This window comes from Nocardia sp. NPDC056064, from assembly GCF_042266925.1.
Taxonomy (GTDB): Bacteria; Actinomycetota; Actinomycetes; order Mycobacteriales; family Mycobacteriaceae; genus Nocardia.
The window spans coordinates 5,040,793-5,097,832 of record NZ_JBHJWO010000001.1 but is presented as its reverse complement, the minus strand read 5'-3'; the positions used below and the strand labels follow the sequence as shown (position 1 = coordinate 5,097,832).

Sequence of the window (57,040 nt, the reverse complement as noted above, 5' to 3'; positions counted from 1 at the left end):
CCGAGCTGGCGCTGATGCGGCGCTGGGGCATGCTCGATGGCGACGCGATGCCGGTGCCCAACAAGAACATCCGCCTGGTGATCAGCTGGCTGGACCGCTACGCCGAGAGCCTGAGCCTGCCGGTGCTCGGCACCGTCATCCCGTCGCTGGAGACCGCCCTGGACGGCGCGCTGGTCAAGTTCCTGCTCGACGAGGTCGACGATCCGGTGTGCCACCAGGTGTTCCGGCACATCAACAACGACGAATCCCGCCACCTGGCCGTCGGTTTCCAGGTGCTCGAACAGCTCGGCGCGGGGCCGCTGCGCAAGATCGCCATCGAGACAGCGGGTTTCGCGGTGCGCCCGTCGTTCGTGCTCGGCGCCCTGCTCTACGCGCCGCTGCTCTCGCGCATGTCGACCACGATCATCGCGCTCGGCCTCGACGAGGAGAAGCTGTGGCAGGCGGTGCGCCGCTACGAGAACGTGGGCGAACGCAGCCCCGATATCCGCAGGCTGCCGCTGTATCACGTGGTGAAGATGCACGGGAAGGCCACGATCCACCGGCGTCAGCCGTTCCAGCTGCTCGCCGATGTGTCCAATGCCTGCATCGACCGCTTCCCCGTCCGGATTCTCGGGCACCGGCCGTCCTGGTCGAAGGAACTCACCTACGAGCCGGTGGCGAAATGATTCCACCACACGCCGACACCTTCACCGGACGGCAACTGCACCGCACGGCGTTCCGGCCCCGGCACGAGTTCACCGGCGAGCGCGTCGCGATCATCGGTTCCGGCGCGGCGGCCGCCCGGCTGCTGCCGGGCATCGCCGCCGAGGCCGCTCGCGTGACGGTCTTCCAGACCGACGCGGTGTGGATCCTGCCCCGCACGCCGCTGCCCGACGCGCTGCTTCGGCGGCTGCCCCAACCACTGCTGCGCACCGCGGCGCGCGCGAATCTGCGTGTCCAGGTGAGTGATTCGTGGCTGCGCCACCGGCTGACCCCCGACGACGCCGCGGGCCTGGCCGTGCACAACAGCTACTACCGCACCCTGCGACACCCGCACTGCACGCTGGTCACCTGGCCGATCGCCCGGCTCGCGCCGCAGGGTGTGCGCACCGTCGACGGGATCGAGCACCGGGTGGACAGCGTCGTCTACGCCGACGACGCGGACCACGTCGTCCGCAGGCTGACCCGCGCGGGCCGCCTGCCCGCCTCGGCCATCCGGATGAAGGAGACTGCATGACCACCGGAATCGATCACGAGATCGTCATCGTCGGCGCCGGGTTCTCCGGTATCGGCGCGGCCATCGAGCTGCGCAAGGCCGGCTTCGAGGACTTCCTGATCGTCGACGAGGCCGACGGCGTCGGCGGGACCTGGCACTGGAACACCTATCCCGGTGTCGCCGTGGACATCCCGTCGTTCAGCTATCAGTTCTCCTTCGAGCAGCGCACCGACTGGTCGCGGGTGTACGCGCCGGGCCGCGAGCTCAAGGCCTACGCCGAATCGTGTGTGGACAAGTACGGGCTGCGCCCGCGCATCCGGTTCGGCACCACGGTGCTGTCGGCCGATTTCGACGAGGCGGGTGAGCGCTGGGTGCTGCGCACCGGTGACGGCACCGAACTGTCGGCGCGGTTCGTGATCAGCGCGACCGGGGTGCTCACCCGGCCCAAACTGCCCGAGATCGCGGGCATCGAGGACTTCGCGGGCATCACCATGCACACCTCCCGCTGGGACCACACCCAGGACCTGCGGGGTAAGCGGGTGGCGATCATCGGGACGGGCGCGTCGGCGGTGCAGGTCGTCCCGGAGATCGCCCCGCACGTCGAACGGCTGACCGTCTTCCAGCGCACCCCCATCTGGTGCCTGCCCCGCCCCGATCTGCCGCTGCCCACCGCCGCCCGCCTGGCACTGAAGGTCCCCGGCGGCCGCACGCTGACCCGCCTGCTCAGCCAGACCTATGTCGAGTTCACCTTCCCGCTGGCCGCGCACTACTACACCTCGCTGCCCACCGCGGCGATCGGCGAACGCGCGGGGCTGGCGCATCTGAAACGGCAGGTGAAGGACCCGGCGGTCCGGGCCGCGCTCACCCCGGACTACGCCCTGGGCTGCAAGCGCCCGAGTTTCTCCAACGACTACCTGGCCACCTTCAACCGGCCGAACGTCACCCTGGAGACCGACGCCATCGCCGAGGTCACCGCCACCGGCGTGCGCACCGCCGCGGGCGTCGAGCATCCGGCCGACGTGCTCATCCTGGCCACCGGGTTCAAGGTGATGGAGTCGGGCAATATGCCGACCTACGATCTGCACGGCGTCGGCGGGCGTGACCTGGAGAAATGGTGGGACGAGAACCGGCTGCAAGCCTACGAGGGCGTGAGCGTGCCGGGCTTTCCCAACTACTTCTCCATCATCGGGCCCTACGGCTACAACGGCGCCTCGTATTTCACGCTGATCGAGAACCAGACCCGCCATATCCTGCGGGTGCTGCGGCACGCGCGCGGGCTCGGCGCGGCGCGGGTGGAGGTCACCGGGGAGGCCAACGACCGGTTCTTCCGGGAGATGCTGGCCCGCCGGGGTGGGCAGGTGTTCTGGCAGGACAGTTGCGCGCTGGCCAACAGCTATTACTTCGACGCGCACGGTGACGTGCCGCTGCGCCCGTCCTCGACGGTGGAGTCGGCCTGGCGCAGCGGTCACTTCGACCTGCGCGACTACCGGTTCGGCACTCCCGCCGAGGTCGCCGGGTAGGGGCGCCGAATCCCCGGCGCGTGCGGCGAACAGGTCCCGGCCGGATCGGGCCGTGTGACAATGCGCCGGGGGCTTTCGGCGGCGATGGGACGCACAGCATGGATCTGACCGGGCTCGACATCATCGATGCGCACATCCACCAGTGGGATCCGCACGCGACCCCGCGCGAGTTCAGCGGTCTCGCGAAACTCATGCGCTACCTGCCGCTGCCGGTCGACCTGGCGGCCAAGCTGGCACCCCGTCGTGATCGCGAGTTCGTCGGCGACCCGACCGCCTATCTGGGGCCGTATCTGCCCGCGAACTACCGGGCCGACCTCGGCACCACGGCCGTCGCGGCGATCGCGCACGTCGAGGCCGAATGGGCGGGCTGGAAACCCGACGAGACCCGCTGGGTGGCCAGTCTGCCGTTCGGTGTCGACACCCCGGCGCTGGCGGCGGTGCTCGGCGCGGCCGACCCCGCCGCCGTCGATATCGGCGCGGTGCTCGACGCGCACCAGACCGCCTCGCCGCTGTTCCGCGGCATCCGCGCCATGGTCGCCCACCATCCCGATCCCGCCGTCAAGTCCTTCACCCCGGTCGACGGCGCCCTCACCGCACCGGCCTTCCTGCACGGTTTCGCCCAGCTGGAACAGCGCGGGCTCTCCTTCGAGGCCTGGGTCTATTCAGGGCAGCTACCCGAGGTCACCGCCCTGGCCGGACGCTTTCCCGAGGTACCGATCGTGCTCGACCACCTGGCCACCCCGGCGGGGGCGTTCGGCCCGGTCGGCAAACACACCGGTCACACCCCGGCCCAGCGGCGGGCCCTGCTGGACCGCTGGCGCGAGGACCTGACCGAGCTGGCCACGCGCCCGAATGTGGTGGCGAAGGTGAGCGGGCTGATGATGCCGGTGCTCGGTCACCCGGTACCGCCGCGCGGCACGGCGACCCCGGTCCCCGAGCTGGTCGAGCGGACCGGCCCGCTGCTGGCGCACGCGCTGGCGGTCTTCGGCGCCGACCGGCTGATCTGGGGCTCCAACTTCCCGGTGGACAAGCCCATCACCAGCTTCACCGGCGCGGTCGAGACGGTGGCCACCGGCCTCACTGCGGCCGGCGCCACCCCCGACGACCTGCGAAAAGTCTTCCGGGACAACGCCCTGCGCGTCTACCGGATCGACACGACCGCCTGAGTGGGCCGCGGTGTCGGTCCCCGGGTCTAGCATCGCCGCCATGAAGGCAACCGGCACATTCGAGATCACCGCGTTCGATCCCACCGACCTGCTACCGCGGCCACCCATCACCACCGGGCTGCCGGTCGGGGTCACCACCATGACCAAGGAGTACGCGGGCGAGATAGAGGGACAGTCGGCCACGCTGTTCACCGCCGCCTTCGATATCGCCAGCGGCGCGGGCACCTATGTCGCGATGGAGTCGTTCGAGGGCGCGCTCAACGGCAAGGCGGGCGCGTTCAACTTCGTGCACTCGGCTACCACCGGCGGCACCGATCGCACCGACGAGTTCTTCCACATCGTGCCCGCCAGCGGCACCGGCGAACTCTCCGGCATCACCGGCACCGGCGCCCTCTACGTCGACGAGCGCGGCGGCCACCACATCTGGTTCGAGTACGACCTGGGCTAGCTGTCGAATTCCTGGTAGAGCGAGCGCAATTCGCGCAGGCCGGTGGCCGCGATCTGCTCGTCCTCGGCGGTCATCCGCACGGCGCGGCGCAGCGGCACCGGGTCGAGGTCCTCGATCACGGCGTGGAATTCGATGCGGGGCAGCTCCGGCAGGGCCAGCGCGTCGCCGTAGGGGTCGCCGGAGTCGTCGGCGCGCGCGGCCTTGGCCACCCCGCCGATCAGGGTGTCGAGGTTCAGTCCGCGCAGGGTGAGGATCTCGCCGGGCTGCTCATCGAGGCGTTCGGCGAGCAGGTAGCAGACCGCCGCGACGTGCTTGCACGGCCAGCCCATGTCCGGGCAGCTACAGGAGAAGTCCAGCTCGGAAGCGGTGCTGGGCAGCAGGTGTGGGCCGAGCGCGGGCGGCAGGGCGCCGGAGGCGATCTCGGCGAGCATGCCCGGCGCCTCGCGGATCTCGGCCAGCAGCAGGTCGATCTCCTCCTCGCGCAGCGGCCGGATGCTCAGTACCGAGGTGAACGGGCTGGGCTGGCTGCCCTGCACCTCGGCGGTGACGGCACCGCGCTCGATGCGGTAGTTCACCACCTGGCCGACCCGGGCGTAGGTGCGCCCGCGCGAGAGCCTGCCCGCGTCGGCCACCTGCTCGACCGCGTCCAGCAGGGCCTTGCCCCACCAGGTCCGGCCGAAGCCGCCGCGCGAGCGCGCGCCACCGGTCACCGGCTTGCGCGGTCCGAACTGACTGAAGTCGGCCATCACTCCCCCACCGCCTCGGCACCCAGGGTGAACAGGTCGCGCAGTTCCTCGGTGCTCAGTTCGGTGATCCAGTTCTCCCCGGCACCCACCGCCAGCTCCGCCAATTGCCGTTTCCCGCTGATCATCTCGTCGATGCGTTCCTCGATGGTGTCGACACACACCAGCTTGCGCACCTGCACCGCGCGCTGCTGCCCGATCCGGTAGGCGCGGTCGGTGGCCTGGTTCTCCACCGCCGGATTCCACCAGCGATCCAGGTGGACGACGTGATTGGCGGCGGTGAGATTCAGCCCGGTGCCGCCCGCCTTGAGCGAGAGCAGCATCAGCGGTGGGCCGTCGGCGCGCAGGAAGGCGGTCACCATGTCGTCGCGGCGCTGTTTGCTCACGCCGCCGTGCAGGAACGGGATCGGGCTGCCGAAGCGTTCGATGAGATACGGCAGCACCAGGTCACCGAACTCGCGGAACTGGGTGAACAGCAGGGCTTTCTCGCCGTCGGCGAGCACGGCTTCCAGGATGTCCTCGACCAGGGCGAGTTTGCCGGAGCGGTGCGCACCGCGCCGCAGGATCGGCGAACCGTCGCCCAGGTAGTGGACCGGATGGTTGCAGACCTGCTTGAGCCTCGTCAGCGCGCCGAGCACCGCGCCCTTGCGCGCCATGCCCTTGGCGTCCTTCAGTTTCTCCAGCATGTCGTCGACCACCGCCTGATACAGCGCGGCCTGTTCGACGGTGAGGTTGGCCCGCACCGTCATCTCCAGTTTCTCGGGCAGATCGCTGATCACCGCCGGGTCGGTCTTGAGTCTGCGCAGCACGAACGGGTCGGTGATCAGGCGCAGCCGGTCGATGGCGTGCTGGTCACGTTCGCGTTCGATCGGCACCGCGAAACGGGCACGGAACGACTGCGGGCTGCCGAGCAGTTTCGGCATGGCGAAGTCGAACAGCGCGCGCAGCTCCTCGAGCCGGTTCTCGACCGGAGTTCCGGTGAGCGCCAGTCGATGCCGAGCCGGGACGGCTCTGGCGGCACGGGCCTGCCGGGTGACGGCGTTCTTGATGTGCTGGGCCTCGTCGAGCACGATGCGTTCCCAGCGCTGCTCGGCCAGCAGGGTGACATCGCGGGCCAGCAGCGCGTAGGTGGTGATCACCAGATCCGAATCATCCACCGCCGCCGCGAATTCCGCACCCTTGCGCCGGGCCGCGCCGTGATGAACCAGGACGCGCAGGTCCGGTGCGAAACGCTCCGCCTCGCGCTGCCAGTTGCCGACCACCGACATCGGGCACACCAGCAGGGTCGGGCCGATCTGTGGCCCGTTCCGGTCTGTCACGCCCGGCGCGGACCCGGCCTCGGTGTGGACCGTTTCGCGTTCGTGGACCAGCAGCGCCAAGACCTGCACGGTCTTGCCCAGGCCCATGTCGTCGGCCAGGATCGCGCCACAGTTCAGCCGGTTCATCGTGGCCAGCCAGCTCAGGCCGCGTTCCTGATACGGACGCAGCTGGGCCTTCAAGCCGACCGGCACCGGAACCGGCTCGGGTTCCCCCTCACGCGCGAACAGTTCGGCGGCCCAACCCACCGCGGTGACCTCGGTGACCGGCACATTGTCGACCCGTTCGGCGGCCAACTGCCCGATCATGTCGGCCAGGGTGATCGGCGAGTCGTCGGCGTGCAGGGCCACATACCGCGCGGCCGCGGCCAGCGCCCGGTGATCGGCCTGCACCCATTCCCCGCGCAACTGCACCAGATCGGACTTGCTGCGCACCAGCCGTTCCATCTCGGCGGGAGTCAGCACCAGATCGCCCAACGCCAATTCCCAACGGTAGGAAAGCAATCCGCTCAGGCCGACGGTCGATTCGGCAGCGGCCGGGCTGCTCACCCGCAGCCGCATGCTCGGTTCGGCGATATTCCAGGCGCGCGGCAACAACAGGCGGATGCCTGCCTCCTGGAGAGCGTGGGCGCCGTGCGCGACCAGGTCGGCGACGACCTCGGTGGGCAGCAGCAGGTCCAGGCCGCGCGGGTCGGTGGGCAGGTCGCGCAGGCGCGGGTAGGACTTGCGGGCCTGGGCCAGTTTCTCTGCGGCCGTGCGGACGAGGACGGGATCGTCGTCGAGGGCGACCGGCTGGGGCGCGTCGTCCACGGGGCGCAGGCAGACCTGCAATCGCCACAGGGCCACCGCCTCGTCATCGGTGCCGAACTGACCGTCGGGCTCGCACAGCCGCAGCACGAGTTCGGGTTCGTCGGCGGCGTAGCCCTCGCGCCACTGGGTGAGGGTCTCGGCCAGCCGGTAGGAGCCCGCGTCGAGGGGGGTGTCCTCGACCAGGGCGGTGAGCAGCGGGTGGGTGAGGGTGCGGTGGGTGACGTATTCGCGGGCGATCGGGTCGGTGAGCTCGGTGATCAGGTCGTCCAGCACGGCCGCGGGTGCCCCGGCCACACGCAGAGCCTGCGGCATGGCGGCCGACAGCTCGGCCAGCCAGGCGCGCTGCCGCTGCCCGCCCACCAGCCGCCAGCGGACCCACCACTGCCCGTCGGCGCGCTCGACCTGCGGCACCACCCGTCCGGCCCGCACCCAGCGTTCGATCCCCCGGGCGACATGGGCGAGAAAGCGCAGGTCACCGGCGATGTTCTCGCGCGGCAGCCGGCTGCGCAGCACGACGGCCGCCGTGGGTGGCGCGAGCGCGTGCGCGCGCACCTCGGCGGTGCCGGGCTGCCCCGCGGCATCCACGACGAGCACCTGCGCGCGATGCCGGAACCGGGCCCGGTCCAGGATGTCGCCCAGCACCGACCCGACCGCGACAGGTTCCCCGTCGTGCCACAGCAGCAGCCCCGAGCCGGGTGACCACAGTGCGTGCAGCATGAGCTCCATCCAAGCAGGCGGCACCGACACCACCGCCGCGGGCCGGGCCCCTGGATTTCTCACCGAGTCCGGAACATACTGGGATATCCCCTGGTCACGGGCCGGACAACCCACCGGCGCCGAACCAGCCCGACAGTACTGTGCGGAGGGCAGCGATGACGATTCTGCTCCAGGTACTCGAGCAGAGCTATACCCCGGCAACCCCGTGGGAGCGGCGCAAATTCACCTTCGTCGACGCCGGGAAGATCGTCGGCATGCGTTTGGACGGGCAGTCCGGCGTGTGGCTCGATCTGTCCCGTCCCGGCGAGTCCCAGCGGCTGGCGCACACCGCCGACCCGGGTGAGTCCATCACCTTCCTGCTCACCGTGTTCGCCAAGATCGCCGAATGCGAGGACCGCGGTGGGTCCTGGCTGATCGGCCACGACGGCACGCACCTCGCCTCGATCGCGGCGACCCGGTTCCCGCCGCGCGCCAGCGAGGTGGCCGCCGACGACATCCTGGCCCGCGCCTGGCTGTAGCCGAATCTGTCGGTACCACCGGCTACAACCTGCGGGTATGGCGAAACTGACGTGGTTGCTCGTGACGGTGCTCGCGACCGCGGGTTGCGCTGTGCTCACCGCCGATCCGGTGCGGCCCGCGCCGGGCAGTCCGACCCGGGCGGAGATCACCGCGCTGCTCGACCAGGTGCGCGTCATCCCCAGCCGTCCCCACCCCGGCGGGTACGAGCGCGGCTGCAAGGCCGGGCAGGGCTGTGTCTTCGGGCCCGCCTGGTCCGACGACACCGACGCGCCGGGCGGCCACGACGGCTGCGACACCCGCAACAATGTGCTGGCCGCGCAGTTGCGCGAGGTGGTGCGGCGCGGCCGCTGCGTGGTCGTCGAGGGCGTCCTCGCCGATCCCTACACCGGCACCGAGATCGTCTTTCGCAAGGCCGAGGGCGGCCGCATCCAGATCGACCACGTCTACCCGCTGGCCGCCGCCTGGGACATGGGCGCCGCCACCTGGCCCGCCGAACTCCGCCACCGCTTCGCCAACGACCTCACCGTCAACCTGCTGGCCACCGGCACCGCCGCCAACCAGGCCAAAGGCGACAGCACCCCGGGCAGTTGGCTCCCGCCCGCCGCCGCCAACCACTGCTTCTACGCCGCCAAGTACCTGACCGTCGCGGTGACCTACGCGCTGCCGATCACCCGCGCCGACCACACGGTTCTGTCCGATGTCGCCCGAACGTGTGCGTAACCGGCTGCACTCGCCCAGCGACGGTGCGGGGTGTTATCCGCCCGTGGCGACCGGGCGTTTGGGGTTGTTGGACCACTGGGACCACGAGCCCGGATAGAGGGCGGCCGGGATGTCGGCGAGGGCGAGGGCGGCGATCTGGTGGGCGGCGGTGACGCCGGAGCCGCAGTAGACGGCGACAGGGCCGGAGCCGAGGGCGGTGAAGCGGGCGCGGAGTTCTTCCGGGGTGCGGAAACGGCCGGTGGCGTCGAGGTTTTCGGCGGTGGGGGCGCTGACGGCACCGGGGATGTGACCGGCGCGGGGGTCGACGGGTTCGACCTCGCCGCGGTAGCGCTCGGGGGCCCTGGCGTCGAGGAGCAGGCCGGACCAGGTCGCGGCGGCGTCGGCGTCGATGACGGGCAGGCCACCGGGGCGCACGATGAGGTCGCCGGGTGCCGGGTCGGGTTCGGCGCCGGTGGCGAGCTCGCCGCCCGCGGCGGTCCAGGCGGGCAGGCCGCCGTCGAGGATGCGCACATCGGCCACGCCCGCCCAGCGCAGCAGCCACCAGGCGCGGGCCGCGGCCATGCCGCCGGTGGCGTCGTAGACGACCACCGCGTCGCCCTCGCCGAGTCCCCAGCTGCGGGCGCACTTCTCGAAGGTGCCCGGGTCGGGCAGGGGGTGCCTGCCGCGCGCCGGGGCGGGAGCGGCGGCCAGTTCGGTCTCCAGGTCGACGAACACCGCGCCGGGGATGTGCCCGTCCAGATAGTGCTGCGGGCCGTCCGGATCACCCAGCGCCCAGCGCACATCGAGCAGATGAATCCGCTTGTCCGCCAGCTCTTCCCGCAGCTGTTCCGCCGAAACCACCACCGCGCCCACGCCACTCCTCCTAGCCGGATCGAGCCCCCGTAGCGCCAGCCTACGCACCCCGTCCCGCTCACCGGAACCGAATCCGGCGGCCATCGATTCCGGCGCCGACGATCCGCCCTCGGGGAGCGATCACCGCCCCGCGCCGGGCAGGCGACCCGGCCGGGACCGGCGAACAGGCCAGTTTCTGGGCACTGGACTGCGACGGCGGCATGGCGGAGCGGCAGGATCTGGACAATGTCGCAGGTCTCCACCACCGAACCCGAGGTCGCCCCCGAGCGGGCGGGGGTCGCGCAACCCCTCGGGGCGGGAGCGATCACGGCGCTGGTGGGGTTCACCAGTTCGTTCGCGGTGGTGCTGAGCGGGTTGCGGGCGGTGGGGGCCAGTCCGGCGCAGGCGGCGTCGGGGCTGCTCGTGCTGTGCCTGACCCAGGGCATCGGCATTCTGCTGCTGAGTTTCCGGTACCGGATTCCGATCACGCTGGCCTGGTCGACGCCGGGCGCGGCGCTGCTGGCGAGTACCGGGCTGGTCGCGGGCGGATGGGCCGGTGCGGTCGGGGCCTTCGTGGTGACGGGTGTGCTGATCGTGATCACAGGTCTGTGGCAGCGGCTGGGCGCGCTGGTCGGCGCCATTCCGGTGCCGCTGGCGCAGGCCATGCTCGCGGGTGTGCTGGTGCCGCTGTGCCTGGCGCCGGTGCAGGCGCTGCGGACCTCGCCCGCGGTGGTGGTGCCGGTGATCGTGGTCTGGCTGGTGCTCCAGCGGTTCGCGCCGAAGTGGGCGGTGCTGGTCGCCTTCGCCACCGCGGCGATCGGCACCGGGATCGATATCGCCGTCAGCCACCGCCACCTCGATCTCGCGGCCATGGTCCCGACGGTGGAATGGACCGTCCCGCACTGGCAGTGGCAAGCGGTGATCGGTATCGCCGTGCCGCTCTACATCGTCACCATGGCCTCGCAGAACATCCCCGGCGTCGCCGTGATGCGCTCCTTCGACTTCCAGGTGCCGTGGCGCGCGTCCATGCTGGTCACCGGCATCGGCACCCTCGCGGGCGCCGCGGCGGGCGGCCACGCCATCAACCTCGCCGCCATCAGCGCCGCCCTCTCGGCCGCACCCAGCGCGAGCCCCGACCCGAAACGCCGCTGGATCGCCGCGGCCACCGCGGGCGCCACCTACCTCGTCCTCGGCCTGGCCTCCGCCGCCCTGGTCACCCTCATCGCCGCAGCCCCCGCAGGCACCCTCGAAACCGTCGCAGGCCTGGCCCTGCTCGCCACCCTCGCCACGGCCCTCTCCAGCGCCCTCACCGACCCCGCCGACCGCCTCCCCGCCCTGGTCACCTTCCTCGTCGCCGCCTCCGGCACCACCCTCTTCGGCATCGGCGGCGCCTTCTGGGCCCTCCTCGCCGGCCTGGCCCTCCGCCACTTCCTCCCTCGAGGCTGAGAACGGTCCGGTCACCGACGAGGAGGTCCAGGCACTGCGTGCGCGACTCCAGCAGGTTCGCGCGGCGCAATGTGGCCCGGGCACCGCGTGAGTGGCGCGACACCCGGGCCGACCACCGTCCTCACCTCCGACCCGGACTATCTCACCGTGCTCTGCGGGTCGCGGGTCGCGATCATCGAGATCTAGCGAAGAACGCTCAGTACTGCCGGTAGGGGCCGTGTGGGTAGGCGGGTGGGATGTGGGCGGCCTGGATCCAGCGGCCCGTCGACGGTGCCGCCGCCAAGCACAGGACCAGGACCGCGAATCCGGCTTGTGCCAGGCCGATACCGAGCGTGGCAGCAGAGCCGACCGGCGACGCGGCCACGGTGGCCAGTGACGCGAGGCCACCGAGGGTGGCGAGTGTCGACAGGATGATGACGATCACCCGTCCCGCCGTCTTCCGGCGGAACAGCAGGATCGCGCCGAGCAACCACAGCAGACACGCGATCCCGCCGAGTGCGAGACCGACCATGATCCCACCACTGAGGGACACCGACTCCCGCGCGAACGAACCGTCCGGTTGCAATACGAGTCGGCCCTTTTCAGAGCTGGTCAGCACGCTGTAGGAGATCAACGTTCCGATCCCCGCCGCCAACGAGATCAGCAGCGCGAGCGAGGCCGCGGCGATACCGGTTCCCCCACTGACCGGACGCGGACCGTATCCCGGCTGCGCATACCCGGGCGCGGGATACCCGCCATAGACCGGCGGCGCATACCCCTGTGGACCGACCGGCGGATAACCCTGACCCTGCTGCGGCCCATACGGATACCCCACAACACCCCCCTTGCTTCCGATGCCACCTGCCGAACGAAACGACCCGAACTATACGGCCGCGTGCCGACGACAACGACTCACACGCGACTGAGCAGGGTCAACGGGTCCTCGAGGAAACCGGCCGTGGTGGCCAGGAAGCGGGCGCCGAGTTCGCCGTCGATCATTCGGTGGTCGAAGCTCAGGCCCAGGGTGGTGACCCAGCGGACGGCCAGTTCGTCGCGGAAGACCCACGGGCGCTTGCGGATCGAGCCGAGGCAGAGGATGGCGGCTTCGCCGGGGTTGACCAGGGGGACGCCGGAGTCCACGCCGAAGACACCCACATTGGTGATGGTGAAGGTGCCGCCGCGCAGGTCGGCGGGGGTGGCGTTGCCGGAACGGGCGGTCTCGGCGGACCAGCTGATCTCGCGGCACAGTTCGCGCAGGCTCAGGGTCTGCGCTTCTTTGAGATTGGGGACCAGCAGGCCGCGCTCGGCGGCGACGGCGATACCGAGGTTCACGTAGTGCTTGGTGACGATCTCCTGGTTCGCCTCGTCCCAGGCGGCATTGATGGCCGGGTGTTCGGCGATGGCGGCGAGGGTGGCCTTGGCGACCAGGGCCAGCGGGGTGAGGGTGAGATCCTCGAAGGACTTGGTGGTGCGCAGGTGGTCGAGCAGTTCCATCGAGGCGGTGCAGTCGACGGTGACGAACGTGCTGGCCTGCGGGATGGTGCGGGAACTGGCCTGCATGGCGGCGGCGGTGCGTTTGCGCACGCCGGAGATGGGGGTGCGTTCCTCGCGCGCGGTCGGCTCGATCAGGCCGCCGTCGGTATCGGTGACGCGGGTGTGCGGGACGGGCGCGGCCTCCCCGTTGCGGGCGGGGGTGCGCGGCGTGGTGACCGGCACCGCCGAGCGCACGTCCTCCACGGTCACCGCGCCTTCGGGCCCCGAGCCCGCGACGTACCAGAGGTCGATGCCGAGTTCCTTGGCCAGCTTGCGGGCCGCGGGGGTCGCGGCGGCCCGGTGCGTGCTCGGCGTGCTGGCCGCCATCGCGGCGGGCGCGGCCTTCCTTCTGCGCGAAGTACTTTCGGCCTCCGGGCCGTAGCCGACGAGCACATCGTTGCGGGTGACGCTGTCGGCCGTCGGCGGCGGCGCCACCTCGAGATCGTTGCGCACGCGGATGAGCGGCGCGCCCACCGGCACCGTGTCGCCCGGCTGGGCCAGCAGCTCGACGACGATCCCGGAGAACGGCGAGGGTAGCGCCACCACGGCCTTCGCCGTCTCCACCTCGGCGATGGTCTGGTTCAGTTCCACCCGGTCGCCGACCGCGACCGCCCAGGACACCAGGTCCCCGTCCGCGAGGCCCTCGCCCAGATCGGGAAGGCGGAATTCGAGAACATGACCGTCGTCGGCTTGTTCCGGCACTAGGGCACCTTTCTGGTCACGCGAGACAACGATCGACGGCCGCCAGAATGCGGTCGGGGTCGGGCAGGTGGTGCTTTTCGAGCTTAGCCGGGGGGTAGGGGATGTCGTAGCCACCGACGCGCAGCACCGGCGCCTCCAGGTGATAGAAGCAGCGTTCGGTGATCCGCGCGGCGATCTCGGCCCCGAGCCCGGCGAACACCGGTGCCTCGTGCACCACGATCAGCCTGCCGGTCTTGTCCACCGAGCCGGCGATGGTGTCGACATCCAGCGGCGAGAGGCTGCGCAGATCGATCACCTCGAGCGAATGTCCTTCCTCGGCAGCGATCTCGGCCGCGGTGAGCGCGGTGGCGACGGTGCCGCCGTAGGCGACGATCGTGGCATCGGTGCCGGAAGCGCACACCCGGGCCCGGTGCAGCGGCAGGTCGGGTTCGCCGTCGAAATCGACCTCCGCCTTGTCCCAGTAGCGGCGCTTGGGCTCGAAGAAGACCACCGGGTCGTCGAGGGCGATGGCTTGGCGCAGCATCGAATACGCGTCGGCGGGCGTACTCGGCGAGACGACCCGCAGCCCGGCGGTGTGCGCGAAATACACCTCCGGCGATTCGGAATGATGTTCGACCGCGCCGATCCCGCCGCCGAAGGGGATGCGAATCGTCAACGGCGCCTTGACCTTGCCGCCGGTGCGGTAGTGGATCTTGGCGACCTGCGAGACGATCTGGTCGAAGGCCGGGTAGACGAACCCGTCGAACTGGATCTCCACCACCGGCCGGTAGCCGCGCAGCGCCATGCCGAAAGCCGTTCCGACGATGCCGGATTCGGCCAGCGGCGTGTCGATGACCCGGTTGTCGCCGAAGTCCTTCTGGAGCGTGTCGGTGACCCGGAAGACCCCGCCGAGCCTGCCGATGTCCTCGCCCAGCAGCACGACCTTGGCGTCGTCTTCCATCGAACGGCGCAGCCCGGTGTTGAGCGCCGCGGCGAAGGTGGTGATCATGACTGCGCTCCTTCGGCGAGATACTCCGAGAATCCCTGGGCCTCTTCGGCGATGAGCGGGTGCTCGGTGGCGTAGACGTGGTCGAACATGCTCGCCGGGTCCGGGTCCGGGAACTCCAGGGTCGCGGCGCGCACCCGGCGGGCGACGTCGTCGGCGGTGTCGGCCACCTGCCGGGCGAAGTCCGGATCGAGCAGGCCCTCGCGCTCGAGCAGCAGCCGCATCCGCTCGATGGGGTCGCGCTGGGCCCAGTACTCGGTGTCGGCGGCGGTGCGGTAGCGGGTGGGGTCGTCGGCGGTGGTGTGCGGGCCCATCCGGTAGGTCATGGCCTCGATGAAGGTGGGGCCGCCACCGCCACGGGCGCGGTCGATCGCCTGCCGGGTGACGGCCAGCACCGCAAGCACGTCGTTGCCGTCGACCTGCACCCCGGCCATGCCGTACCCGTCGGCGCGGCGCACCAGCGGCACATGACTCTGCACCGCCACCGGTTCGCTGATCGCCCACTGGTTGTTCTGGCAGAAGAAGACCACCGGCGCGGTCCAGGCCGACGCGAAACCGAGCGCCTCGGCGATATCGCCCTGGCTGGTCGCGCCGTCGCCGAAGTAGGCGATGGTGGCGATGTCGGCGCCGTCGAGGTGGGCGGCGTAGGCGTAGCCGGTGGCGTGCAGGCCCTGCGAGCCGACCACGATGTTGGCGTTGGTCATCCGCACCGACTCGGGGTCCCAGCAGTGGTGCGCGACGCCGCGCCACAGCGCGGTGAGCTGCTCGGGCGGGACGCCGCGGCAGTAGGCCACCGCGGTCTCGCGGTAGGAGGCGAACACGTAGTCGTCGGGGTGCAGCGCGTGCGCCGAGCCGACCTGGGCGGCTTCCTGGCCCAGCAGCGGCGGCCACAGGCCGAGCTGGCCCTGGCGTTGCAGCGCGGTCGCCTCGACGTCGATCCGGCGGGTCACCACCAGGTCTTCGTAGAGCTGCCGCAACTTCCCGGCATCCACGTCGGCGACCAGTGCGGCGTGCTCGCGGTCGAACACGCGACGGCCGTCGGGCTGCACCAGCTGGACCGGGTAGGTCTGTTTCTCCGACATCGAGATCGCCTCCTCTCCATCGCGCCTTGTGGGCCCGATGCGGGTACGACAATCGCTGAGTGCGATGTGTATCACTCAGCATCCACGATTACGCCGACTGCGCAAGCGATCGACACGGGAATGAGCAGAATGCATGGTCTGGACGGGTCGAGCACTGTCATACTGCGTTGTATGACCAGTCGCGAACCCGACGCCGTGACACTCGACGCCACCGACGCGCGGCTGCTGCGCGAGCTGATCGCCAACCCCCGCGCCACCGGGGTGGAACTCGCCGCCCGGCTGGGCCTGTCCCGCAACACCGTGCAGGCCCGGCTGGCCCGCTGGGACAGCGGAGGTGTGCTGGGCAGTTTCGAGCGGCGGGTGGACCCGCGAGCGCTCGGCTATCCGCTGTCCGCCTTCGTGGCGGTGGTCGTCGACCAGCACCGGCTCGACGCCGTGGTCGACGAACTCGCCGAGGTCCCCGAGGTCACCGAGGTGTGCGGGATGACCGGTTCCACCGACCTCACCGTGCGCGTGGTCGCCCGCGACGCCGACGATCTGTACCGCATCGCCGGCCAGATCCTGAAGATCCCCGGCGTCGAGCGCACGAACATGGCCCTGGTCATGCGCGAGCTGGTAGGCCCGCGCACTGGGCCGCTGCTGGACCGGCTGGCCGGTCGGTCCTGAGCCGGAATCCTTCCCCCGCCGCGACGGCCGCGGTTAGGGTGCGGGCATGGAGACAGAGGGCAAGGTCGCGATCGTCACGGGCGCGGGCGGGGGTATCGGCGCGGGGCTGGCGCGACGGCTGGTGGCCGGTGGCGCGCGGGTGGTGGTGGCGGATCTGGACGCCGACGCGGCGGCGAAGGTGGCCGCCGAGCTGGGCGCCCAGGCGATCGCGGTGGGCGGTGACGTGGCCGACCGGAAGGTCATCGCCGAACTGATCGCGGCGGCCGAACGCGAATTCGGCCCGGTGGACATGTATTTCGCGAACGCGGGCATCGGCGGCGGCCCCGGCCTCGACAGCACCGAAGCGCAGTGGTCGGCCGCGCTCGAGGTGAATGTGCTGGCGCACGTGCGCGCCGCCGAACTGCTCGTGCCCGGCTGGGTCGAGCGCGGCGGCGGCTACTTCGTCTCGACCGCCTCGGCGGCGGGTCTGCTCACCCAGATCGGGTCGGCGCCCTACTCGGTGACCAAGCACGCCGCGGTCGGCTTCGCCGAATGGCTCTCGGTGACCTACGGCGACCAGGGCGTGCGGGTGAGCTGCCTGTGCCCGATGGGCGTGGACACCCGCCTGCTCAGCGGCGACCTGATCCCGGAGGACCCCGAGGCCGCCGCGCTGGCGATCAAGGCGGTCAGGACCGCGGGCAAGGTGCTCTCGACCGAGGAGGTCGCCGAGACGGTGATCGAGGCGATGGCCGCCGAGCACTTCCTGATCCTGCCGCACCCGGAGGTGCTGCACATGTACCGCAACAAGGGCGCCGACTACGACCGCTGGCTCGCGGGCATGCGCCGGTTCCAGTCGATGCTGACCGGGTCCTAGCCGGTCACCAGTTCCGCGGCCGCGGTGCGGATCACCTCGGGGATCGGCACCGGCTTGCGGGTCTGGGTGTCGACGTAGACGTGCACGAACTCGCCGGTGGCGGCGAGTTCGTCGCCCGCCTCGGTGACGCGGAAGATCGCCAGGTCGTAGGTGATGCTGGAGTTGCCCAGCCGCGCGATCCGCAGGCCGACGCGCAGTTCGTCGGGGAAGCTGACCGAGCCGTGGAACCGGCACGAGGTCTGGGCGACGACGCCCAGCGCGGGCAGCGCGGTGATGTCCACGCCGGTGGCCCGCATCAGCCAGGCGTTCACCGCGGTGTCGAAGTAGGAGTAGTAGGTCACGTTGTTCACGTGACCGTACTGGTCGTTGTCGGCCCAGCGGGTCGGCATCGGCCACAGCACGGGGTAGGTCATGCCTGCCATCTTGGCAGCCCCGGCCCGGACCGCTCAGGCCGACGAGGACAGCGCGGCCGCGCTCCCCTGCCGGTGATCGCGCGGGCTCACCCCGAAATGCCGTTTGAAGGCGGTGCTCAGCGCGAAGGCGGTGCCGTAGCCGACCTGGTGGGCGATGGATTCCACCGTCGCGTCGGATTCGGCGAGCAGGTCGGCGGCCAGCGACAGCCGCCATTCGGTCAGGAAGGTCATCGGGGGTTCGCCGACCAGGTCGGTGAACCGGCGGGCCAGCGCGGCCCGGGACATGCCGACCGCCTCGGCCAGCGCGACCACCGTCCACGGGTGCGCCGGATTGTGTTGCAGCAGGCGCAGGGCCTTGCCGATGAGCGGGTCGCTGTAGGCGTGGTACCAGGCGGGGGCGTCGTCGCGGGCGAACCAGGCGCGCAGGGCCGCGATCAGCAGCAGGTCGAGCAGGCGGTCGAGGACGGCGCCCTGGGCGGGGCGGTCGCGGGTGGCCTCGTCGACGAGCAGGTCGAGCAGCCGGGTGTCGAGTTCGCCGCGCGGGAGGACCGCGACCCGGGGCAGAGCGCGCAGGAGGCGTCGGCTCACGGCACCCGCGTGCTCGTAGGTGCCGGTGACCATCAGCGTCTCGCCCTCGGGGTCGGTGCCCCACTGCCGGACACCGAGACTCAGTGTCTCGCACAGGATCTCACCTTCGGGGGTGGTGGTGACCTGGCCCGGCTGGATGATGATCTGCGGCTCGGTGGCGGGATCGTCGGCCACCGTATACGGCTGCGGGCCACGGAATATCGCGACATCACCGGCGACGAGCTGGCGCGGCGGCGCCGAATCCGTACTCACCCAGGCGTTTCCGCGAATCATCGCGAGCACCGTCAGCGGCGCCTCGTCCTGGATCCGCAGCGACCACGGCGGGTTGAGCAGCGAGCACATCAGGAACGCGCCGCGGGCCCGTGGACCTTCGAGCAATCCGGCTAGGGCATCCACCCGTCCCACCCTAGCCGCGGCGCCACCGTAGACGCCCGCGCATGGAGGTGAGCGCCACAGCGATGTCGCCCCGGCTCCGTGGCCGGTGTACTCGAGGCATGCCAGAAAACATCACTGACCAGCGAATCTCCCTCATCACCGGCGGCACGGGCAAGACCGGCAGCCGCGTGGCCGCGCTCCTGGCGGCCACGGGCCACCGGGTGCGCATCGGCTCACGGACCGCCCCGATCCCCTTCGACTGGACCGACCGGACCACCTGGGCGCCCGCCCTCGCCGGTGTCGACGCCGTCTATCTCGCCTTCCAGCCCGACCTCGCCGTCCCCGGCGCACCGGATGTGGTGCGCGCCTTCACCACCGAGGCGGTGGCCGCCGGTGTGCGCTCGGTGGTACTGCTGTCGGGGCGCGGTGAGCCCGAGGCCCTGGAATGCGAACAGATCGTGCGGGATTCGGGCCTGGCCTGGACCATCGTGCGGTGCAGCTTCTTCGCACAGAACTTCAGCGAGGGCGCGTTCCTGCCCGATGTGCTCGCCGGGGCCGTCGCCCTGCCCAACGGGGACGTGCCCGAGCCGTTCGTGCACGCCGACGACATCGCCGAGGTGGCCGCCGCCGCCCTCACCGACCCCCGGCACGCGGGCGAACTGTACGAACTGACCGGGCCGCGCGCGCTCACCTTCGCCGACGCTGTCGCCGAGATCGCCGAGGCCGTGGGGCGCGAGATCGTGTTCGTCCCGGTGCAGCGCGCGGAATTCGTTGCGGCTCTTTCGGAATACCAGGTCCCCGATGACGTGATCAGCCTGCTCGACTACCTCTTCGGCACCATCCTCGACGGCCGCAACTCCGCCACCGCCGACGGGGTCCGCCGCGCGCTGGGCCGCGAACCGCGCGACTTCCGCGACTACGCGAAGGAGACCGCCGCCACCGGGGTCTGGACGCCGACCGCCTGACGACCCACGCGCGGGCGGCTCGGTGCAGGCCCGGTGACCTCGGCGCGAGGTGAGCTCCAGGGACCCTCGAAGCGCGGCCGGTACCGTCGAGACGGTGACTCCAGCGACGATCGACCGGCGCCTGCGCGAGGCCAGGGCGGCCGTGTTCGCGACGTTCACGCTCAACGGGTTCCTGCTGGCGATGTGGGTGGTGCACATTCCGGCGATCACCGACCGGACCGGGGTGTCGGCCTCGGTGCTGGGGATGCTGATCCTGTTGCTCGCGGGCGCGGCGATCGTGGGGATGCGGCTGGCCGGGCCCGCGGCCGACCGGTTCGGCAGCCGCACCCTGGTCGCGGTCGCCGCCACCACCATCTCGGTGACGGTGATCGGGCCGGGCCTGGCGGGCGGGCCGGTCACCCTGGCGCTGGCGCTGGCCTGTTTCGGGCTGGGCAACGGGGCGCTCGACGTCTCGATGAACACCCAGGCCGTCCATGTCGAACGGGCCTACCAGCGACCGATCATGTCGGCGTTTCACGCCATGTTCTCCGGCGGCGGCTTCGCCGGGGCGCTGGTGGGCGCGACCGCCCAGCGCGCGGGCTGGGCACCGGAACTCACGCTGACCTGCGCGGGCGCCGCCGGGCTGATCATCACGGCACTCCTGGTCCCCTACCTGCTCCACCACCCGACCACCGAAACCAGCTCCCGCGCAGAGCACTACGACCCCGAACCCGCGGTCGGCCCGAGCCCGGCCTCCCGCGACGCGAGCGGCCACGCCACCGCGTCGAGCCGCCCGATCGAGCCGGGTCCCACCACCGGCAACGCGACCAGTCGGGCCGCTGAACCGAGCCGTACAACTGAACCGGTTCCCGAGCACAGCGATCGCGGCCACGCCACCGCCGCACCGAGCTCAGCCACCGAGCCGGAACTCGCCGAGGCCGACCAGGGAAAGCCCGCGAGCGGCTCGCGCGGCCGACGGTCGGCACGGGCCCGGCGTGTGTACTCGCTCGGTCTCATCGCGTTCGTGCTGTTGCTCGCCGAGGGTGTGGCCGGTGACTGGAGCGCCTTGCAGGTGCGCGAGCATCTCGGCGCCACCGAGGCCGACGCGGCACTGGCCTTCGGCGCCTTCTCGGCCACCATGACCCTGGGCCGGTTCCTGGCCGACCGGGTCAGTGGAGCCTTCGGCCCGGTGGCGATCGTGCGCTACGGAAGCCTTTTGGCCGCAGCGGGATTCGCCGTCGTCATCGCCTCACCGTGGTTGCCGCTGACGCTGGCAGGCTGGGCGATGTGCGGGCTGGGCCTCGCCGGTGGTGTCCCCCAGATCTTCAGTACCGCGGGCAATCTCGGTGGTACCACCGCCGCCACGGACATGTCGCGGGTGTTCACCGTCGGCTACCTGGGCCTGCTGGCCGGACCCGCCATGATCGGCTGGCTCACCGCCCTGATCCCGCTCACCGCGGCGCTCGCGGTACCCCTGGTCCTCACCCTGGCCTGCGCCGCGGCCGCGAAGGTCGTCGCCCGGTGAGCGGCCTGGCTACTCTGGGCGCATGTTCGCCAACGATCGGCTCGACGCGAAGCTCGTCCGCGTCGAACGCAAGCTCGACCTGATCATGAAGCACCTCGGCATCACCGACCCGGCCACCGAGCTCGATTTCGGCGAGGTCGACGAATTGCTGCGGCGCGGCAAGAAGATCCAGGCCATCCGGGCCTACCGGGCCCTGCGACCGGACGCCTCGCTGGTGGAGGCCAGGGACGCCGTCGAGGCGCGCCAGATCTAGCTCACAGGTACATCCCGACCTCGGGGGTGCGGTCGGCGGTGGAGCGGATGTGGCTCTCGCCGTCGCGGTGGGCGACGAGTTCGGCGAGGGTGGCGCCGTCGGCGAAAGTCCGGTCGCCGTCGTGGTTCTGGCGGGCGAGCCAGGCACCGGCTTCGGCGGCGGTGAGCCTGCCGACCTCGAGCTGGGCCAGACAGCGGCCCGGCCGGACGACGGCGGGGTGCAGCCGGGACAGGTCCTCGTTGGTGGTGATGGCGATGAGCACCTTGCGGCCCTGGCCGAGCATGCCGTCGGTGAGATTGAGCAGGCGCGAGAGTTTCTGTCCCGCGGCCTCTTTCGCCTCGCCACGGATGAGTTCGTCGCAGTCCTCCAGCACGAGCAGCCGCCAGCGGCCGTCCTCGTCGTCGCCGTCGGCGCCCGCGGCCACCTCCATCAGGTAGCCGGGATTGCTGAACAGCTCCTCCGGATCGACCACGCAGTCGACCTGGCACCACGGCGCCCACGCCCTGGCCAGCGCCCGCAGCGCGGTGGTCTTGCCGGTCCCGGGCTCGCCGTGCAGCAGCACGAGCCTGCCGCGGACATCGGCGACGGCCAGCTCCATCAGCCGGTCCAGGCCCGCCGCGACATCGGCGGAGTAGTTGCCGCGGATCTCCGGCCAGGCCGGGGCCGCGATCCGGCGACGGCGCCGCGCGGGCCTGCGCACATCCATGTGCCAGAAGCCCATCTCCACCGTCGCGTCCGCGTCGCGCGCCTGGGCGGCGCCCTCGGTGGCCTCGGCCAGCACCGCGAGCGCGAGTTCGTCGGTCGTCGCGGTCACCTCGACCGTGGCCGACCCGCCCGCCCAGCGCACCGCACGCAGCGACCAGCCCTCCCCGGCGGCGAGCAGCGCGCTGCTGTCGTCGTCGGCGACGGCGCGCACGACACGCGAGCCCGCGGGACGCAGGGCGGCCTCGGGCCGGGCCCGGTCCAGATGGGTCTGGCGGGCGAAGGGCTGGTCACCGCGCAGGAACGGCGCGAGCGCCAGCGCGTCGACGGCGTCGCGGGTGGAGTAGGTGGAGTCGATGGCCGCCGACCACGGAAACGGCTCGCCCGGTTCCCGCGGCGGCAGTGGATCGACGAGCCGGAGGCGTTCATCACGTGTGGACATCGGGCCCATCCTCGCGGGCCGCCGCCCGGAATGTCCAATGAGTTCCCGGCCGCCCGCAGGCCGGATGCCCCCGAAAAAACCGCTGGCACGTGCACTCGAATCGTCGGTAACGTCGAGGGCGTGACTTCCACCCAGAGCACGCGCGACGCCGCCGAATCCGCCCCGTCGGCCGGGCTCAGGGAGTGGATCGGGCTGGCCGTGCTGGCCCTGCCCACACTGCTGATCTCGATGGATCTGAGCGTGCTCTACCTGGCCATCCCGCACATCAGCGAGGCCCTGCACCCGAGCAGCTCACAGCTGCTGTGGATTCTCGACATCTACGGTTTCCTGGTCGCGGGTTTCCTGATCACCATGGGCACGGTCGGTGACCGGATCGGCAGGCGGAAACTGCTGATGATCGGCGCGTTCGCCTTCGGTGTCGCCTCGGTGGTCGCGGCCTACTCCAGCAGCGCGAACATGCTGATCGGCACCCGCGCGCTGCTCGGCATCGCGGGCGCCACGCTCATGCCGTCCACGCTGGCGCTGATCCGCAACATGTTCCACGACGACCGCCAGCGCACCACCGCGATCAGCGTGTGGATGACCAGTTTCATGATCGGCATGGTGATCGGCCCGCTGGTCGGTGGCGCCATGCTGGAGAACTTCTGGTGGGGCTCGGTGTTCCTGGTCGCGGTGCCCGCGATGGTGCTGCTGCTGGTGAGCGGACCGCTGCTGCTGCCCGAGTACAAGGACCCGAACCCGGGCAGACTCGACCTGCTCAGCGCGCTGCTGTCGCTGCTGTCGGTGATGGCCGTGATCTACGGCATCAAGGAACTGGCCAAGGACGGCTGGGCCGTCGACGCGCTGGCGGTGCTGGCGGGCGGGCTGGTGCTCGGCACGGTGTTCGTGTTGCGCCAGCGCAAACTCACCGATCCGCTGATCGACCTCGGGTTGTTCGGCAATGTGCGCTTCAGCGGGTCGCTGGTGGCGCTGATGGTCGCCATGCTCGCGATGGGCGGGCTGTTCCTGCTGCTGTCGCAGTATCTGCAACTGGTGCTGGGGCTCTCGGCGTTCGAGGCGGGCCTGTGGACGGTGCCGCAGGCGCTGGCCATGGTGGTGGCTGCCGGGGTGGTGAGCGCGCTCGCGCCGCGCGTGCGGCCCGCCTATCTGATGACCGGCGGCCTGGTGATCGCCATGATCGGCTACGCGCTGTTCACCCAGCTCTCCGGCGCCGACGACCTCGCGCTCATCGTCACCGGCATGGTGGTGTTCTCGCTCGGCCTGAGCCCGATGTTCGTGCTCGGCCTCGACCTGATCGTCGGCGCGGTCGACCCGGCCCGCGCCGGTGCCGCGTCCGCGATCTCCGAGACCGGCCAGGAACTCTCGGCCGCGCTCGGCGTCGCGGTGATCGGCAGCATCGGCACCGCGGTGTATCGCGGCCGGATGGCCGAGACACTGCCCGACGGGCTCCCCGCCGAGGTCGCGCACGCCGCCGAGGACACCCTCGCCGGTGCGCTACAGGTAGCCGCGGCCCTGCCCGAGGCGCTCGGTGCCGAGCTGACCACGGTGGCACGCCAGGCCTATACCCATGCACTCCAGGTGAATTCGGTCGTGGGCATCGGGCTCACGGCGGTCGCCGCCGCCCTGGTGATGGTGCTGCTGCGCCGGATTCCGGCACCGAACGAGAGCACCGACGCCGAGGCGAAATAGCTTTCGGACGCCGTGGGCACGGAAACGGCGGAATCCCGCCCGATCATGATCGGGCGGGATTCGTCAGCTCGCCGAGTTGTCCCCTCCACGAGCCGTGGGATGCGACCTACTTGGCAGGCGCGGTGTTCGGCATCGGGGAGTTGATGGTGGTGAAGTACTGCACCGCGGCCATGATCGCGACCGGGGCGGCGATGAACAGCTGGCCGGCGAGGGCGCCGAGCGAGCCCATCGCCATGATGCCGCCGATGCAGCCGATGGCGGCGGCGGGGATGAACGGACCGAACATGCCGACGATGGTCGCCGCGGCAACGGTGGCGCCGGCGATACCGCCGAACACACAACCCACAGCCGCGCCACCGATACCGCCGACCAGCGCGCCGACAGCGGCACCGAGGGAGATGGTGCTGCCCAGACGGCTCCACGCCGCCTGCTCACGGTCGTACTCGCTCTTCCACGGCGCCTTGTCCTCGTAAGGCAGCGCGACCGGCTTGTAGACGGCGTGCGCGGCGTCGAACTTCGGGGTCAGCGTCGCGGTGCGATCGGTGATCTCGGCGGCGATCGGGAACTCGAAGTCGTCGACACGGAAGGCCAGTTCGGTGCCCGCAACGGTGGTGCCGTCGGCAGCCTTGATCTTGAACACACCGTCTTCGACCACCATCGAGCCCGCGTCGGTGCCGATGATCGTGCTGGTCTCGGTGGTGGTGGAGGTGAAGTTGATCGGCGCGCTCGCATCCACGGCAGGAGCTGCGTGGCTGGTACCGGCAACGATGCCCAGGGCAACGCTGACGGTGGAAGCCAACAGGGCGAACTTGGTGATTTTCACGGGGGTGAGCCTTTCGTGTTCCTCGTGTGAACTGCGCGGCGCAACAAGCTGCGGACCGAACGCATCGAGACCATAGCCAGGTAAGCCTCACCTATCAATACCTTGCTTGCGCTAATCTTCGTGGCGAACCGTTCGATGTGAGAGAGATTTTCCTGATGAGTAGTCCGCGCTGGTGCGGCTGGTTGCTGACAGTCGCCCTGCTGATCGCGGCTTGTTTGCTGAGCCTGCTGGTCGGTACGAAATCGATCCCGGCCGGTGAGGTCTGGGCGGCACTGACCGGGCCCGTCACCACCCCCGACCACGTCACCGTCACCGAGTACCGGCTTCCGCGAACCGTTCTCGGACTGCTCTGCGGACTCGCCCTCGGCGTCGCCGGTTGCCTGATGCAGGGGCTGACTCGTAACCCGCTCGCCGACCCGGGTTTGCTGGGCGTGAACGCGGGCGCGGCATTCGCCATCACCGTAGCCGTCGGCATCCTCGGAGTGAGTGAAATCACATCGTATGTGTGGTTCGGCTTCCTCGGTGCCGCACTGGTTTCGGTGGTCGTCTACCGGCTCGGCACCGCGGGCCACACCGGCACCGATCCGATCCGGTTGACGCTGGCCGGTGTCGCCGCCACCGCGGTGCTCGGCGGTCTCACCCGCGGCCTGATGCTCATCGATCCCAAGGCCTTCGACGAGATGCGCCGCTGGGACGCGGGTTCGCTCACCAACCGCGGGTTCGACATCATCGTGGGCGCGGCGCCGTTCATCATCGCCGGGCTGATCATCGCCGGGATCTGCGCGCGTTCGCTCAACGCCGTCGCCCTCGGTGACGATCTGGCCCGCTCGCTGGGCGTGCACGTCACCCGCACCCGGCTGCTCACCGCGCTGGCGCTGGTGCTGCTGTGCGGCACCGCGACCGCGGCCGTGGGCCCGATCGCCTTCGTCGGTCTGGCCGTGCCGCACATCGCGCGCTGGCTGGTCGGGCCCGATCAGCGGTGGATCTTCGCCTACTCGCTGGTGCTGGCGCCGCTGCTGGTGCTCACCGCGGATGTGCTGGGCCGCATCGTCATCCGTCCCGACGAGGTCCCCGCCGGCCTGGTGACCGCGTTCCTCGGGGCGCCGATGCTGATCTGGCTGGCGCGCCGTTCGCGAGTGGGAGCCACCGCATGAGCAAGATCGACTTCGGCCGCACGACGGTGGTGGTGCGGCCACCGCGTCTCGGGTTCACCGCCAGGGTCGGCGTGCGCACCGTGGTGGTGTGCGCGATCCTGCTCGTCATCGCACTGGCCACCGCCGTGTTCGCCCTGGGCACCGGCGATTTCCAGATCCCCGCGGCCCGGGTGCTGCGCGCGTTGTTCGTCGGCGACGAGCGCTTCGACCGGCTGGTCGTCTGGGACTGGCGGCTGCCGCGCATCCTGATGGCGCTGGCGCTCGGCGCGGCGCTGGGTGTCAGCGGGGCGATCCTGCAATCGGTGACGCGCAATCCGCTGGGCAGTCCCGACATCATCGGCTTCAGCACCGGCGCCTACACCGGCGCGCTGCTGGTGATCCTGATCATCGGCGGCGGCAGCTTCCAGACCGCGGCGGGCGCGATGGTCGGCGGCCTCGCCGCCGCCCTGGTCATCCACCTGCTCGCCTTCCGGCACAACGTGACCGGCTTCCGGCTGATCATCGTCGGTATCGGCGTGAGCGCCATGCTCGCCTCGGTGAACACCTGGCTGATCATGCGCGCCGACCTGGACGCGGCCATGTCGGCGGCGGCCTGGGGCGCGGGCTCGCTCAACGGCCTGTCGTGGTCGCAGGTGGCCCCGACGATGATCGTGCTCGCGCTGCTGGCGGTGGCGCTGATCCCGGCCGCGCCGCGCCTGCAGATCCTCGAACTCGGTGACGACACCGCCCGCGCCCTCGGCCTGAACGCCAGCAAGGCCACCGGCTGGCTGATCGCGCTCAGCGTCGGGTTCACCTCGCTGGCCACCGCCGTGGCCGGGCCGATCGCCTTCGTCGCGCTGGCCGCGCCGCACCTGGCGCGCAAGCTCACCCGCACCCCGTCGATCGCGCTGCTGCCCGCCGCCGCGATGGGCGCGACCCTGCTGATCACCTGCGACTGGATCGCCCAGCACGCCTTCGCGCCCACCACCATTCCGGTCGGTGTCGTCACCGGCTCGATCGGTGGCCTGTACCTGGCGTATCTGCTCGTCGCCGAAGCGCGACGGAAATAGGAAGCGATATGAACGACACTCACACCGCGCGGTTGCGCGCGGAAAAGGTACGCCTCGGCTACAAGGGCAACACGATCAGTGACCAGCTCTCCGTGGACATCCCGGACGGCAAGTTCACCGTGATCATCGGCCCGAACGCCTGCGGCAAGTCCACGCTGCTGCGCGCGCTGGCCCGGCTGCTCCCGCCCGACTCGGGCCAGGTGCTGCTCGACGGCAAGCCGGTCACCGACTATCCGGCCAAGGAACTGGCCCGCCAGGTCGGCCTGCTGCCGCAGACCTCGACCGCGCCCGACGGCATCCGCGTCGCCGATCTCGTCGCGCGCGGGCGCTATCCGCATCAGACGCTGCTGCGGCAGTGGTCGCGCACCGACGAGGAGGCCGTCGCCGAGGCGATGGCGGCCACCGGTGTCGCCGAGCTGTCGGCCCGCCCGGTCGAGGAACTCTCCGGCGGTCAGCGTCAGCGGGTGTGGATCTCGATGGTGCTGGCCCAGCAGACCCCGATCATCCTGCTCGACGAGCCGACGACCTATCTCGACATCGCCTATCAGATCCAGCTGCTGGATCTGTGCCGCGCGCTGCAACGCGACGCGGGGCGCACGGTCGTGGCGGTGCTGCACGACCTCAACCACGCCTTCCGCTACGCCGACCACCTGATCGCCATGCGCGACGGCCGGGTGGTGGCCTCCGGGCTGCCCTCCGAGATCGTCACCGCGGAGCTGGTGCAGGAGGTGTTCTCGCTGCGGTGCCGCATCGTCGACGACCCGGAAACCGGTACCCCACTGGTGATTCCACTGGCGGAAAACGCCGCTCAGGTGCACTGACACCGGCCCACGGCCGCCATCGCAAGAAATGAGGATTTCCCCTTCCATGTTCACCCACCGTTCTCCGGGCAGGCTGCGCGCCGCCCTCGCCCTGCTGGTTCTCGCGCTGGTCGCGGCGCTCACCGCGTGCGGCACCTCCTCCGACGACGCCGCGGCCACCGGCCCGCGTGAGGTGTCCTCGGCCAAGGGCCCGATCAAGGTCCCCGCCGACCCGCAGCGCGTCGTCGTGCTCAACGGCAACCTGGCCGGCTACCTCTACGACCTCGGCGCCACCGTCGTCGCGGCCGACCCGCGCCTGCTCGGTGTCCCGAACAAGCCGGGCGAGTTCCCCGTCGGCTGGGCCGAGGACGCGAAGAAGCAGGGCACCCAGGCCGTGCCCTCCGGCGAGAACATCAATCTGGAGTTCATCGCCGCCCAGCGCCCCGACCTGATCATCGGTGGCGGCCAGGGCTACCCGGGCCAGCAGTCGGTCAACGCCTACGACCAGCTCAGCGCCATCGCCCCGACCGTGCTGATGCCGACCGAGACCACCAACTGGCAGGACCAGCTGCGTTTCATCGCCGACACGGTCAACAAGCCCGCCAATGTCGACACCCTGATCGCGAACTACCAGGCCAAGCTGACCGAGGCCAAGAACAAGATCAAGGCCCCCGCCGGCGCGACCGTGGTGATGCAGTCGATCAAGAGCCAGAAGCCGACCCTGTTCGTGCCCACCGCCGCGCTGCCCGCGCTGCTGGCCGAGATCGGTTTCACCCTCGACACCCAGATCGAGGCCAAGGCGGGTAACCCGGCCAAGGAGCAGAGCGCCGACTTCATCAGCTTCAGCCCGGAGCTGCTCAACACCGTCGTCGACGCGCCGGTGCTGTTCACCATCCCGCTCAGCGGTGGCCGCTCGCTCGAGGAGCTGCGTGCCGACCCGATGTACGCCTCGCTGCCCGCGTTCAAGGCGAACAAGGTCTTCGAACTGCCCGCCACCAGCTCGCGTCCGGACTACCGCACCGTGATGACCACCCTCGACCTGCTCGTGGAGCGCTTCCAGTGACCGCTCCCGGCGGATTGCTCCTCGACCTCAGCCCGCTGCGGGCCTCGCGCCCGTTCCGGTGCGCGTTCGCGGCGCGGCTGGTGTCGGTGCTGGGTATCGGTCTGCTCATGGTGGCCCTGCCGTTGCAGGTCTACCAGCTGACCGAATCCAGCGTGCAGGTCGCCGGCGTGGCCACCACCACCGCGGCGGCGCTGTTCTTCGGCAGTCTGGCCGGTGGCGTGATCGCCGACCGCTACGACCGCCGCACGGTGATCCAGTGGTCGCGCAGTGCCGCGGGCCTGGGTTTCGTGATCCTCGGCGTGAACGCCGTCCTGCCGGACCCGTTCCTGTCCGCCATCTACCTCGCCGCCGTCATCGACGGCCTGGCGGGCGGGGTGAGCGGTTCGGCGCTGATGGCCATGGTGCCGGTGCTGGTGGGCCGCGAGAAGGTGGCAGCCGCCGGTGCGCTGGTCTCGCTGACCACCGATCTCGGCACCATGATCACCCCGGCCGTCGCCGGTCTGCTCGTCGCGAAAACCGGTGTGGCCACGGCCTATTTCCTCTGCGCGCTGGCCACCACCGCGACCGTCGGGCTGATCACCGCGATCGGGCCGTCGCCGCCGCCGGAACGTGAGCTGCAGAATCCGCTGCGCGAGCTGGTGGCCGGGATCGGTTTCGCGGTGCGCCACGAATCCATCCGGCTCATCCTGCTCACCGGCCTGATCGGCATGCTCGTCAGCGGTCCGCTGGTGCTGCTGCCCGCCTTCGCCGATGTCGAACTCGGCGCGGGCGCCGGCACGCTGGGCCTGCTCTACGCCGCGCCGGGCGCCGGTGCGGTGCTCGGCACCCTCACCAGCGGCTGGATGGGCCGCGTCCACACCGGCCGCGCGCTGCTGCTCACCCTGGCGCTGATGCCGATCGGCGTGATCGCGGCGGGCCTGTGGTCGCACGCGGCGCTGGTGTTCCTCGGGCTGGCCGGGTTCGGCCTGGCCAGGGCCGTGAACATGGTGCTGCGCTACGCGATGCTGCAACAGAACACGCCCGACCACATGCGCGGGCGCATGTCGGGGCTGCTGATGGTGCAGTCGGTGGCCGGTACCGCGGTCGGCTCGATGGTGGCCGGTGTCGTCGGCCAGATGTTCGCTCCCGGACAGGCACTCGTGTACTACGGCGTGGCCGTCCTGATCCTCACCGGTCTGATGGCGCTGGTCGCCGGGCCGCTGCACAGAAAGGAACAACCGTGAAAGATCGCACCGCCTACGCCGACAACATCGCCGAGGTGCTGGCCGGCGAGCACTACGCCAAGGTGCCGTACCCGATCGGTCTGCAGGAAGTGGAGGTGCTGCGGGTCGCCCCCGTCGGCGCCGCGCTGCGGCGGATCACCTTCGGTGGTCCCGACCTCGCGAAGTTCCACAGCTATGTCCCCGACGAGCACGTGCGCCTGATCTTCCCGGGCGAGGACGGCGTGCTGCGCCTGCCCAAGCTCGAGGGCACCATGCTCGACTGGGGCAACCCGCGCCCGATCTCGCGCGAGTACACCGTGCGCCGCCACAGCGCCGAGGACGGCGAACTCGACATCGATTTCGTCATCCACCCCGGTGGCCTGGCCTCGGACTGGGCCGCCACGGTCACCCCGGGCACCAAGGTGCACATCGCCGGTCCGCCCGGTGGCGTGGTCATCCCGGAGACCTACGACGACTACCTGCTCGCCGGTGACATCACCGCCGTGCCCGCCATCGCCCGCCTGCTCGAGCGCATGCCGCGCGAGACCACCGGCTGGGCGCTGATCGAGGTGGCCGGACCCGAGGAGGAGATCCCGCTCGACGGACCCGCCGGAGTCGAGGTCCGCTGGCTGCACCGCGGCGAGCTCGCCCCGGGCACCAGCGACGTGCTCGAACAGGGTGTGCGCGCGCTGGAAGTGCCCGAGGGACGCCGGATCTACGCGTGGGTGGCCGGCGAGGCGGGCTGCCTGCGCGGGGTGCGCAAGGTCATACGCAACGACCTGGGCATCGGCCCCAAGGACTCGCTGATCGCCGGCTACTGGAAGCGCGGCGTCGCCGATTTCGATCGAGAGGAATGACCATGACCGAGGAACAGGTGATCGCCGACGTGGCCGGCGTGCTGGGTGTCGACCCGTCCGAGCTGACCGCGCAGACCGATCTGCTCGACGCCGGGCTCGATTCGGTGCGCATCATGTCGCTGGTGGAGAAATGGCGGTCGGCCGGCCATGCGGACATCGACTTCCCCACGCTCGCGGGCGATCCCGTGCTCGGCTCCTGGTTCGAGCTGCTGGCCTGAGCCTCGGGGTGGCGTGCCCGGCACGCCACCCCCGGCGGGGTCAGTTCCCGTGCGCGCCTTCGGCCAGCAGCTGCCGCAGTTCCTTGCGGCTGGTCTTGCCGACGCCGGTCTCGGGGAACTGCTCGACCACGACCACCGCGTCGGGCATCTTCCAGGCCGCGACGCCACGCTCGCGCACGAACTTGCGCACCGTGATCAGGGTGGGCCGCCGCACCGGGTCCACCGGCTGGACGAACGCGCAGATGCGCTGTCCGAGAACGGGATCGGGCGTGCCGACGATGACGGCGTCGCGCACGTCGGGATGTTCGAGCAGATGCGCCTCGAGCTCCTCGGCCGACACCTTCTCGCCACCGCGGTTCACCCAGTCACCGGCGCGCCCGGCGACCACCAGATTGCCGTCGGGCCGCACCGCGACGATGTCACCGGTGCGGTACCAGCCCTGCGGGGTGAAGCTGCGGGCATCGGCCTCGGGATTGTCGTAGTAGCCGCGAATCGTGTACGGGCCCTGGGTGATCAGATTGCCCTGCGCGCCCGGCGCCACCTCGGCACCGTCGTCGTCGACGACGGCGATCTGGTCGAATTCCGACATCGGCCTGCCCTGGGTGCTCACCACCACGTCGATCGGATCGTCGAGGCGGGTGTAGCAGACCAGGCCCTCGGCCATGCCGAACACCTGCTGCAGGGTGACCCCGAGCGCGGGGCCGATCCGGCGGGCCAGTTCGTCCTGGCAGCGCGCGCCACCCACCTGGATCACCCGCAGGCTGGACAGATCGGGAGTGTCGCCCGCTTCGGCCCGTTCGGTCCACAGCCGCGCCAGCGGCGGCACCAGGCCGGTGATGGTGACCCCGAACCGCTCGATCAGCGGGAAGGCCGTCGCGGGTGTGGGATCGGGTGTCAGCGCCACCGCGCCACCGGCCCACAGCGCGCCGAGGATGCCCGGCGAGCTCATCGGGAAGTTGTGCGCGACCGGCAGGGTCGCGAGATAGACCGTGTCGCTGCCGAGTTCGCAGATCTCGGCGCTGCGGCGCACGCTGTAGAGGTAGTCGTCGTGGGTGCGCGCGATCAGCTTCGGGATGCCGGTGCTGCCGCCGGACAGCTGCAGGAACGCGACGTCAGCGGCGTTCGGGCCCGGCAGATCGGTGGGCTCGTCCCGGAATTCGGCGATGTCGTGGGTGCCCTCCGGCGCGGTCCGGCCCTCGTCGAGGACGAGCAGCACGTGGCGCAGGCCGGGCACCTCCGCGCGCACCGACTCGGCCAGCGCGGCGTAGTCGAAGCGCTGGTGCACGCCGCTGGTGATCATCGCGGTCGCCGCGGCGGCCTTCGCGATCGGCACCAGCTCGCCGGCGCGGTGGGCGGGCAGGCAGAACACCGGCAGCGCGCCGAGTTCGAACAGCGCGAAGATCACCTCGACGAATTCGGCGCGGTTGGGCAGCTGCACCAGCACCCGGTCGCCGGGGGTGATCCCCAGGCGCGCCAGGCCGGTCGCGAGCGAGCGCGCGCGGTGGTGGAGCTGGTTGTAGGTCCATCGGGTGGCCGGGTCGAGGACCGCGATCCGCTCCGGCGTGTCGGCCGCGCGCGCGGCGAGTACCGCACCGAATGTCTCACCGGTCCAGAGATTTTCGTCACGGTAGCGTTGTGCCAGGTCAGCGGGCCATGCGGTGAAACCGGGGAGTACGGGATCGGTCAAGTCGAGCACCTCTTTCCAGCGGATATCGCGGTGTTGCGGCCGGAGGTTCTGAGGGAAGCTAACCAACCGACTATAGGTTCAGGTTAGGCTAACCTCATGTCTAATGGTGATTCCAGTGGGCGGATCGTCGTCGTCACCGGCGCGGCCGGAGGTATCGGCGCCGCGGTGGCCGCGCGATTCGCGGCCCAGGACCGGGTGGTGTCGCTGTGGGACCTCGATCCGGCGGTGCACGAGACCGCCGCGGCGATCGCGAGCGCGACGCACACCCGTCGATCCGATGATGCCACTCCCGAGCGGGAGAACGGAAGTGTAAGGGCCGCAACACTGATCGAGCGGCGCGCGGCGGTGCACAGTGTCACCGTCGACATCACCGACCCCGCCGCGGTGGGCGCGGCCTTCGACCGGCTCACCGCCGAGCACGGCACCGTCGAGGTGCTGGTGCACGCCGCGGGCATCCTGGCCGGGGGCACCCCGCTCGAGCTCGACCCGGCCGACTGGACCCGCTGTCTCACCGTGAACGCCACCGGAACCATGCTGGTCACCCAGCGCGCCGCCACCGACATGGCCGCCGCGGGCACCGGCGCGATCGTCGTGGTCTCCTCCAACGCCGCAGCCACCCCCCGCGTCGGCATGGCCGCCTACGGCGCCGCCAAGGCCGCCGCCACCGCGTTCACCCGGTCGCTGGCCCTGCAGGTCGCGCCGCTGGGCGTGCGGGTCAATGTGGTCTCCCCCGGGTCCACCGACACCGCCATGCTGCGCGGCATGTTCGGCGGCGACGCCATCGACGAGACCGCCCACACCGCGCTGCTCGACGGCGACCCGGCCGCCTACCGGCTCGGAATCCCGCTGCGCCGCATCGCCGCTCCCGACGACATCGCGTCGGCCGTCCACTTCCTGGCGTCCGACGGCGCCCGCCACATCACCATGCATGACCTGCGGGTCGACGGTGGCGCAACGCTAGATATGTGACCGAAAGGGTGATCACCATCAGTACCGACAGTTCAGACCCCGCTTTCGTCCTGTCCCGTCCGCATCGGACCGTCTCCGCGTCCGCGGGCGGGACGGTCTTCCGGTCGGCGCACGACGCCGTGACCGCGCTGCGCAGCGGGCGGATCAGCCATATCGTCGGCGCACTGCCCTTCACCCCCGGCGCGCCGACCGCGCTGTGGGCGCCGGATTCGGTCACCGTCACCGACTCGCCGTATCTGCCCCGGCCGCACGTCGCGGTGCCCGGCTTCGAGCTCGACGAAGCCGTGCCGGCCCCGGCCGAACACCAGCGCCGGGTCGCCACCGCCGTCGAACTGCTCGGCAGCCCGGCGCATCCGGTGCGCAAGGTGGTGCTGGCCAGGGCCCTGCGCGCGGTCTCACCGACGCCCGTGCGCGCGCTGGACATCCTGGATCTGATGGTCGCCTCCGACCCGCAGTCCAACGGTTTCCTGGTCGACCTGTCCGCCGCCGGTGGGCGATATCCCGGCCGTCACCTCGTGGGCGCCAGCCCGGAGATCCTGGTGCGCCGCACCGGCAACGAGGTGCTGAGTCATCCGCTGGCCGGGTCCACCCGCCGCATCCTCGACGACGCCGCGGCCGACCGCCGCGCCGCCGACGCGCTGCTCACCTCGGCCAAGGACCAGGCCGAACACCGCTATGTCGTCGACCAGGTCTCGGCCGTGCTCAGCGATCGGTGCGCCGAGGTCGTCACGCCCGCGGCGGAACTCACCTCCACCCCGGCGATGTGGCATCTGGGCACGCCCATCTCGGCGACCGTGCCGCTGGCCGGGCCCTCCGCGCTGGAACTCGCGGTGGCCCTGCACCCCACCCCCGCCATCTGCGGCACCCCGACCGGCGCCGCCGCGCGTCTGATCGCCGAGCTCGAAGGCGAACGCGGCTTCTACGCGGGCGCTGTCGGCTGGTGCGACGCCGACGGCAACGGCGAGTGGATGGTGAGCATCCGCTGCGCCGAACTCTCCGACGACGGCACCACCCTGCTCGCGCACGCGGGCGGTGGCATCGTCGCCGCGTCCGATCCGGCCGCCGAACTGGCCGAGACCACCGGCAAGTTCCAGCGCATCCTCGGTCCGCTCGGTATCGCGGACCTGCCCGTCACCGTCGGCTGACACCGACTTTCCATCCGAACGAGAGAACGTCATGCCTATCCCCCCGATCGCGCCCTATCCGATGCCCGGTGCCGACGAGTTCACCGCCGACCAAGTCGACTGGACCGCCGAACCCGGGCGCTGCGCGCTGCTGATCCACGACATGCAGCAGTACTTCCTCGACGCCTACGACCTGAATCGCGATCCCGCCCGCACCCTGATCGCGAACATCGCCCGGCTGCGCGATCGCTGCCACGAACTCGACATCCCGGTGATCTACACGATGCAGCCGGGCAACCAGCACCCCTCCCGGCGCGGCATTCTCGCCGATTTCTGGGGCAGCGGCATGGCCGAGGGCGCCGACACCCAGGTGATCAACGCCCTGGCGCCCGAACCGCAGGACATCCAGGTCACCAAGTGGCGCTACTCGGCGTTCCAGCGCACCGACCTGCGCGAACTGCTCGGCTACTACCAGCGCGACCAGCTGCTGGTGACCGGCGTCTACACGCACATGGGCTGCATGCTCAGTGCCGCCGAGGCGTTCATGGGCGATGTGCGCCCGTTCCTGGTGCACGACGCGACCGCGGACTTCAGCCGCGACGAGCACGTGATGGCGCTGAACTACGTCGCCCGGCGCTGCGGCGCGGTGACCGGCACCGACGACCTGCTGCGGCAGCTGGCGACGGCCCGTATCGAAGCCGACGCCTGACCGGCCCGCGTCACCGGCACCCACGCCCGCCGGGTACCGGTGACGCGGGACACAATCCGCATTTCGATTCAAACTTAGGCTAACCTACCCCGACCTACGTCCCGCCGGGCTCGACGCGAGCCCGGCACACGCGTGGGAGGGGTGAGAACGTTGATGGAGGAGTTGCTGTGAGCTCGGTGGAACGGGACGACGTGAGCGCCGAACATCCCGGATTGCCGCTCACCGGAGCGCAATTGGGCATCTGGAACGCCCAGCGCCTCGACCCCGACTCGCTCAGCTACATGGTCGGCGAGGTACTCGAGATCTCCGGGCCGGAACCGATCGACGTGGCCCTGCTCGACACTGCGATCCGCCGCACCGTCGCCGAAACCGACACCATGCGCCTGCGATTCACCGAGACCCCCGACGGCCCGCGCCAGCACCTCACCGATCACGAACCCGAACTGCGCCCGCTGGTGGATCTGCGGGGCGAGGCCGACCCGTTCGCCGCCGCGCACCGGCTCGTCGCCGCCGAACGCGAACGCTCGGCCACCTATTGCCGCGCCATGGTCGACCGCCAGCTCTACACCTACACCCTGCTGCGCCTGACCGACAGCGACGTGTGGTGCATCCAGCTCTACCACCACCTGATCATCGACGGCTACAGCGCGGCCATGGTCTCGCGCCGCGTCGCCGCCCACTACACCGCGCTGCGCCGCGACGCCGAGGTGCCGCGCCTGCGCTGGGGCTCGATCGAGACCCTGGTCGCCGAAGACCTGGAATACCGTGCCAGCGAAGCACATCGGCACGACCGCGACTACTGGCGCGACCGGCTCACCCCGCTGCCGCCGCTGGACGGTCGCGGCCGCGCGCCCGAGGGCGTGGTCGAGCGGACCCACGAGGTGCGTGCCGTGCTCGACGCCGAACTGGTGGAGCGGGTGAAGACCGCGGCCACCGCGGCGGGCATCACCTGGGCCGACGTGCTCGTGGCCGGATACGTGGGTTTCGTGCACCGGCTGCTCGGCGAGACCGATGTGGTCATCGCGCTGCCGGTGATGGCGCGCGTGGGCAAGACCGCGCTCACCACCCCGTCGATGGCGGTCAACGTGCTGCCGCTGCGGGTGCCGGTGTCGAGCCAGGACCGCCTCGGCGACCTGGGCAAGCGAGTGGCCGACGCGCTGCGGGAGATGCGCTCGCACCAGCGCTTCCGCGGTGAGGACCTGGCCCGCGAGTTCGGTGGCGCGCAGACCGGCGCGCTGCTGCACGGCATCGGCATCAACCTCAAGGCTTTCGACTTCGCCCTCGATTTCGACGGTGCGACCGGCACCCTGCGCAATGTCGCCGGTGGCCCGCCGGAGGATCTGGGCCTGACCGTCACCCCGCTGTCGGAAGACCGCATCCAGCTCGGCTTCGAGGTCGACGCGCGTTCGCTGGACGCGGCCACGGTGCGGCGCCGGATGGATGCCCTGGTCGCGCTCATCACCGAACTCGTCGACGCGGCGGACAAGCCGATCGGCGCGATCACCCTGTACCCGGACGAGACCGCAGCCGACCGCGCCGGCGCCGACCTGCCCGGCGTGCCCGAGGACGCGGTCGAGGTCTTCGACGCCATGGTCGCCGCGCGCCGCGACGATGTCGTGCTCGTCGACGGCGCCCACCGCCTCACCGCCGCCGAACTCGGCGCCCGCGTACACCGACTCGCCCGCTACCTGCGCGGCCGCGGTGTCGGCCCCGAGGACATCGTCGGTATCGCGCTGCCACGCACCGTGGAACTGGTCGTCGCCCTGCTGGCCGTGCGGCACGCGGGCGCGGCCTACCTGATCCTCGACACCAACCACCCCGCCCAGCGCCTCGCCGACATCGTCGACGACGCCGCACCGGCGCTGATCCTCACCGACGACACCATCGCCGACACGGTCTTCCCCGACCGTGCCGCGATCCTGGTCCGCCTGTCGGACAGCGTGATCGGTGACTCCGTCGCCGCCCTGGCCGAGGGCCCGCTGACCACCGCCGAACTCGCCGCGCCGCGCTCGCCCGCGCACCTGGCCTACGTCGTGTACACCTCCGGCTCCACCGGCAAGCCCAAGGGCGTGCAGATCTCCTGCGGCGCGATGGCCCAGCTGCTGCACCACCACCGCTCCACCGTCTACGCCGACACCGCCGCGCGCGTGGGCGGACGGCAGCTGCACGTCTCGCACACCTACTCCTTCGCCTTCGACGCGGCGCTGGACCAGCTGCTGTGGCTGTGGTGCGGGCACCGGATCCACCTGTACGACACCGAGATCCAGAAGGACGCCGCCGCGCAGATCGCCGCGTTCGTCGCCGACGGCATCGACGTGGTCGACACCACCCCGTCGATGGCGACCGCGCTGATCGACAACGGCCTGCTCGGCAGCGCGCACCGTCCCGAGCTGCTGCTGCTCGGTGGCGAGGCGACCTCCCCCGCGCTGTGGTCGGTCATCGTGGCCTCCGGGGTGGCCGCCCGCAACATGTACGGCCCGACCGAAGCCACCGTCGACGCGCTGAGCGCGGCGGTGAGCGGCGAACTGCCGCAGGTGGGTCCGCCGCTGGCGGGCACCCGCGCCTACCTGCTCGACGGCGCGCTGCAACTCGTCCCGGACGGCGAGATCGGCGAACTGTATCTGGCCGGACCGCAATTGGCGCGCGGCTACCTGGGCCGGGTCGCGGTGACCGCGGACCGGTTCGTCGCCGATCCGTTCGCCGAGGGCGAGCGCATGTACCGCACCGGCGACCGGGCGCGCAGGCTGCCCGACGGCGGCTACGACTACCTCGGCCGCGCCGATCAGCAGATCAAGGTGCGCGGCTATCGCGTGGAACTCGGCGAGGTGGAAGCCTCCCTCGGCGCGCTGCCCGGGGTGGCCGCCGCGGCCGCCACCATCCGCAAATCCGGTGACAGCACCCGGCTGGTGGGCTACCTGGTCCCCGAGGCGGGCCGTTCCCTGGACGCCGACCAGCTGCGTCAGCGGTTGACCACCCTGGTCCCCGACCATCTGGTCCCCTCGGCGCTGGTGGTGCTCGACGCCCTGCCGACCACCGTCAACGGCAAACTCGACCGCGCCGCCCTGCCCGCGCCGCAGCTCACCTCCGGCGGGCGCGCGCCGCGCACCGAGCAGGAACGGGCGCTGTGCGGGGTGGTCGCCGAGGTGCTCGGCCTGGACCGGGTCCATGCCACCGACGATTTCTTCGGCCTCGGCGGCGACAGCATCACCGCCATCGGCGTGAGCAGCCGCCTGCGCGCGCTCGGCTGGGAGGTGCCGCCGAAAACCCTGCTGGCCCAACGTGATCTGGCCGCCATCGCGGCGGCCGCCGAGGTCGCCGACCAGCAGGCGGGCACGCCGGTTCCCGACGAGGCGACCGGCCCCGTGCCGATCCCGCCGATGGTGGGCGCCCTGCTCGAAGCCAACGACAGCCGCACCGCCATCGCCGGTTACGCCCAGTGGACGGCCCTGACCCTGCACGAGGACCTGACCCTCGACCACCTGACCACCGGCCTGCAAACCCTGCTCGACCGCCACGACGCCCTGCGCCTGATCCTCGACGCGGACGACCGGCTGGAAATCGCGGGCGTGGGCACGGTGCGCGCCGCGGACCTGGTGCTCGAAACCACCTCCGCCGCCAACCTCGGCGTCCCGGCCGACATCAACGCGCTCATCACGACGATCGGTGCCGACCTCGCCGCCCGCCTCGACCCCGCGGCGGGTGTGCAGATCCGCGCGGCCCTGGTACGCACGGCACCGGGTGTTGCCGACCGGCTCGTGCTGGTGGGCAATCACCTGGTGGTCGACGGTGTCTCGTGGCGGATCATCGTCCCCGAGCTGTACGAGGCGTGCGCGGCCGCGCGGGAGGGTCGTCCGGCGCGGATGTCGGCCAAGGGCAGCTCGTGGCGTCGCTACGCCACGCTGCTCGCCGAGGCCGGGACCGCGGGCGAGCACCGCGCGGAACTGGCGCACTGGGAGCACGCCCTCGGCGACGGCACCGTCGCCACCCTCGGTGACCGCCCGCTCGACAAGGCCATCGACCTCGTCGAGAGTGCCGAGCGGACACGGACTTTCGCCGCCGCCGAGATCTCCGAAGCGCTGCTGTCCACGCTGCCCACCGCCTACCGGGCCAAGACCGACGACGTGCTGCTGGCGGCGCTGGTGCTGGCCCTCAACGCCTGGCGCCACGAGCAGGGCGCGGCGCTGGAGCCGGGCAGGCCCGTCGCCGTCGAGGGCCACGGACGCGAAGCCCTGCGCGCCGACACCGATTTCGCCGGCACCATCGGCTGGTTCACCAGCGAGTTCCCGGTCTGGACCCCCGCCACCGGCGTCGACACCCCCGACGGCCTCGCCGAAGCCCTCGCCGGCGGTGCGGCGGCCGGACGCCTGCTGCGCGCGGTGAAGGAGGCCAAGCGCGCCGTCCCCGGCAACGGTGTCGGCTACGGCGTGCTGCGCAGGCTCGACCCGGAGACCGCGCCGCGCCTGGCCGGCCTGCGCTCGCCCGAGGTGCTGCTCAACTACCTCGGCCGCTTCGGCGGCGGTTCCGCGCTGCCGTGGAGCCTGCCCGAGCACGACGCGTTCTCGGTGACCGAGCCGCCGGAGAAGGCACTCACCGAGGTGCTCGCGCTCAATGTCTTCGTGCACGAATCCGCCGCCGGACCCCGGCTGGCCGTGGAATGGACCGCGGCGGGCCGGATTCTGGGCGCGCGGCAGGTCGAGGCCGTCCAGCGGCACTTCGAGCTCGCGCTGGAGGCGTTCGCCGCGCACGCGCGGCTGTTCCCCGGTGGACTCACCCCGTCGGATGCCCCCGGCCTCGCCGTCGCCCAGGAGACCATCGACTCCCTCGAGGCCCAGCACGGTCCGCTGGCCGAACTGCTGCCGCTCTCGCCGCTACAGGAGGGCCTGCTGTTCCACGCGATCCGCGACGGCGCCGACGACGTCTACGCCCTCAGCGCCCGCGTCGACCTGCACGGACCGCTCGACGGCCCCCGCCTGTCGGCGGCCTTCGACACCGTCGTCGGCCGTCATCCCACCATGGCCGCGGCCTTCCACTACGCGGGCCTGGACCAGCCGGTGCAGGCGGTTCCGCGCGCGGTCGGGATGCCGTGGCGCGAGGTCGACCTGTCCGGTCTGCCGCAGCGCGCGGCCGAAGCCGCCGCCGACCGGCTCGAGCTCGAGGCGACCCGGCACCGGTTCGACGTCGACCGCTCCCCCATGCTGCGCGCCACGCTCATCCGCATGCCCGGTGACGCGCACCGCCTGGTGCTCAACACCCACCACCTGGTGATCGACGGCTGGTCCACCCCGATCGTGCTGCGCGAGGTGCTCGCCACCTACCACGGCGACGAACTGCCCTCGCCCGCCTCCTACAGCGACTACCTGGCCTGGATCGGCACCCGTGACCGCGCGGCGGTCCGCACCGCCTGGTCGCGGCGCCTGGCCGGGCTGACCGCGCCGACGCTGGTGCGCACCGACACCTTCCAGGAGCGCGAGTTCCGGCAGTGGCAGGTTCCGCTGTCCGCCGAATTGTCCACGGCGCTGGCCGAACTCGGCCGCCGCCGCGGCCTGACCTTGAACACGCTGGTGCAGGGCACCTGGGCGCTGGTGCTCGCCGCGCTCACCGGCCACACCGATGTGGTGTTCGGCGCCACCGTCTCCGGCAGGCCCGCCGAACTGCCCGGCGTGGCCGGAATGGTCGGCCTGTTCGCCAACACCGTCCCGGTGCGCTGCGCCTTCGACCCCGAGCGCACCCTGCTCGAGCAGTGGGCCGAGTTGCAGGCCGACCAGTTCGCCATGCAGGAATTCGACTACGCCGGGCTGGCGGAGATCGAACGCGCCGCCGGTCTCGGCACGCTCTTCGACACCCTGGTGGCCTTCGAGAACTTCCCGAATGCCGGTGCCGGGCAACCGGACTCACACGAGCTGCGGCGCGGCGAGTTCCACAACCACGGCACCACGCACTACCCGATGACCCTGATCGCCCCGCCGGGCGACCAGCTCACCCTGGTCATCTGGTACGACCGGGCCGCCGTCCACGACGCCACGCTCGCCCGGATCTCCGACCGGATCGGCGCGGTCCTCACCGCGGTCACCGCCGCCGAGGACCCTGTGTCCGCGAAGTTCCTCGAGCCGCTCACCCCGGCGGCCCTCGACGCACAGCCGAGCACCGAGCAGCCGGACCCGCAGGGCGACACCCTCGCCGTCTGGGGCACCCCGGTCGATCCGTCGGCTCCCGCCATCACGGCCGAGGGCGTCACCATCGATTTCCGTGAGTTCGAGGCCAGGACCAATCGCCTGGCCCGCTGGCTCGTCGCGCGCGGCATCGGCCCCGAAACCGTGGTGGCCGTTGCCCTTCCGCGCTCCATCGACTCGGTCGTCACCGCGCACGCGGTCTGCCGCGCCGGTGGCGTGTACCTGCCGATCGACCCGGAACAGCCCGCCCAGCGCATCGAGAAGATCCTCGGCACCGCCGCCCCCGCGCTGGTGCTGCACTCGCTCGACGAGGCCGACACCAGCGGTTTCGCCGACACCGCGCTCACCGACGCCGACCGGCTCGCGCCGCTGCGGCCGTCGAACATCGCCTGCCTGCTGTTCACCTCCGGCTCCACCGGGGTGCCCAAGGGGGTGAGCCTGTCGCACGCCGCGATCATCTCCACCTTCGAATGGCTACAGCGCGAACGCCGGTTCGGGCCGGGTGACACCATGCTCTACCGCACCCCGCCGATCTTCGACGCCTCGCTCATGGAGATGTTCCTGCCGCTGCACGTCGGCGCGCGCATCGTGCTGACCCGGCCGGGCGGGCACCGCGACCCCTACTACCAGGCCCAGCTCATGAGCAGCGAACGGGTGACCGCGATGTGGATGACCACCTCGATGCTCACCGTGCTCGCCGAAGAGGCAGACCTGTCCGGCTGCACCGACCTGCGCTGCGTCCTCACCGGCGGCGAGGTACTGCCGCCGTCGACCGCACAGCGCATGCGCGCGCTCACCGGCACCGCCGTCTACAACTTCTACGGTCCCACCGAGGCCGCGATCGGCTTCACCTTCCACGAGACCACCGACGCCGACACCACCTCGGTGCCGGTGGGCGCCCCCGCCGACACCGTGCGCATCCTCGACGACCAGCTGCGGCCGGTCCCCGACGGCGACATCGGCGAGCTGTACATGACCGGTGTCCGGCTCGCGCGCGGCTACCTGGCCCGCCCGGACCTGACCGCGGCCGCCTTCGTCGCCGACCCGTTCGGCACGGGCACCCGCATGTACCGCACCGGCGACCTGGTCAAGCGAAACCCGCGCGGCGAGCTGGAATACGTCGGCCGCACCGACAGCCAGGTGAAGCTGCGCGGCCAGCGCATCGAACTCGGCGATATCGAATCGGCGCTGCTCGGGTGCGCCGGCGTGGCCCAGGCCGTCGTGCTGCTGCGCGAGGACACCCCCGGTGACCAGCGCCTGGTCGCCTACCTCATCGCCCGCTCCGGCGTCGTCCTCGACACCGACGCGGTGCGTGAGCAGCTGCGAACGGCCCTGCCCGCGTACATGATCCCGTCGGCGTTCCTGGTCCTGGACCACATTCCGCGCACCGCGACGGAGAAGATCGCCCGCCAGGAACTGCCCGCCCCGGAGTCGGCTCCGGTGTCCGCGCCCGCGGTCGTCGTGCAGGACGACAGCCTGATCGGCACCATCCGGGAGGCCATGGCGGCGGTGCTCTCACTCACCGAGATCGGCACCGACGAGGACTTCTTCGAGCAGGGCGGGCACTCGCTGCTCGCGGTCCGCCTGGTCGGGCGCCTGACCAGGGCCGAGCTGCCGGTCGTCCTCGACGACGTCTTCTCCGCGCCAACGGCTCGCGCGCTCGCCGCCCGGATCGGCGCGGTCGATCCCAGCGCGCAGCGGCCGGTCGACGGGCTGGCCAGCCTGGGCAGCCGCCTCGAACCGGTCCTGGAACTGCGCGCCGAAGGCTCGGTCGCACCGCTGTTCTGCATCCACCAGATCGGCGGCACCGCCTGGAAATACGCGCCGCTGGCGCGCCTGCTGCGCGCCGACCGCCCGGTCATCGGCCTGCAGATGCCCCAGCTCACCGAGCCCGACACCCAGACCCCCACGCTCGACGACCTGGCCCGCTTCTACCTCGACGCCGTGCGCCGCATCCAGCCGCACGGCCCCTACCACCTGCTCGGCTACTCCCTCGGCGGCAATATCGCCCACTCGATGGCCGCCATCCTGGAGGCCGAAGGCGAGCAGGTGGCCTATGTGGGCCTGCTCGACTCGCACCCGCTGTCGAACCTGACCGACCGTGCCGCGGCCACCCTGGCCGACCCGTCCGGCATGGAGGCGCTCGTGCCCGAGATCGGCGAGTACCCGGCAGAATTGGCGGCGGTGGTGGTCCATGCCGCGACCGAGCTGCTGCGCATGGTCACCGAGTCCGAGTCCCCGGACTACAGCGGCCCGATGGCGCTGTACTGCGCGGACAACGGCCTGGAACCCGAACGTGTGCACGCCCAGCTCACCGGCTGGGCCGCCGCGGGCGCGCAGCTGGTGATCCGGCGACTGCCCTACACCCACAACGAGATCGCGATGCCGACCGGCTGGACCGAGGTCGCCGCGCTCATCGACGCGGATCCCGCGATCCGCGCCTGAACTTTCCACCTGGATAGAAAGAAGGAAACAACTCCCATGTCAGCGCACCGAATGACGGCACGCATGCGTGCCGCCGTCGCACTCCTGATCGTCGCGGTGACCGCGACGGCCGTGGGCTGCAGCAGCTCCACCTCCGATGAGGCCGCCGATGGCGGCACCCGCCAGGTGGACACCCCCAAGGGCCAGGTCACCGTCCCGGCCGACCCGCAGCGCATCGTGGTCCTCAACGGCGCCCTCGCCGGGTACCTCTACGACCTCGACGCCAAGGTCACCGCGGCGGATCCGCGCATCCTGGGTGTCACCCTGGCGCCCGGCGAGTTCCCGGCCGCCTGGGCCGCCGACGCCAAGGAACAGGGCACCGTGGCCGTGCCCTCCGGTGACGACCTGAACCTGGAGTTCATCGCCGCCCAGAAGCCCGACCTCATCATCGGTGGCGGACCCGGCTGGCCCGGTCAGCAGACCATCAAGAACTACGACAAGCTCGCCGCTGTCGCCCCCACCGCCCTGGTGCCCTCGGACGCGGCCAACTGGCAGGACCAGCTGAAGTCGGTCGCCAACTATGTCAACCGGCCCGACAAGGTCGACGGCATGATCACCGCCTACACCGACAAGGTGGCCAAGGTGAAGGCCGCGCTGAAGCTGCCGCAGGGTGCCGCGGCGGTCTACCAGTCCCAGGCGGACGCGAAGCCGATCCTGTTGGCCCCCAAGACCCCGCTGGCCAACCTGCTCACCGACGTGGGCATCACCATCGACGACAAGATCGAGGCCAAGGCGGGCAACCCCGAGCGCGCCCAGGCCGGTGACTGGGTGACCTTCAGCCCCGAACTGCTGAGCACCGTCGTCGACGCCCCCGTGCTGTTCGTCATCAAGCTCGACGGCGGCCGCGACATCGCCCAGCTGAAGCAGGACCCGGCCCTGGCCATGCTCCCCGCCTTCCAGAAGGGCCAGCTCTACGAGCTCCCGGCCACCGCCAAGCGCCCCGACTACCGCGAGGCCATGTCCCTCCTGGACCTGCTGTCCCAGCGCTTCAAGTAAGCCACCCGGCGGCTGACCTCTGACTCACCCGCCACCCCTCACCCCGTCCGCCGACTCCCGGCGGGCGGGGTGATCTGCTTTTCCGGCGCCTGCTCGGCGAGTCGCCACAGCCGGATGGCGCCCTCGGAAGAGTCGCCGGTGGCGAGCATGGTGCCGTCGGGGTGAAATGCCAGCACGTGGGTGGTGGTGGCGATGGTTCGGAGGAGCTCTCCGGTGGTGGTGTTCCAGAGGTCGACGCCCGTCCCGCCGACTCCGGTGGCGACCACGGCGCTGTCGGGGCTGAACGCCATCACCACGGTGCCGCGGGGCGTGGGGATCTCGAGAATGATCTTCCCGGTGATTATCGAGCGCAACCGTAGGCGCCCGTGCGCATGGACGGCGATAACGCTGTCGTCGGGTGCGGTGACCGAACGGTGTCTCCAGGCAGGCTGACCAGGCCGCTCATCCAGTGTTCCGTCGGGCCGGAAATCCACGCCGTCGAGCCACAGACTGGACAGCTTCTGCACGCGGCGCTGAGCTCCCGACGCGACATCCCACACAACTGCTCGGTCCCGTGACCCGGCATCGGGTCCCCACGCGGCGAGCGAGGACCCGTCCGGGCTGAATGCCATCCCGGTCAGATGGATCGGAGTGGGGTGGCAGACGAACCTGATCTCCCGCTGGGGTCGTTCCTCGGCGAGAAGCCTGGCGAGGTCCGCCCGCGCGTCCTCGTCGCCGTCGGCTGCACGCGACCGTAGCTGGGTGATCGCGGCGTCGCGCTCGCCTTGCAGGATCAGCAGTGCCGCCCGGGTGCGGTGGTACGCGGCGGCCTCGGGCATGGCCAGGGCATCGATGGCTTCGGACCGGAACTCTCCGAAGTACCACGAGTCCGACGTCCACACCAGACGCTGGTGCAGCCAGTCGCTCGGCCCGATGTCGCGCAGCAAGGCGATCGAATCGCCGAGCCGCGATCGTCGCCACCACAGCAGCACGATCCACGACAGTTGCTGCCTCGCGTCGGCGTCCCCTGCCACGGTATTCCGACGCAGCGCGTCGAGGTACCCGGCGGGCACAGTGATCGGCCGGCCGTGCGTGTGTTCGGGTTCGATCAGGCCGTGGGAGCACAACCAGCCGCTCACCCGAGAGACGTCGTCCCAGTGTGGCGGAACCTGCGCCAGCACCGACACCGCCTCCGCGTAGCGCCCCTGCCCACCCAGCAGCCGGGCCAGCCGCCGCCGGGCACCGCGGATCCCGGACTCCGCCAGCGGCCGCAACACCTCGATGGCCTCAGGTATCCGCCGCTGCCGAACCAGCCAATCCGAGTACTGCCGCCGCGCGGACCGATCCCCCGCGGCCATCCGCTCACGCAACTCGTCGATCCGCCCGGCCCGCCTCAGCGCCACCGCCAGATACCACCCCGCATACTCGTCCCCGGCACCCATCCGCACCCGCAACGCTGCCACACACCCCGCCCGCGCCAACTGCCCCGCGGAAAACGGTCGATCACGCTCATCGATCTGCACGCCGTCAGTGTGCAGGACGAGATCACAAGTGCGGAACCGGATTACAGCCCCAGACCCCGGGTCACGCCCACGGATCGATGACGGTGACGCCCGTCGCCCGGAACGCCGAATCACGCGTCGCCACGTACATTCCGGCCGCTTTCGCCGTGGCGGCGATATATCCGTCGGACCTCCCGATCGCGATACCCGCGACCCGGGCCGCAGCCATCAGGTCGGCATACGCCGCGGCGTCGGCCAGACCGAAGGGCAGCACGCGGCCGGCGAACAGCGGCATGATCCGGGTCTCTAAGCGGTCCCGCATCCGCTCCCGGCGAGCACCGTCCGGCATGGCGGCCAGGCCGTAGCGGATCTCGGCGACCGTGATGGTGGAGAGATACAGCGTGCGGAAAGGGGTGGCGTCCAGCCACGCGATCACCCGGGGGTCGGGAACTTTGCGCATGGTTTCGGAGATGACGTTGGTATCCAGGACGATCACTACTCGAACTCCAGTGGCTCGGCAGGTGCGCGGTCACGATCGTTGATCAGGTCGTATTCGTCGTCGGTGAGCTCGAAATCGCGGCCGATCTCGGCCAGGAGGGAACCGAGCCTGATGTTCTCGTCCGGTTCGGGAGTGACAGCATCGGTCAGAATCGCCCGCACCTCGGCCTCGGTACTGCGCCCGTTCGCTGCCGCGCGCAAGCGCAACCGGTCACGAACGTCATCGGGTAGGTCGCGAACAGTCAATCGGGCCATGATGGATCACCCACTCCACAGATGGCGCCATTGGCGCCAGTGACGTCACTGGCGCCAATGATAGGAGCGGCCCAGGAGAAGCGCAAGAGGCCCTTACCGTTCGTGGTGAACGGTAAGGGCCTCTCGGGATGTGCGAACTTACAGCGCCTTGAGTTCCTCGGTGACCGCACCGACGGACTTCTTGGCGTCGCCGAACAGCATGGAGGTGTGGTCGGCGTAGAACAGCGGGTTGTCGATGCCGGCGAAGCCGGAGTTCATCGAGCGCTTGAGCACGATGACGCTCTTGGCCTGGTCGACATTGAGGACCGGCATGCCGTAGATCGGGCTCGACTTGTCCTCGCGGGCCGCGGGGTTGGTGACGTCGTTGGCGCCGATCACCAGGACCACGTCGGTCCGGTTGAACTCGCCGTTGATGTCGTCCATTTCCTTCATGGCGTCGTAGGACACCTCGGCCTCGGCCAGCAGCACGTTCATGTGGCCGGGCATACGACCGGCGACCGGGTGGATCGCGTACTTGACCTCGACACCCTTGCCCTCGAGCAGGGAGGCCATCTCCTTGACCGCGTGCTGGGCCTGGGCCACGGCCATACCGTAACCGGGCACCACGATGACCTGGTTGGCGTAGGCCATCTGGATCGCGGCGTCGGCGGCCGAGGTGGCCTTGGCCGACTTGGCCTCGCCGCCACCGCTCGCGGCCGCACCGCCACCGCCACCGAAACCACCGGCGACGATGGCCGGGATGGAACGGTTCATGGCCTTGGCCATGAGGTTGGTGAGGATGGTGCCGGACGCGCCGACGATCATGCCCGCGACGATCATCGCGGTGTTGTTCAGCGCCAGACCCGCGGCCGCGGCCGACAGACCGGTCAGGGCGTTGAGCAGCGAGATGACGACCGGCATGTCGGCGCCACCGATGGGCAGCACGACCATCAGGCCGAGGATGCCGGCGAGCACCAGCAGCGCGATCATCCACAGCTGCGAGACGCCACCGTTGTCGGCGCCGAGGCCGATCACCACGGCGCACACGATCGCGCCGACGAGCAGCAGCAGGTTCAGCGGCTGCTGCAGCTTGCCGATGCCGATCGGCTTGCCGGACAGGATCTCCTGCAGCTTGGCGAAGGCGATGATCGAGCCCCAGAAGGAGATCGAACCGATCACCGCGGCGAACAGCGAGCCGATGATGATGTGGATGTTCGGCTCGTCGTGCAGCTGGGAGAAGCCCGTGCTGTCGATGAACTCGGCCCACGCGATGAGCGCGACCGTGCCACCACCGACGCCGTTGAACGCGGCGACCAGCTGCGGCATCTCGGTCATCTTGGTGCGCACGGCGGGCGGAACACCCAGGGCCACACCGACGACCAGGCCGGCGCCGATCAGGATCCAGTTCAGCAGTTCCGCGTGCCGGATGGAGATCAGCGTCGCCACGACCGCCAGGGCCATACCGACGGCGGCGATCTGGTTACCGCGCACGGCGGTCTTCGGGCCGGTCAGGCCCATCAGACCGTAGATGAACATGGAGAAGGCCACGATGTAGAGGCCGTTGACCAGGTAGGTCATGTTGTCGACTGCGTGCATCACTCGGCCGCCTTCTTCTTACCCTTGAACATGCCGAGCATGCGGTCGGTGACCACGAAGCCACCGATGACGTTCAGGGTTCCGAACACCACGGCGACGAACAGGATCACCTGCACCAGCAGCGACGGGTCCTTGACATTGCCCAGCGTCACCAGCGCGCCGAGCACCACGATGCCGTGGATGGCGTTGGTGCCCGACATCAGCGGGGTGTGCAGGGTGTTGGGAACCTTGGAGATGACCGCGAACCCGACGAACCCGGACAAAACCAGGATCGCGATATTGGCCAGAAGTTCGGTGTACATCAGGCTTCCACCTCACGTGTGACACAGGAATCCGCCAGCACCTGATCCTCGAAATCGGGCGCGAGCTTGCCGTCGACCAGCATCAGTTCCAGCAGCGCCGAGATGTTCTTGGAGTACAGCTCGCTGGCGTGCTCGGGCATGGTGGCGGGCAGGTTCAGCGGCGAGGCGATGGTGACCTCGTGCTTGACCACGATCTCGCCGGGCTCGGTGAGTTCGCAGTTGCCGCCGGTCTCGCCGGCCAGGTCGACGATCACGCTGCCGGGCTTCATGCCCTCGACGGCCGCGGCGGTGACCAGGCGCGGCGCGGGACGACCCGGCACCAGCGCGGTGGTGATCACCACGTCGAAACCCTTGATGGCGTCTTCGAGCGCCTTCTGCTGCTGGGCCTTCTCCTCGTCGGTGAGCTCGCGGGCGTAGCCGCCCTCACCGGCGGCGTCGATGCCCAGGTCGAGCCACTGGGCGCCGACGGAGCGCACCTGGTCGGCGACCTCGGGCCGCACGTCGTAGCCGGTGGTGCGGCCACCGAGACGCTTGGCCGTGGCCAGCGCCTGCAGACCGGCGACACCGACACCGAGCACCAGCACGGTGGCCGGCTTCACGGTGCCCGCGGCGGTGGTGAGCATCGGGAAGAAGCGGGTCGACTCCGAGGCGGCGAGCAGCACGGCCTTGTAGCCGGCCACGTTGGCCTGGGAGGACAGCGCGTCCATCACCTGGGCCCGCGAGATACGCGGGATCGCCTCGACGGCGAATGCCTGCACACCGGCGGCCTTCAGGGCGCCGATCTGATTGTCGGCGTTACGCGGCGCGAGGAAACCGATCAGCGTCTGGCCGGAGCTCAGCTTGGCCACCTCGGCATCGCTGGGCGGGGCCACCTTGACCACGACATCGGCGGACCACGGATCACCGATGGTCGCTCCTGCCTCTACGTAGGCCGCGTCGGGAATGAGCGCGCCGAGGCCCGCACCGGCTTCCACGACCACCTCGACGCCCTGCTTGGACAGGGCGGGGATGATCTTGGGCACCACTGCGACTCGCCGCTCACCCGGGCCGGACTCGCGAACGACTCCGACACGCGCTCCGCGCGGCGATTCCTCGCCCACGTTGTGCGTTGTCTCCACTAGTCAGACTTCCTTTTCGTGCTGGCTTCGAGCCGGGGAACAACGGGATCAGCCGAATGTTACCTACGAGTAGGTTCAGCTGAAATCCTCGCAACTGTACTCGGCTGGCGGTGAGCCTAGCGGAGATGCCTGTCACAGCGGATAGTTGGACGAGTGTCCAGTACATGATCGGTCAAATCGGACCAGCAAGACGCCAGGATCGGGGTCCGCGGACGTGACGCGCGTCATGCCCCGGCATGCCTCGGGGTGTTGCGCGGGCCACACCACACCGTAGGGTCGGGTCCGTGAACGACTGCGTCTTCTGCCGGATCGTCGCGGGGACGGCGCCGGCCACCCGAGTCTACGAGGACGACGCCGTGTGCGCCTTCCTCGACATCCGCCCCATCACCCGCGGACACACCCTGATCGTGCCCAAACAGCACGCCACCGAACTCGACGATCTGCCCGCCGACGCGGGCGCCGATCTGTTCCGCACCGGCCATCGGCTCGCCCGCGCGCTGCGCCGCGGCGGCCTGGCCAGCGACGGCGCCAATCTCATCCTCAACGACGGCACCGCGGCCTTCCAGACCGTCGGCCACGTCCACCTGCACGTGGTGCCGCGCCGCCACGGCGACAAGCTCGCCTTCGCCAAGGGCTTCCTGCTGCGTCGCCCGCACGAACCGAACTCGACCGCCGCCGCCATCCGCGCCGGCCTCACCGCGCTCGACACCGAGCAGCAGGCGGAAGGAACCCAGGGATGACCGAGCGCACGCCCGACCGCGAGCACCTCACCGACCTGCTCGCCCAGCAGTGGGAGGCCATCGCCGCCCTGGTCGCCGACCTCGACGAGAACGCCTGGCGCAGACCCTCGCCGCTGCCCGGCTGGACCATCTTCGACGTGGTCGCGCACGTGATCGGCACCGAATCGTGGCTGCTCGGCCGCACGCCGCCACCGCACGACCCGCTGCGCCCCAAGACCGATGTGCGCACGCTGCCGCACGTGCGCAACGAGGTGGCGGTGCTCAACGAGATCTGGGTCGATCGGCTGCGCCCGCTCTCGGGCAAGCGGCTGCTCGCGCTCTTCGACGAGGTCACCGAGCAGCGCCGCGCCGCGCTGGTCGCCAAGGACGACGAAGCCTGGGCCGAGCCCACGGTCTCCCCGGTCGGGCAGGTGCCCTACGGCCGTTTCATGCGGGTGCGGCTGTTCGACTGCTGGATGCACGAACTCGACCTCGCCGACGGCATCGGCCGCACCGTGCCCGAGGGCGGCGACCGCGCGGAGACGGCCTTCGCCGAACTCACCCTCGGCCTGGGCCGGGCGGTGGTCAAGGGCGCCAAGGCACCGGAGGGCGCGCAGGTCACCCTGGATCTCACCGGCCCGGTGACCAGGCAGGTGCACGTGGCGGTGGTCGACGGGCGCGGCGTCCTGCTCGACACGATCGAGGGCACACCCACCACGACGATCCGCCTGGACTCGGGACTGTTCGCGCGCCTGCGCGGCGGCCGGATCACCGTCGACGAGCACCTGGGCGAGATCGCCATCGACGGCGACACCGACCTCGGCGCGCGCCTGGTGCGCAACCTGGCCTTCACGATCTGATGCGACTGTTCCTGTCCTCCTATCGATTCGGCGATTTCGCCGACCGCCTCACCGACCTCGCGGGCCCGCCCGGCCGGGTCGCGGTGATCCCGAACGCCTGCGACGCCTGGCCCGCCGCCTGGTCCTCGGCGGTCACCAGCGACACGACACCCCTTGCCGCCCTGGGCTATTCACCCGAGGTGCTGGATCTGCGCGACTACGCCGGGCAACCCGCGCAACTGGAGAAGACCCTGCGCTCCTATCCGCTGGTGTGGGTGCGCGGCGGCAACACCTTCGTCCTGCGCGCCCAATTCGCCCGCAGCGGAGCCGATTCCGTGCTGCCCGCCCTCCTGGCCGAAGACGCCCTGGCCTACGCCGGCTACAGCGCGGGCGCCTGCCTGCTCGGCCCCGACCTGCACGGACTGGAGACGATGGACGACCCCGGCGAGGTCCTGCCCACCACCGGCATCGCCCCCCGCTGGGACGGCCTCGGCCTGATCGACCGCCCCCTCGTCGTCCACCTCGACTCCCCCACCGACCCAGACGGCGAATCCGCGAAACTCCTGGCGAGATACCAGTCCGAGGGCACCCCCCACTGGGCACTCACCGACGCCGACGTAGTCCTCGTCGACGGAGACCACACCGAGCTGCTCCGCGGCACCCGCCCCTGAGCACGCGTCACACCGCGCTCAGGGCGGGCGCGCCGCGGAAGACGATCCAGCGCAGGGCGCAGTACATATAGACGCCTTCGCAGGCGCCGGCCGCGAGCCGGGCCAGGTGGTATTCGAGGCCGAGGGCGGTGAGGCCGGAGCCGACGCCGAGGATGAAGGCCAGGTAGTTCACCAGTACCACCACCGCGTACACCGCGGCCTGTCTGCCCACCGGGGCGTGCGAGTGGAAGTTGAAGGTGCGGTTGAGCAGGAAGCTCAGGCCGAACGCGGCGATATAGGCGAGGGTGATCGACAGCCAGATCGGCAGGCCCGCCACGCCGTGCAGGACCGTGAGCAGCACGAGATCGACGCCGAAGGTGAAGCTGTTGATCAGGGCGAAGCCGAGGAAGGTGGCGGGGACGTAGCGGGCCAGGCCCCACGGCAACCGGTCGACCACGGCCGCGCACCAGCGGCTGAAACGATCGGCCACCGAGTCCGTGAGCTGCTCCACGCGGCCACCCTGCCAGCGGCAGGTGTCGCGCAGATGAGCGGACGGCAAACGCGCCGCCCCGGCGTCAGCCGACGACAGCCGCCGGACGGGCGTCGAGCGCCGACCAGGCCGCCAGGCAGCGGCGGCGGGTGAATTCGTCGGCCTCGGCCAGCAGGGCGTCGCGCAGCAGCCGGGGATCGCGCAGCCAGGCGGCGGCGATCTCGCTCAGCGCGGTGTGACCGAACAGGCCGGTGGCCTCCAGCGCTGCCAGCCATTCGGCGTGGTCACCGGCGCGCACGCCGCGCATGGCCTCGACATCGATCCCGGCGTCGGCGTACTCGGCCGCCAGCAGGGCGCCGACGAGCTCGCTACGGTCCTGCGATTCCTGCATCATCCCGGTCCTCCCTGCGAAAAACGGTGCGGCACAAGGGCACCGCGTGATCAATGCGCACCGGCGCACCGTGGAGCAGAACGCGAACACGAGGTGCGACCGGCAACCCTCCCGCCGCCACACCCGTCGAAAAGCATTGTGAACGCTCGGACGGCGTAAACACCAACCGGGCGCGCCGAATCACAACGATGTCCGCCGGGTCTTGTTCCGGCCTACATCACATCTGGTCAGGTGATCAGCACGCGGCGGGTCTCGGTGATCGCCGGACCGGCGGCGCCGCGGCGGTTAGCGTTGGAGGGTGGACGCGAACTTGGGCGCACTGGCCGATTCCCTCTCCGCGGGGGCGGTGGTGATCGACCCGGATGTGCTGGCGGGGTATCGGCAGGACTGGGCGCGCGACCCCGACGCGGGGACGCCGCTGGCCGTGGTGCGGGCGCGCGGCACCGACGACGTGGCCGCCACGCTGCGCTGGGCGCACGAACACCGGGTGCCGGTGGTGCCGCGCGGGGCGGGCTCGGGCCTGTCCGGCGGGGCCACGGCGGTGGACGGCGGGATCGTGCTCAGCACCGAACTGATGCGCGAGATCAGCGTCGACCCGGTGACGCGCACCGCCGTGGTGCAGCCGGGGCTGCTCAACGCCGAGGTGAAGCGGGCCGTGGCCGCGGAGGGCCTGTGGTACCCGCCGGACCCGTCCTCGTTCGAGATGTGCTCGATCGGCGGCAACGCGGCCACCAACGCGGGCGGGCTGTGCTGTGTGAAATACGGCGTCACCACCGACTACGTGCTCGGCATGGAAGTGGTGCTGGCCGACGGCACACCGGTGCGCCTGGGCGGGCCGCGCCTGAAGGATTCGGCGGGCCTGTCGCTGACCAAGCTGTTCGTCGGCAGCGAGGGCACCCTCGGCGTGATCACCGAACTCACCCTGCGCCTGCTACCCGCCCAGCCACCGCAGGCCACCGTCGTCGCGAGCTTCGGCTCCCTCACCGCCGCCACCGACGCCATCCTGGCCATCACCTCGACCCTGCGCCCCGCCATGCTCGAATTCATGGACACCGTGGCCATCAACGCCGTCGAGGACGAGATGCGCATGGGCCTGGACCGCACCGCGGCCGCGCTGCTGGTCGCCCGCTCCGACGCGCCGGGCGAATTCGCCGGGCACGAAGCACAAGTGATGGTGACGCTGTGCGAAAAGGCCGGAGCCACCGAGGTTTTCCACACCGAGGACCCCACCGAAGGCGAAGCCTTCACCGCCGCACGGCGTTTCGCGATCCCGGCGGTGGAGCGCATCGGCCCGCTGCTGCTCGAGGACGTCGGCGTGCCGTTGCCCCGGCTCGGCGAGCTGATCACCGGCATCACCACCATCAGCGAACGCAACGACGTGCTGGTCTCGGTGATCGCGCACGCGGGCGACGGCAACACCCACCCGCTGATCGTGCACGACCCCACCGACCCCGACAACACCGCCCGCGCCCACCGTGCCTTCGGCGAGATCATGGACCTGGCCATCAGCCTGGGCGGCACCATCACCGGCGAACACGGCGTCGGCCGCCTCAAGAAAGGCTGGCTGCCCGACCAGGTGGGACCCGAGGTGATGGAGCTGACGCGCCGCATCAAGCACGCCCTCGACCCCGAGGGCATCCTCAACCCGGGCGCGATCCTGTAGGAACATCGCGCGGCGACCGCGGGTTAGCATCCGGTATGACCACCAGGCTCGAACACAACGTCGCCGACACCCGCTTCGAGATCTACCTCGACGACGTCCTCGCCGGCTACGCCGACTACGCCGAACGCGAGGACACCAAGGTCCGCGACTTCCACCACACCATGACCTTCCCCGAATTCCGGGGCCGCGGCGTCGCCGCCGACGTGGTGAAATTCGGCCTCGACGACTCCCGCGCCGCCGGCTACCAGGTCATCCCGACCTGCTGGTACGTGGAGAAATACATCGCCGAACACCGCGAATACGCCGAACTGGTGGCCTGAGGCCGCTCAGCGGGTCGGTGAATCCACCGGCGGTCCACCCGACCCGCAGCCGACCTCGACGGTCGCGGACCACCCGTCCCCGGCGGGTTGCCACTGCAACGTGACAGCGGACTCTCCGTCGAGGACGAACCCGATCATCTCCCGCACCGCCGCCCGTACCGTCTCCGGATCAGCGGTGACCGCGAGATGCGGGAGCCGCCGGGAGTCCAAGGGATTTCAGCCCGCTGCTCCGAAAAGTCTCTCGCGCATACGAACTGCGGTGTCGATGTATCCAGCCGTCTCGCCGGGTGTCAGGTGAGCGGTGGCGAGCGTCGCCGTGAAGACGACAGCAGGCGTCGCCTCGCAGGCGGCAGGCCCGTCAGCTGTGCCGTGACCGATGGCCCGTGCCCGAGCAGAAGCAAGGTCGGCAACCAGCAGCACCACCGTCCACCGGACTTCGCCCACCAGACCCTTCACCGCGTCGACCGCACCCGGCTGGTCGACGTGAACAACTGGAACGAAGCCGTCGGCGAGCAACTCGGACAGGCCCTGACGGTCGATGTCACACGGGCCCGGGCTTCCGATCAGGTGAAACCGATATCGGGCGTCGCGCTCCGTGAGCGCGGTGGTGACCGTGTCTTTCCCTATATCCGTTGCGCCGCAGAGGATCACACCGTGCTTCACGTCCGAGCCCTTCGCCGTGAAAGGCGATCGGCCGGGTGGTCCTTGCCCTCTGTAGGGCGGGAACACCCGGCCGGTGCCGGAATCAGCGCAGGATCTGGCGGGACATGACCAGGCGCTGGATCTGGTTGGTGCCCTCGTAGATCTGGGTGATCTTGGCGTCGCGCATCATGCGCTCGACGGGGAAGTCGGTGGTGTAGCCGGCGCCGCCGAAGAGCTGGACGGCGTTGGTGGTGACTTCCATGGCCACGTCGGAGGCGAAGCACTTGGCGGCGGCGGAGATGAAGCCGAGGTTCTTCTCGCCGCGCTCGGCGCGGGCCGCGGAGGTGTAGACCATGAGGCGGGCGGCCTCGACCTTCATCGCCATGTCGGCCAGCATGAACTGGGTGTTCTGGAAGTCGGCGATGGCCTTGCCGAACTGCTTGCGGTCCTTGGTGTAGGCGATCGCGGCGTCGAGGGCACCCTGGGCCAGGCCGACGGCCTGCGCGCCGATGGTCGGGCGGGTGTGGTCGAGGGTCTGCAGCGCGGTCTTGAAGCCGGTGCCGGGCTCGCCGATGATGCGGTCGCCGGGGATGCGGCAGTTCTCGAAGTACAGCTCGGCGGTGGGCGAAC

At 70.7% G+C, this 57,040-nt stretch carries 53 protein-coding genes (2 of these 53 running past the window's edge); 31 read left to right on the top strand and 22 right to left on the bottom strand.

Annotated features, from left to right (window positions below; all coding sequences use genetic code 11):
• From ACFC06_RS23605 to ACFC06_RS23585, 5 genes are all read left to right on the top strand, one after another.
• On the top strand, window positions 1–665 hold the 3' portion of the coding sequence (locus tag ACFC06_RS23605) for a ferritin-like domain-containing protein (RefSeq protein ID WP_375934998.1). The gene continues 259 nt to the left of window position 1, outside the view; the window shows 665 of its 924 coding nt (coding positions 260–924); its start codon lies off the left edge, out of view; the stop codon is at window positions 663–665.
• Window positions 662–1,216 carry an NAD(P)/FAD-dependent oxidoreductase gene (locus tag ACFC06_RS23600; protein WP_375934995.1) on the top strand — a complete coding sequence of 185 codons (555 nt, stop codon included), beginning with the start codon at window positions 662–664 and terminating at the stop codon, window positions 1,214–1,216. The genes ACFC06_RS23605 and ACFC06_RS23600 overlap by 4 nt, the downstream gene beginning before the upstream one ends.
• A complete protein-coding gene (locus ACFC06_RS23595; RefSeq protein WP_375934992.1) occupies window positions 1,213–2,715 on the top strand; it encodes a flavin-containing monooxygenase in 1,503 nt (500 codons plus the stop codon). The genes ACFC06_RS23600 and ACFC06_RS23595 overlap by 4 nt, the downstream gene beginning before the upstream one ends.
• 98 nt (window positions 2,716–2,813) lie before the next feature.
• Window positions 2,814–3,881, top strand: coding sequence for an amidohydrolase family protein (locus tag ACFC06_RS23590; protein ID WP_375934989.1), 1,068 nt, complete (start codon window positions 2,814–2,816; stop codon window positions 3,879–3,881).
• A gap of 40 nt (window positions 3,882–3,921) precedes the next feature.
• A complete protein-coding gene (locus tag ACFC06_RS23585; protein ID WP_375934987.1) occupies window positions 3,922–4,329 on the top strand; it encodes a DUF3224 domain-containing protein in 408 nt (135 codons plus the stop codon).
• Here ACFC06_RS23585 and ACFC06_RS23580 read toward each other — a convergent pair.
• Both ACFC06_RS23580 and ACFC06_RS23575 read right to left on the bottom strand, forming a co-directional pair.
• On the bottom strand, window positions 4,326–5,075 hold the full coding sequence (locus tag ACFC06_RS23580) for an SWIM zinc finger family protein (RefSeq protein WP_375934984.1): 750 nt from the start codon (window positions 5,073–5,075) through the stop codon (window positions 4,326–4,328). The genes ACFC06_RS23585 and ACFC06_RS23580 overlap by 4 nt on opposite strands.
• A complete protein-coding gene (locus tag ACFC06_RS23575; protein ID WP_375934981.1) occupies window positions 5,075–7,915 on the bottom strand; it encodes a DEAD/DEAH box helicase in 2,841 nt (946 codons plus the stop codon). The genes ACFC06_RS23580 and ACFC06_RS23575 overlap by 1 nt, the downstream gene beginning before the upstream one ends.
• Before the next feature lie 155 nt (window positions 7,916–8,070).
• Here ACFC06_RS23575 and ACFC06_RS23570 point away from each other — a divergent pair, with 155 nt between their 5' ends.
• Window positions 8,071–8,433, top strand: coding sequence for a hypothetical protein (locus ACFC06_RS23570; protein ID WP_375934978.1), 363 nt, complete (start codon window positions 8,071–8,073; stop codon window positions 8,431–8,433).
• A gap of 37 nt (window positions 8,434–8,470) precedes the next feature.
• Entirely contained in the window at window positions 8,471–9,154 is a 684-nt protein-coding gene (locus ACFC06_RS23565) for an HNH endonuclease family protein (RefSeq protein ID WP_375934975.1), read from the top strand.
• A gap of 33 nt (window positions 9,155–9,187) precedes the next feature.
• Here the strand turns inward: ACFC06_RS23565 and ACFC06_RS23560 are convergent, their stop codons facing one another.
• Window positions 9,188–9,994: a sulfurtransferase gene (locus tag ACFC06_RS23560; protein WP_375935730.1), complete on the bottom strand. Its 807-nt coding sequence runs from the start codon at window positions 9,992–9,994 to the stop codon at window positions 9,188–9,190.
• Window positions 9,995–10,231: 237 nt separating this feature from the next.
• On the opposite strand from ACFC06_RS23560, the gene ACFC06_RS23555 reads away from it, so the two are divergent.
• Window positions 10,232–11,431: a benzoate/H(+) symporter BenE family transporter gene (locus ACFC06_RS23555; protein WP_375934972.1), complete on the top strand. Its 1,200-nt coding sequence runs from the start codon at window positions 10,232–10,234 to the stop codon at window positions 11,429–11,431.
• Window positions 11,432–11,627: 196 nt separating this feature from the next.
• Here ACFC06_RS23555 and ACFC06_RS23550 read toward each other — a convergent pair whose 3' ends face one another.
• The 4 genes from ACFC06_RS23550 to pdhA form a co-directional block, all read right to left on the bottom strand.
• Entirely contained in the window at window positions 11,628–11,942 is a 315-nt protein-coding gene (locus ACFC06_RS23550; RefSeq protein WP_375934969.1) for a hypothetical protein, read from the bottom strand.
• A 380-nt stretch (window positions 11,943–12,322) separates the two neighbouring features.
• Window positions 12,323–13,645: a dihydrolipoamide acetyltransferase family protein gene (locus tag ACFC06_RS23545; protein WP_375934966.1), complete on the bottom strand. Its 1,323-nt coding sequence runs from the start codon at window positions 13,643–13,645 to the stop codon at window positions 12,323–12,325.
• Between the two features lie 16 nt (window positions 13,646–13,661).
• Window positions 13,662–14,633, bottom strand: a complete 972-nt coding sequence (locus ACFC06_RS23540; protein WP_375934963.1) for an alpha-ketoacid dehydrogenase subunit beta — start codon at window positions 14,631–14,633, stop codon at window positions 13,662–13,664.
• A complete protein-coding gene (gene pdhA, locus ACFC06_RS23535; protein WP_375934960.1) occupies window positions 14,630–15,712 on the bottom strand; it encodes a pyruvate dehydrogenase (acetyl-transferring) E1 component subunit alpha in 1,083 nt (360 codons plus the stop codon). Before pdhA ends, ACFC06_RS23540 begins: the two co-directional genes overlap by 4 nt.
• A 171-nt stretch (window positions 15,713–15,883) precedes the next feature.
• Between pdhA and ACFC06_RS23530 the strand changes: the two genes are divergently transcribed.
• Both ACFC06_RS23530 and ACFC06_RS23525 read left to right on the top strand, forming a co-directional pair.
• Window positions 15,884–16,378: an Lrp/AsnC family transcriptional regulator gene (locus tag ACFC06_RS23530; protein ID WP_375934957.1), complete on the top strand. Its 495-nt coding sequence runs from the start codon at window positions 15,884–15,886 to the stop codon at window positions 16,376–16,378.
• A 46-nt stretch (window positions 16,379–16,424) separates the two neighbouring features.
• On the top strand, window positions 16,425–17,231 hold the full coding sequence (locus tag ACFC06_RS23525; protein ID WP_375934954.1) for an SDR family oxidoreductase: 807 nt from the start codon (window positions 16,425–16,427) through the stop codon (window positions 17,229–17,231).
• Here ACFC06_RS23525 and ACFC06_RS23520 read toward each other — a convergent pair.
• Together ACFC06_RS23520 and ACFC06_RS23515 are read right to left on the bottom strand one after the other, a co-directional pair.
• Window positions 17,228–17,653 (bottom strand): acyl-CoA thioesterase, encoded by a 426-nt coding sequence (locus ACFC06_RS23520; RefSeq protein WP_375934951.1) that lies wholly within the window; start codon window positions 17,651–17,653, stop codon window positions 17,228–17,230. The genes ACFC06_RS23525 and ACFC06_RS23520 overlap by 4 nt on opposite strands.
• 24 nt (window positions 17,654–17,677) lie before the next feature.
• Entirely contained in the window at window positions 17,678–18,628 is a 951-nt protein-coding gene (locus tag ACFC06_RS23515) for an AraC family transcriptional regulator (RefSeq protein WP_375934948.1), read from the bottom strand.
• Between the two features lie 98 nt (window positions 18,629–18,726).
• Here ACFC06_RS23515 and ACFC06_RS23510 point away from each other — a divergent pair, with 98 nt between their 5' ends.
• From ACFC06_RS23510 to ACFC06_RS23500, 3 genes are all read left to right on the top strand, one after another.
• Window positions 18,727–19,572 (top strand): NmrA family NAD(P)-binding protein, encoded by an 846-nt coding sequence (locus ACFC06_RS23510; protein ID WP_375934945.1) that lies wholly within the window; start codon window positions 18,727–18,729, stop codon window positions 19,570–19,572.
• A gap of 94 nt (window positions 19,573–19,666) precedes the next feature.
• Window positions 19,667–21,076 (top strand): MFS transporter, encoded by a 1,410-nt coding sequence (locus ACFC06_RS23505; RefSeq protein ID WP_375934942.1) that lies wholly within the window; start codon window positions 19,667–19,669, stop codon window positions 21,074–21,076.
• A gap of 22 nt (window positions 21,077–21,098) precedes the next feature.
• Window positions 21,099–21,329, top strand: coding sequence for a hypothetical protein (locus ACFC06_RS23500; protein WP_375934939.1), 231 nt, complete (start codon window positions 21,099–21,101; stop codon window positions 21,327–21,329).
• Window position 21,330: 1 nt separating this feature from the next.
• Here the strand turns inward: ACFC06_RS23500 and ACFC06_RS23495 are convergent, their stop codons facing one another.
• Window positions 21,331–22,473: a DUF5925 domain-containing protein gene (locus ACFC06_RS23495; protein WP_375934937.1), complete on the bottom strand. Its 1,143-nt coding sequence runs from the start codon at window positions 22,471–22,473 to the stop codon at window positions 21,331–21,333.
• A gap of 120 nt (window positions 22,474–22,593) precedes the next feature.
• Between ACFC06_RS23495 and ACFC06_RS23490 the strand changes: the two genes are divergently transcribed.
• Window positions 22,594–24,162 carry an MFS transporter gene (locus tag ACFC06_RS23490; RefSeq protein WP_375934934.1) on the top strand — a complete coding sequence of 523 codons (1,569 nt, stop codon included), beginning with the start codon at window positions 22,594–22,596 and terminating at the stop codon, window positions 24,160–24,162.
• A 106-nt stretch (window positions 24,163–24,268) separates the two neighbouring features.
• Here ACFC06_RS23490 and ACFC06_RS23485 read toward each other — a convergent pair whose 3' ends face one another.
• On the bottom strand, window positions 24,269–24,985 hold the full coding sequence (locus tag ACFC06_RS23485; protein ID WP_375934931.1) for a hypothetical protein: 717 nt from the start codon (window positions 24,983–24,985) through the stop codon (window positions 24,269–24,271).
• A gap of 155 nt (window positions 24,986–25,140) precedes the next feature.
• On the opposite strand from ACFC06_RS23485, the gene ACFC06_RS23480 reads away from it, so the two are divergent.
• From ACFC06_RS23480 to ACFC06_RS23450, 7 genes are read left to right on the top strand one after another with little or no spacing between them, the layout of a single operon-like run.
• Window positions 25,141–26,139 carry a FecCD family ABC transporter permease gene (locus ACFC06_RS23480; RefSeq protein ID WP_375934928.1) on the top strand — a complete coding sequence of 333 codons (999 nt, stop codon included), beginning with the start codon at window positions 25,141–25,143 and terminating at the stop codon, window positions 26,137–26,139.
• Entirely contained in the window at window positions 26,136–27,188 is a 1,053-nt protein-coding gene (locus ACFC06_RS23475; RefSeq protein WP_375934926.1) for a FecCD family ABC transporter permease, read from the top strand. The genes ACFC06_RS23480 and ACFC06_RS23475 overlap by 4 nt, the downstream gene beginning before the upstream one ends.
• Before the next feature lie 8 nt (window positions 27,189–27,196).
• Complete coding sequence (locus ACFC06_RS23470) at window positions 27,197–28,009, top strand: ABC transporter ATP-binding protein (protein ID WP_375934923.1); 813 nt, start codon at window positions 27,197–27,199, stop codon at window positions 28,007–28,009.
• A 46-nt stretch (window positions 28,010–28,055) separates the two neighbouring features.
• On the top strand, window positions 28,056–29,051 hold the full coding sequence (locus tag ACFC06_RS23465) for an ABC transporter substrate-binding protein (RefSeq protein WP_375934920.1): 996 nt from the start codon (window positions 28,056–28,058) through the stop codon (window positions 29,049–29,051).
• Window positions 29,048–30,274 carry an enterobactin transporter EntS gene (gene entS / locus ACFC06_RS23460; protein WP_375934917.1) on the top strand — a complete coding sequence of 409 codons (1,227 nt, stop codon included), beginning with the start codon at window positions 29,048–29,050 and terminating at the stop codon, window positions 30,272–30,274. Before ACFC06_RS23465 ends, entS begins: the two co-directional genes overlap by 4 nt.
• Window positions 30,271–31,110 carry a siderophore-interacting protein gene (locus tag ACFC06_RS23455; RefSeq protein ID WP_375934914.1) on the top strand — a complete coding sequence of 280 codons (840 nt, stop codon included), beginning with the start codon at window positions 30,271–30,273 and terminating at the stop codon, window positions 31,108–31,110. Before entS ends, ACFC06_RS23455 begins: the two co-directional genes overlap by 4 nt.
• Before the next feature lie 2 nt (window positions 31,111–31,112).
• Complete coding sequence (locus ACFC06_RS23450; RefSeq protein WP_375934911.1) at window positions 31,113–31,328, top strand: phosphopantetheine-binding protein; 216 nt, start codon at window positions 31,113–31,115, stop codon at window positions 31,326–31,328.
• 40 nt (window positions 31,329–31,368) lie between these two features.
• Here the strand turns inward: ACFC06_RS23450 and ACFC06_RS23445 are convergent, their stop codons facing one another.
• Window positions 31,369–33,024 (bottom strand): (2,3-dihydroxybenzoyl)adenylate synthase, encoded by a 1,656-nt coding sequence (locus ACFC06_RS23445; protein ID WP_375934908.1) that lies wholly within the window; start codon window positions 33,022–33,024, stop codon window positions 31,369–31,371.
• An 87-nt stretch (window positions 33,025–33,111) separates the two neighbouring features.
• On the opposite strand from ACFC06_RS23445, the gene ACFC06_RS23440 reads away from it, so the two are divergent.
• The 5 genes from ACFC06_RS23440 to ACFC06_RS23420 all read left to right on the top strand — a co-directional run bounded on the left by ACFC06_RS23440 (window position 33,112) and on the right by ACFC06_RS23420 (window position 45,467).
• Window positions 33,112–33,984: an SDR family oxidoreductase gene (locus ACFC06_RS23440; protein WP_375934906.1), complete on the top strand. Its 873-nt coding sequence runs from the start codon at window positions 33,112–33,114 to the stop codon at window positions 33,982–33,984.
• Window positions 33,981–35,129, top strand: coding sequence for an isochorismate synthase MenF (locus ACFC06_RS23435; protein WP_375934903.1), 1,149 nt, complete (start codon window positions 33,981–33,983; stop codon window positions 35,127–35,129). The genes ACFC06_RS23440 and ACFC06_RS23435 overlap by 4 nt, the downstream gene beginning before the upstream one ends.
• A gap of 31 nt (window positions 35,130–35,160) precedes the next feature.
• Window positions 35,161–35,817, top strand: a complete 657-nt coding sequence (locus ACFC06_RS23430) for an isochorismatase family protein (protein WP_375934900.1) — start codon at window positions 35,161–35,163, stop codon at window positions 35,815–35,817.
• A gap of 167 nt (window positions 35,818–35,984) precedes the next feature.
• Window positions 35,985–44,432 carry an amino acid adenylation domain-containing protein gene (locus ACFC06_RS23425; RefSeq protein ID WP_375934897.1) on the top strand — a complete coding sequence of 2,816 codons (8,448 nt, stop codon included), beginning with the start codon at window positions 35,985–35,987 and terminating at the stop codon, window positions 44,430–44,432.
• A gap of 36 nt (window positions 44,433–44,468) precedes the next feature.
• On the top strand, window positions 44,469–45,467 hold the full coding sequence (locus ACFC06_RS23420) for an ABC transporter substrate-binding protein (protein ID WP_375934895.1): 999 nt from the start codon (window positions 44,469–44,471) through the stop codon (window positions 45,465–45,467).
• 38 nt (window positions 45,468–45,505) lie between these two features.
• Here the strand turns inward: ACFC06_RS23420 and ACFC06_RS23415 are convergent, their stop codons facing one another.
• From ACFC06_RS23415 to ACFC06_RS23390, 6 genes are all read right to left on the bottom strand, one after another.
• Entirely contained in the window at window positions 45,506–46,969 is a 1,464-nt protein-coding gene (locus tag ACFC06_RS23415; RefSeq protein WP_375934892.1) for a WD40 repeat domain-containing protein, read from the bottom strand.
• Between the two features lie 61 nt (window positions 46,970–47,030).
• Window positions 47,031–47,444, bottom strand: a complete 414-nt coding sequence (locus ACFC06_RS23410) for a type II toxin-antitoxin system VapC family toxin (RefSeq protein WP_375934889.1) — start codon at window positions 47,442–47,444, stop codon at window positions 47,031–47,033.
• Window positions 47,444–47,692, bottom strand: coding sequence for an Arc family DNA-binding protein (locus ACFC06_RS23405; protein WP_375934887.1), 249 nt, complete (start codon window positions 47,690–47,692; stop codon window positions 47,444–47,446). The genes ACFC06_RS23410 and ACFC06_RS23405 overlap by 1 nt, the downstream gene beginning before the upstream one ends.
• A gap of 147 nt (window positions 47,693–47,839) precedes the next feature.
• On the bottom strand, window positions 47,840–49,258 hold the full coding sequence (locus ACFC06_RS23400; protein WP_375935728.1) for an NAD(P)(+) transhydrogenase (Re/Si-specific) subunit beta: 1,419 nt from the start codon (window positions 49,256–49,258) through the stop codon (window positions 47,840–47,842).
• 17 nt (window positions 49,259–49,275) lie between these two features.
• Window positions 49,276–49,578, bottom strand: a complete 303-nt coding sequence (locus ACFC06_RS23395; protein ID WP_056818017.1) for an NAD(P) transhydrogenase subunit alpha — start codon at window positions 49,576–49,578, stop codon at window positions 49,276–49,278.
• On the bottom strand, window positions 49,578–50,696 hold the full coding sequence (locus tag ACFC06_RS23390) for a Re/Si-specific NAD(P)(+) transhydrogenase subunit alpha (RefSeq protein ID WP_375934882.1): 1,119 nt from the start codon (window positions 50,694–50,696) through the stop codon (window positions 49,578–49,580). Before ACFC06_RS23390 ends, ACFC06_RS23395 begins: the two co-directional genes overlap by 1 nt.
• A gap of 284 nt (window positions 50,697–50,980) precedes the next feature.
• Between ACFC06_RS23390 and ACFC06_RS23385 the strand changes: the two genes are divergently transcribed.
• The 3 genes from ACFC06_RS23385 to ACFC06_RS23375 are packed head-to-tail and all read left to right on the top strand — an operon-like array spanning window position 50,981 to window position 52,925.
• Window positions 50,981–51,436 (top strand): HIT family protein, encoded by a 456-nt coding sequence (locus tag ACFC06_RS23385; RefSeq protein WP_375934879.1) that lies wholly within the window; start codon window positions 50,981–50,983, stop codon window positions 51,434–51,436.
• Window positions 51,433–52,275: a maleylpyruvate isomerase N-terminal domain-containing protein gene (locus tag ACFC06_RS23380; protein ID WP_375934876.1), complete on the top strand. Its 843-nt coding sequence runs from the start codon at window positions 51,433–51,435 to the stop codon at window positions 52,273–52,275. The genes ACFC06_RS23385 and ACFC06_RS23380 overlap by 4 nt, the downstream gene beginning before the upstream one ends.
• Entirely contained in the window at window positions 52,275–52,925 is a 651-nt protein-coding gene (locus ACFC06_RS23375) for a Type 1 glutamine amidotransferase-like domain-containing protein (protein ID WP_375934873.1), read from the top strand. The genes ACFC06_RS23380 and ACFC06_RS23375 overlap by 1 nt, the downstream gene beginning before the upstream one ends.
• Before the next feature lie 7 nt (window positions 52,926–52,932).
• Here the strand turns inward: ACFC06_RS23375 and ACFC06_RS23370 are convergent, their stop codons facing one another.
• Together ACFC06_RS23370 and ACFC06_RS23365 are read right to left on the bottom strand one after the other, a co-directional pair.
• A complete protein-coding gene (locus tag ACFC06_RS23370) occupies window positions 52,933–53,415 on the bottom strand; it encodes a GtrA family protein (protein ID WP_375934870.1) in 483 nt (160 codons plus the stop codon).
• 64 nt (window positions 53,416–53,479) lie between these two features.
• Entirely contained in the window at window positions 53,480–53,788 is a 309-nt protein-coding gene (locus tag ACFC06_RS23365; RefSeq protein WP_375934867.1) for a hypothetical protein, read from the bottom strand.
• 295 nt (window positions 53,789–54,083) lie between these two features.
• On the opposite strand from ACFC06_RS23365, the gene ACFC06_RS23360 reads away from it, so the two are divergent.
• Entirely contained in the window at window positions 54,084–55,448 is a 1,365-nt protein-coding gene (locus ACFC06_RS23360; protein WP_375934864.1) for an FAD-binding oxidoreductase, read from the top strand.
• Between the two features lie 35 nt (window positions 55,449–55,483).
• A complete protein-coding gene (locus tag ACFC06_RS23355) occupies window positions 55,484–55,768 on the top strand; it encodes a GNAT family N-acetyltransferase (RefSeq protein WP_375934861.1) in 285 nt (94 codons plus the stop codon).
• A gap of 216 nt (window positions 55,769–55,984) precedes the next feature.
• Here ACFC06_RS23355 and ACFC06_RS23350 read toward each other — a convergent pair whose 3' ends face one another.
• Together ACFC06_RS23350 and ACFC06_RS23345 are read right to left on the bottom strand one after the other, a co-directional pair.
• A complete protein-coding gene (locus ACFC06_RS23350; RefSeq protein ID WP_375934858.1) occupies window positions 55,985–56,431 on the bottom strand; it encodes a hypothetical protein in 447 nt (148 codons plus the stop codon).
• A gap of 82 nt (window positions 56,432–56,513) precedes the next feature.
• A protein-coding gene (locus ACFC06_RS23345) for an acyl-CoA dehydrogenase (RefSeq protein ID WP_375934855.1) crosses the window boundary here: on the bottom strand, window positions 56,514–57,040 show its 3' end. Its footprint extends 631 nt past the window's final position; the window shows 527 of its 1,158 coding nt (coding positions 632–1,158); the start codon falls outside the window, past its right edge; it ends in the stop codon at window positions 56,514–56,516.

Excerpts from the sequence above, each read along its gene's own strand:
- ACFC06_RS23600 (WP_375934995.1), top strand. The coding sequence starts at position 662 with ATGATTCCACCACACGCCGACACCTTCACCGGACGGCAACTGCACCGC.
- ACFC06_RS23595 (WP_375934992.1), top strand. The coding sequence starts at position 1,213 with ATGACCACCGGAATCGATCACGAGATCGTCATCGTCGGCGCCGGGTTC.
- ACFC06_RS23590 (WP_375934989.1), top strand. The coding sequence starts at position 2,814 with ATGGATCTGACCGGGCTCGACATCATCGATGCGCACATCCACCAGTGG.
- ACFC06_RS23585 (WP_375934987.1), top strand. The coding sequence starts at position 3,922 with ATGAAGGCAACCGGCACATTCGAGATCACCGCGTTCGATCCCACCGAC.
- ACFC06_RS23580 (WP_375934984.1), bottom strand. The coding sequence starts at position 5,075 with ATGGCCGACTTCAGTCAGTTCGGACCGCGCAAGCCGGTGACCGGTGGC.
- ACFC06_RS23575 (WP_375934981.1), bottom strand. The coding sequence starts at position 7,915 with ATGCTGCACGCACTGTGGTCACCCGGCTCGGGGCTGCTGCTGTGGCAC.
- ACFC06_RS23570 (WP_375934978.1), top strand. The coding sequence starts at position 8,071 with ATGACGATTCTGCTCCAGGTACTCGAGCAGAGCTATACCCCGGCAACC.
- ACFC06_RS23565 (WP_375934975.1), top strand. The coding sequence starts at position 8,471 with ATGGCGAAACTGACGTGGTTGCTCGTGACGGTGCTCGCGACCGCGGGT.
- ACFC06_RS23555 (WP_375934972.1), top strand. The coding sequence starts at position 10,232 with ATGTCGCAGGTCTCCACCACCGAACCCGAGGTCGCCCCCGAGCGGGCG.
- ACFC06_RS23550 (WP_375934969.1), bottom strand. The coding sequence starts at position 11,942 with ATGGTCGGTCTCGCACTCGGCGGGATCGCGTGTCTGCTGTGGTTGCTC.
- ACFC06_RS23540 (WP_375934963.1), bottom strand. The coding sequence starts at position 14,633 with ATGATCACCACCTTCGCCGCGGCGCTCAACACCGGGCTGCGCCGTTCG.
- pdhA (WP_375934960.1), bottom strand. The coding sequence starts at position 15,712 with ATGTCGGAGAAACAGACCTACCCGGTCCAGCTGGTGCAGCCCGACGGC.
- ACFC06_RS23530 (WP_375934957.1), top strand. The coding sequence starts at position 15,884 with ATGACCAGTCGCGAACCCGACGCCGTGACACTCGACGCCACCGACGCG.
- ACFC06_RS23525 (WP_375934954.1), top strand. The coding sequence starts at position 16,425 with ATGGAGACAGAGGGCAAGGTCGCGATCGTCACGGGCGCGGGCGGGGGT.
- ACFC06_RS23520 (WP_375934951.1), bottom strand. The coding sequence starts at position 17,653 with ATGGCAGGCATGACCTACCCCGTGCTGTGGCCGATGCCGACCCGCTGG.
- ACFC06_RS23510 (WP_375934945.1), top strand. The coding sequence starts at position 18,727 with ATGCCAGAAAACATCACTGACCAGCGAATCTCCCTCATCACCGGCGGC.
- ACFC06_RS23500 (WP_375934939.1), top strand. The coding sequence starts at position 21,099 with ATGTTCGCCAACGATCGGCTCGACGCGAAGCTCGTCCGCGTCGAACGC.
- ACFC06_RS23495 (WP_375934937.1), bottom strand. The coding sequence starts at position 22,473 with ATGTCCACACGTGATGAACGCCTCCGGCTCGTCGATCCACTGCCGCCG.
- ACFC06_RS23480 (WP_375934928.1), top strand. The coding sequence starts at position 25,141 with ATGAGTAGTCCGCGCTGGTGCGGCTGGTTGCTGACAGTCGCCCTGCTG.
- ACFC06_RS23475 (WP_375934926.1), top strand. The coding sequence starts at position 26,136 with ATGAGCAAGATCGACTTCGGCCGCACGACGGTGGTGGTGCGGCCACCG.
- ACFC06_RS23470 (WP_375934923.1), top strand. The coding sequence starts at position 27,197 with ATGAACGACACTCACACCGCGCGGTTGCGCGCGGAAAAGGTACGCCTC.
- ACFC06_RS23465 (WP_375934920.1), top strand. The coding sequence starts at position 28,056 with ATGTTCACCCACCGTTCTCCGGGCAGGCTGCGCGCCGCCCTCGCCCTG.
- ACFC06_RS23450 (WP_375934911.1), top strand. The coding sequence starts at position 31,113 with ATGACCGAGGAACAGGTGATCGCCGACGTGGCCGGCGTGCTGGGTGTC.
- ACFC06_RS23440 (WP_375934906.1), top strand. The coding sequence starts at position 33,112 with ATGTCTAATGGTGATTCCAGTGGGCGGATCGTCGTCGTCACCGGCGCG.
- ACFC06_RS23430 (WP_375934900.1), top strand. The coding sequence starts at position 35,161 with ATGCCTATCCCCCCGATCGCGCCCTATCCGATGCCCGGTGCCGACGAG.
- ACFC06_RS23420 (WP_375934895.1), top strand. The coding sequence starts at position 44,469 with ATGTCAGCGCACCGAATGACGGCACGCATGCGTGCCGCCGTCGCACTC.
- ACFC06_RS23400 (WP_375935728.1), bottom strand. The coding sequence starts at position 49,258 with ATGACCTACCTGGTCAACGGCCTCTACATCGTGGCCTTCTCCATGTTC.
- ACFC06_RS23395 (WP_056818017.1), bottom strand. The coding sequence starts at position 49,578 with ATGTACACCGAACTTCTGGCCAATATCGCGATCCTGGTTTTGTCCGGG.
- ACFC06_RS23380 (WP_375934876.1), top strand. The coding sequence starts at position 51,433 with ATGACCGAGCGCACGCCCGACCGCGAGCACCTCACCGACCTGCTCGCC.
- ACFC06_RS23375 (WP_375934873.1), top strand. The coding sequence starts at position 52,275 with ATGCGACTGTTCCTGTCCTCCTATCGATTCGGCGATTTCGCCGACCGC.
- ACFC06_RS23365 (WP_375934867.1), bottom strand. The coding sequence starts at position 53,788 with ATGATGCAGGAATCGCAGGACCGTAGCGAGCTCGTCGGCGCCCTGCTG.
- ACFC06_RS23355 (WP_375934861.1), top strand. The coding sequence starts at position 55,484 with ATGACCACCAGGCTCGAACACAACGTCGCCGACACCCGCTTCGAGATC.